Genomic DNA, 57,671 nt, shown 5'->3' on the forward strand with positions numbered 1-57,671 from the left:
CCCTTTCCAGATCCCCGAGGGGAAATAATTTAACGCGAATAGAATTCGACGACCAGGTTCGGTTCCATCTGCACCGGATACGGCACATCGGCGAAAGCCGGAACACGAGAGAAGGACGCGGTCATCTTGCTGTGATCGACGTCCAGGTAATCAGGAACGTCGCGTTCAGGAGACTGAACAGCTTCCAGAACCAGAGCAAGCTGCCTGGACTTTTCGCGGATTTCGACAACATCGCCCGGACGAACACGGTAGGACGGGATGTTCACCCGCTTGCCGTTGACCTTGACGTGGCCGTGGTTACAGAACTGACGAGCAGCAAAAACAGTCGGAACGAACTTCGCGCGATAGATGATCGCGTCGAGGCGGCGCTCCAGAAGGCCGATCAGGTTCTCGGACGTATCGCCGCGCAGACGGGACGCTTCATCGTAAACCTTGCGGAACTGCTTCTCGGAAATGTCGCCGTAGTAGCCCTTGAGCTTCTGCTTGGCGCGCAGCTGCACACCAAAGTCGGACATTTTGCCCTTGCGGCGCTGACCATGCTGGCCAGGACCATATTCACGCTTGTTGACCGGGCTCTTGGCACGGCCCCAAATGTTCTCGCCCATACGACGGTCGAGTTTATGCTTTACGCTGTGGCGCTTTGACATCGCGGTTTCCTTTGTATAACGCGTTGTTTTTCTTCAAGGAAACGCGCCCTCCTTTATCTTTCGGAAAACCGGAAGATCGACAGGGTTTCAACTAGACGGCGCCGGCTGAAAACCCACGGGTGCGTGATACCTGCAAAAGTCTCCTTCTGCAGATCGCGCGGTACTACCGAACACTGACGCGAATGTCAATTACCAGCAGGGAATGAGCGACAGGCACATAAAATAGCAATGACATAAAATTGCTCCTATAAATTGCAATACCGCATTGAACTTCGAAAATATGCGTCTTTTTCGCGCAACCCTGCCGTTTCTGGAATTGTTCCAAGGGATCAAAAATGCAACCAAAAGGACTTAATGCGTGAATCAATGCATTTATTAGGGAAAATTTAATTGTGATTTTTCACTATGAGAATCTAAATTCACGTTAAGTAATTTCTGGGACCGCATACCACTATCCCTTTAGACTGCTCGCGCCTGGATCCCATCCGGAGATCGTCAATGGAAACAACTCATCGGAAGATGGATGAGGTCGGTGAATATTATCTCGCCGGCGAAAACGAATATGTCACGCGGGTCCTCGACACCGTTCACTATGCCTTTCAGCCCATCGTCGACTTCGACACCGGCGTGGTCTATGGCCACGAGGCGTTGATCAGGAATGTTGATCCGTTGGGCTTTTCGAGCCCGGCAGACCTGCTCGACCATGCAGCGCAGCACAGCTACCTGGCTAACCTAGAGCCGCAGCTATTGATGATGGCGCTGGAGCACCACCGGAAATTTCAGAAGGCCTGCGGCTCCAGACTTTTTTTTAATCTTGATGGACGTGGTCTGGGGCTTGCCGAAGATCCCCGTATGGATCTCACCGCCACCGTCAGGGCCGGAGGCCACGACCCCAGCCAGATCTGCCTCGAACTGTCCGAAAGCCATCAGGACAACCAATCCGGTCTTTCGGACCATATTTTGAAGAACCTGCGACGCGACGGTTTCATGCTCGGGCTCGACCACTTCGGGCGAGGCTTTTCCGAACTGCGCCTGATTCATGACCTCGGACCGCAATACATCAAGATCGACCATTTTTTCCTGAAGGGCATCGACAAGGATCCAAGGCAGAAGCTCTTCGTGACCACTGTCGCAAACCTCGCCCATGTCCTTGGCGCCCGCGTGATTGCAGGCGGCGTGGAGACGGAAGACGAGTTCAAGGCCTGCAGGGATGCCGGATGTGACCTTGTTCAGGGCTACTATGTCGCCCGACCCTTCGCCGACAAATCCCAGACGCGCCTGTTCTACGAACACATTCGAACCGATGTGACGCAAGACAAAAAGACGGAGGAAGAGCGCAAGATCAAGGAAGGGATTCAGAAACTGCCTGCGGTCTCTTCAGACGCCTCCATCGGCGAACTCGTGGACCGTTTCATCGCGGATCAGAACCTCCGCCTTCTGCCGGTGCTCGACACAAACAGCGAGCCGCGCGGCCTGATTCACGAACGCGACCTGAAGGCCTATCTCTACGCCGCAGGCTTCGCCGATGAAGGCCACAAGCTCGCGCTCGACCTGCCGCTCCACAATTTCATTTGCCCCTGCCCGATCGCGGAAATCTACTCGGACATCGACACGCTGCTGGTGACCTTTGCCTCGTCGCTCAGCTCGGACGGCATCATCATCACCGAAGACTTCCGCTATGCCGGTTTCCTCTCCGCAACCTCTCTCCTGAAAATCCTGCAGGACAAGCGGCTGGAAGAGGCGCAGGATCAGAACCCGCTCACGGGTCTTCCCGGCAATGGTGCCATCCGCCGTTACATCGACAAGGCCGCCCATACCCGCTCCGCGGCGCGCCATTTTTGCTATTTCGACTTCGACAATTTCAAGCCCTTCAACGACACCTACGGCTACCCACAGGGAGACAGGGTGATCACCCTGTTCAGCGAGCTGTTGCAGCGGCACATCGGCGGCATCGGTACATTTTGCGGGCACATCGGCGGCGACGACTTCTTCGCAGGCGTCATGATCGGCGAACAAGAGGAAATCGCAGAGCGATTGCTGAAATTGAAACGCGCATTCAAGTCGGACGTCGAGAGTTTCTATGCACCGGAGCACCGCAAGCAGGGTTATATCCAGGCTTCAGACCGCTACGGCGCGGCACGAACCTTCGCGCTGATGGAGTGTTCGGTTTCAATGATCACCGTGGCATCGGACACCGGCCTTTCGGTCGACCGCATCAACACTGAAATCGCCAGTCTCAAAGGCGCGGCGAAACGCTCCGACAACGGCTTTGCCCTCAAGACCCTCACCGCCTGACCTCATCGCCTCCCTCTGCAGGCAGACCCGCCAGCTACAAGAATTCCGTCACTCAGACCAGAAGACCGAAACCCGCCATCAACTGACAGCTGGCAGCGCTGCATTCGCCTGACGTGAAGATCGCAGTGTCCGGCGTATCCCGGTCCCGCTCGCGAGCCACATCCGACACCACGCGGGCCAATTGCCGGGCGATCGCTTCAGCCGGATCGATCCAATCCACAGGCCAGGGCGCAATCTCCCGGAAGCGATTGACCAAAAAGGGATAATGCGTGCAAGCGAGCACCACGATGTCTGTACGTCTTGCACCGTCTTCCAGGAAACAGTCCTGAATTTCCGCAAGCAGAGCTGCGTCGTCAATGTCTTCGCCGCGCAGATGTTCTTCAGACATCCCCGCAAGCCTGTCCGAGCCAACCAGACGCACGTGACAGTCCCGCGCATGGGTGTCGATGAGGTCGCGGGTATAGGCCCGGCGCACCGTGCCGGGCGTGGCCAATACGGAGATCAGGCCGGATCGCGTTCGCCGTGCCGCCGGCTTGATTGCCGGAACAGTGCCGACAAAAACCGGGTCCGGGAACGCCTCCCTCAGCGCCTCGCCCGCCAGCGTGAACGCCGTGTTGCAGGCGATGACAATGGCCTTGGGATCATGAGCCTCGATCAAGGCCCCGACCAGACCGATCAACCGTGCGGTCAGCGGATCCTCGTCCCATGCACCATAGGGAAAGCCCGCGTCATCAACCACATAGACCAGTCTTTCGAATGGCAGCTTGAAGCGCACTTCGCGCAACACCGTCAGGCCGCCCACGCCGGAATCAAGGATCAGGATCGGGCGGCTGTCGCTCATGTCAGCTGTCGTCCCCGGCGGTTTCGTCGTCGCGGCTCTCGTCAGGCCGCGGCCGTGTGCGCCGTTTTTCAAGCGCCGCCACGACGCCGCGCATGGCCCGCACTTCCTGATCGGTCAGCTGCGCCTTCTGGAAAATATTGCGCAGGGTGCGCACCATATGCGGTCGCCGTTCGGGCGGACGGAAGAAGGTAACATTGTCCAGCGCGCTTTCGATGTGCTCGAAGAAACGCACCACATCTTCCTTGGCCGCCGGCGGATTTTCCTCTTCGCTCAGGCGGAACGGCAGCGCGCCCTGCGTGGCCGTCTTGCGCCATTCATAAGCGCAGACCAGAACGGCCTGGGCGATGTTGAGCGAGGCAAATTCCGGATCCACCGGCAGGGTCACGATCTCGTCGGCCAGCGCCACTTCGTCGTTGTTCAGCCCCCAGCGCTCGCGGCCAAACAGATAGCCGGTGCCGAGCGACGAAGCGCCAAGCTCCGTCAGTTTCACCGCCGCCTCATCCGGCCCGCGCACAGGCTTGGGCACTTCGCGCGAGCGCGCCGTGGTCGCAAAGACAAAGCTCAGATCCGCAATCGCGGCCTCGACACTGTCGAACACCTGCACCTTGTCGATGACATGATCAGCTCGGCTTGCCGCCGCCCGTGCCTTGTCGCTCGGCCAGCCGTCCCGCGGGTTGACGATGCGAAGGTCCGTCAGGCCGAAGTTGGCCATCGCTCGCGCCGCCGTGCCGATGTTCTCGCCAAGCTGCGGCTCACACAGGATGACGGCTGGTGGGCGCACATCCACCCTGCGCGCTTCATCGCGAATATTTGCATTTCTGGTCATGGCCAGCGATTTAGCCGATCATCCGATTTTTGGAAAGAGGCAGCACCAAAAGCCCAGCTCGCATGCCCTGTATTTCCGCTGAAAACAGCAACCGTCGCCCCACTCAAAAGAAGTGTGCGGATTAGGTCAGACGCAAACTCACCGACAAGATCTCCGCACCGCCAAACCCACGGCCGTCATCCCATGGCTTGACCATGGGATCCACGCCGTTCCCTCACCTCACGCACAGGCCTCCCGAGAAGACCCGCCACGGCATGGATTGCCGGATCAAGTCCGGCAATGACAGTGGAGGGGAAGGAGAACCGTCCGGAACCATCAAGAGCTGTGTGGGGAAGAGCCAAACGTCAACTCGCCAATAAAACACGCAACGCCACCACACCCTCAGCCGTCATCCCATGGCTCGACCATGGGATCCATGCCGTTCCCTCGCCTCACGCACAGGCCTCCCGAGAAGCGCCATCACGGCATGGATTGCCGGATCAAGTCCGGCAATGACGGCGGAGAACTGAAGCGAATGAAGAAAGCAAGGAAGGCTTCTGCGTTTCAGTACGTTTACAGACTCACCGGCATGGCCGGAGGTGGAAGGACATGGCTGCTTTATTTTGCGGAATCCAGATCAAACTGATCCACAATATGGGCCAGCCAGCGCCGCAGTTCTGGAAACCCTGCAGCGAACTGCAGGATTGCACCTGCGTGGTCTCTAAAAAGGAGTGCGAACTGCTGCACAGCGATCAGCTGCGGATCTCCGCCGACTTGTGCCAATGCAGCAACACCTCCAAACACGCCCAACGCGGGAACACCTTTGTGGATCAAAAAACGCCCGCAGCCCAACAGCAATGTACGGGTCAAGGCATAGGCAGAGTAAGCCACTCTTCCGGTCGGCCAACCGGCTTGGATAACAACGTCTTCGGTAAATTCAATGAACTCTCGCGTCTCGGCCTCGACAGTGTCGCGTAGGCGGCGAAAGGCCGACAGAATCTCCAGAACCGGTCGCCGAAGACTCTCTGACAGTTCGCCATTGCGGCGCATCCTGTCAGCACGCTCAGTGAGCAACCGCCCCAATTCAAATCCAAGGATGAAACCAGAGTGATCGGTCAAGAGAGATGCCAGTTTCCCAGCAATTTCCGGTTCCAGCGGCTCGCTTAGAGTTCGATCAATGTCCTGTTTCGAGTATGCTTCTGCAAGGCCATCAAGGTCGTTTCCTTCAGACCAAACGTTCGGAACCTCCAGCTGCACAAGAGGAACGTCCACCGATTTCAAATACGCTGTAACGACTTTGTCGAGCTCAGGATATTGGTTCTGGAGAGGCGTTAGCGATGCGTGCAAATCCCTCGCTTTTTTCCGAACAAGTTCATGCAGGCTGCGCTGCAACTCATCCGAACGCTCATCTGCCTTTGGAAGCTTCCCCGTGAGAACAAGCACGCCATCCTGCACATCAGCCCTTTGACCGGGTTCGCCCTTCGGCTCCTCGGGCGGCTCATACTCCTCAATCAGCTCCCTGATCCGCGCGTTGACGGCAGCTGGGCCTTCCTCCCAGAGCTCTTCCGGAAGGGTCACCCGCGCCACTTCCAGATCCGGATTGGCCGGGCGGCCCTGAAGCCGGTCGTCGTACCAGTCGGTCCAAACGTCCCAACCTTCGTCCCGTGCCAGCAAAGCTTCCCGCAGGCGGTTCCACGACCTCGCAATCTCGTGAGGTGTTCCCTGGTCATGCCAAAGCGGCGTGCCGGCGAGAGAGGCGACACTCCGGCCGGCCTTGATATGCAGTTGGTCGGAAAGGACGGCGGCTGTGGCGGCGGCCGCGAAGACGGCGAAGGCGGCGGCGGCGACGGTGTTGGCAGCGGCAGTCGCGTTGATGGCCTCCCTTGCGAAAGCGGAGTAAGCTGCGTAGGCGGCATCGGTAGCGGCGGCGTTGGTAGAAGCTCTAGCTGCGGCTCTGGCGGAGGCGGCGGCATTGGTCGCAGCATTTGATTTCAAAAGCGCTCTGCTCTGGGCCGGTCCATTGCTCGCGGCCCAGAGCAGAGCCGTAGCGCGAAAGGTCGGCAAAATAACAGCGGACTCAACATTCCTAGTCCGCTTGAGGGCACCGGATAGAAGCGGCAGAACCCGCAGTGCGGCCCGCGCGGCAATCACAACAGACACCTCACGTGGCTGGGTTTTCAGCCACGCTTCCACTTCATCGCGATTGAATTTTATGTCCGCCATATTGCCCCTTGATCCCAGAACAGACTGGCCGGAGCGATTTGAAATTGCAACGATAAGTGGTGCTTGTTCCGGTAAAAGATCTCCGCGTCGCCACACCCTCAGCCGTCATCCCATGGCTTGACCATGGGATCCACGCCGTTCCCTCGCCTCACGCACAGGCCTCCCGAGAAGCGCCGTCACGGCATGGATTGCCGGATCAAGTCCGGCAATGACGGTGGAGGGGAAGGAAAGGTCCATTGAGACCGACAGCCTGTTGCTAAAGCTGCTTGTAGAACACGGTCGTCGCGTCGAGGTCGCCATGGGGCGAGCGGGCATAGGCGGGGATGGTGCCGACGCGGGTGTAGCCGCATTTGGGGTAAAGCCCTTCGGCGACATCGCCGGTGACCGTGTCCAGAACCAGAAGCGTTCGATCCAGAGAGATCGCCAAGCCATCGAGAGCGGTGAGCAGCTGTTTCGCCAGGCCCTTGCGGCGGGCGTCCGGATGCACCAGGAGCTTGGCGACCTCCGCCCGGTGGCGGCCATTGTCCTGTCCCGCCAGCTCCAGCATCACCGTGCCGACAATGCGGCCTTCCAGCCGTGCGACGAGCAAGAACCGCTCTCCGCTTTCGATGCCTGGGAGCCGCGAGGCCCAGAAGGCTTCGGCCTGGTCCTGCGAAAACGGCAGGACGAAACCGACTCCGGCACCATCGGCGACGCAGGCGTGCAGAACCGCGCCAAGATCCGGCAATTCTGATTTGGCGTCCGAGGCCGTCAAAAGCGCCAGGGGAGTTTCGGGAACAAAAGACGTCATGGTGTCACCACGCAAAGGAGATAGCGCGCAGGATCGGGCCCGGGCGCATGATAACTGTTGGCACTGTTCAGCTTGAAACGCAGGCAGTCACCGGCGGACAAGCGGTGGATCACATCGCCGCCTGCGCCTTCCGCACTGCCGGCGAGTTTCACCTCGAGAGTGCCGCTTTGAAGCCAAAGATGATGTTCCAGATCCGGGATCGGCGTGTCCGCATAAGAGACCCTTGCGCCGGCAGGCAATTCGCCCAAGATCATCGCGCCCCGATAGCCGGGACGTGCAGGCGACAGGCTGCGGCGGTGGAAGCCTGTTTGCGGATCGGTCCAGAGCGTCTGGTCATCATGGACGACAAGATCCGCTCCCCGGTCTTCGGCCTGGGCAAAGAGAACCGCCATGGGCAAGTGGAACGCCTTGCACAGGCGGCCCAGGACGGCGGCGGTCGGGCTGGTTTCGCCGCGCTCGATCCGCGACAGGCTGGCCCGGCTGACGCCGGACTGTTCGGCCATCTCGTCCAGGGACCAGCCGCGCTGCTGCCGCAATCCGGTCAGCCGCGCGGCAAGCCGCATGTCGAGAGTGTTTGTTTCAATCTGCCCATTTCTCATATTGGGGAATTAATCCCATTTACGAGACAAGCACAAGTCCAAAATCCACTTACACTCTAGACTTACACTCTAGACATGGGAGAAGACCGCACTGGCATTGACCCCGCCAAAACCGAAGCCATTGGTCAGGATATGATCCACGGGCCGTTCGATGGCCTGTCCGGGAATCAGTTCAAAGCGCTCGATTGCCTCGTCCGGATGATCCAGATTGCGCGAAGGCGGCAGAAGGCCTGTCTCCAGCGCCTTGACGCAGGCGATGGCCTCTACAGCGCCAGCCGCGCCCAGAAGATGCCCGAACATGGACTTGCTGGACGAAACACCGAGATCCTTGCCCCGCCCTTCAAACAGCGTGGTCAGCGCGGCGATTTCGGCCGCATCGCCAACAGGCGTCGAGGTGGAGTGTGCGTTGACGTAACCGATGTCGTCGGGTGTCAGCCCGGCCATGGCCAGCGCCAGCTTCATCGCCCTGAGCCCGCCCTCGCCGTCCGGAGAGGAGGAGGTCACGTGGTAGGCATCCGCCGACGTGCCATAGCCGGAGACTTCTGCCAGGATCCGCGCCCCGCGCGCCTTGGCATGTGCCTCGGTTTCCAGCACGAGGATGCCGGCGCCCTCGCCCATCACGAAACCGTCGCGCGCCTGGTCGAACGGCCGCGAGGCATTCGCCGGATCATCGTTGAATTTGGTGGACATGGCACGCGCGGCGGAAAAGCCTGCAAGCGACACCGGATCGAGACAGGCTTCCGCGCCGCCGGCAACCATCACATCCGCCTCGCCATTGCGCAGGATCCGCACCGCATCGCCTATTGCCTGAAGGCTGGCGGCACAGGCCGTCACCGGCGCCCCGAGAGGACCGCGCAGCCCGTGCCGGATCGACACCTGCCCGCTTGCCAGATTGGCCAGGAAAGAGGGCACCAGGAACGGCGACACCCGGCGCGGCCCGCGTTCCGCCACATGCCGCGCCGCCGCCGTCATGGCCGGAAAGCCCCCAACGCCCGTGGCAATGATGGTGCCGGAGCGGATCTTGTCGTGATCGCTCTCAGGCGCCCACCCCGCCTGCGCCAGCGCTTCTTCGGCCGCTGCGATGGCAAAGTGGATGAAGCGGTCCATACGCTTCTGCTCGCGTGGCTCGATATAAAGATCCGGATCAAAACCGGCCGGATCCTCGCTCTTGTCCGGCACTTCACCCGCCACCTTGCAGGCAAGCTGCTCCGCATCAAACCGGGTGATCGCACGAATTCCGTTCCGCCCCTCGCTCAGGCGCTCCCAGAACGTCTCCACGCCAACGCCCAAGGGCGACACCACGCCCATTCCCGTCACGACAATCTTGTTCACCGGAAAACTCCTTGTGTATATACACGATATTAGACGGAAACACCTGCTTCCTGCCCGTTTTTGCGTCTTAACTCACGTTCAAGCCACTTTTTCAGGCCTCAGCCTGATCGACCTCTGCGAGACGCTGCAGCACGCGCACCGTCTCCAGGAATTCGGCCTGCCCAAGCTCTTGCGCCAACTCTGCCTGGGCTTTGCGCCAGATCGGCAGGCAAGTGTCCACCAGCGCATCCCCGCGCTCGGTCAGCACGTGGCACCGGCCATTGCCTTTTTCAAGCCGCTCGCCCCGGATCAGCCCCTGCTTTTCCAGAAGCGCCAGATTGCGCACGAGCGTTGTTCGCTCCATGCCGAGCCCATCGGCAAGTTCGCTTGTTGTCTTGCCCGCGCCGTTGATCACCGCCCCCATGACCGAAAACTGGACTGCGGTCAGGCCATAAGGCCGTGCCAGCCGGTCATATCGACGCGATACGGCACGCGCAGCCCGGCGGGCGTTCATCAACATGCAAAGCGTAAAATCATCCGTCATGTTTCCTGATAGATGTGTAGATACACGAAAGTCAATATGCGCGGTCGTTCAAATGCCATCGATCGGGTGCTATCGCATAAGTCGCAACCACGTTATCGTGACACCTGATACAGACATCGGGGAGGCCAACATGGCAGGCGACACACAGCAGACGGCCCAGTCCGTCCTGGACAAGATCGAAGACAATTGGATTTGGTTCCTGGCGCTCGGGATCGCTCTCCTGATCGGCGGGATGATCCTGATTGCAGCGCCTCACGCTTCATCCGTGGCAGTGACGCTGTTGATCGCGGCGGTGCTCGTTGTCGGCGGCGCGCTGCAGATCTACCAGGCCTTCAAGAGCAAGGATGGCAACCGCTACCTCTGGAGCCTGATCACCGGCATCATCGCCGTCATCGGCGGCATCGTCATTTACGCGAACCCGCTGGCCGGCACCTTTGCGCTGACCCTAGTCATCGCCGCAGTCTTCATTGCGCAAGGCATCAGCCAGCTGCTCTTCGCCTACCGCCTGCGCCCGAACCAGGGCTGGGGCTGGATTGGCTTTGCGGGCCTGATGTCGCTTCTCGCCGGCCTCATGATCTGGCTGGAACTGCCCTCTTCCGCGGCCTGGGCGCTCGGGCTTGTTGCCGGCATTTCGGTAATCTTCAACGGCTGGAGCTACATCGCGGTGGCCCTGGCCGCCAAGTCGATGAAATCGAATTAGGCAAACCGCCGTTTGCCTGCCCGCAGATGAGGCTGTCTGCGGGCAGACGTTTTGTGTATGATCGCGCTCTGATGTTTCACCGTTAGCGCTCGCTGGAGCGTTCCAAGAGGCTTTGCCGCAATGACATCCGTTGTTGGTCGCAATCACGGATTGCCCCATGCCAAGGCCCAATGGTGGTGGCCGCCTCCCCGTTTCATGTAACCGCCCGGCCTGCTGGCCGGATCCCTATGACATGAAACTGGATATTCCTGATGATGACTGCAACCTTGCACGGCAACGCCCGTGCGATCGACATTGCGTGGCCGGACGGCAGCGCAACGACCTTCCCTGCCATCTTCCTGCGCGACAGCTGCCCGAGCGGTTTCCACCCGCAAACCCTCGAGCGGCAATTCGACCTGACCAGCGTTCCCCTCGACATCGAGATCGGCGAAGCCAGCGTCGACGACGGCAACCTCGTCCTACGCTGGAAGTCCGAGGATCACACCAGCCGCTTTGATGCCAACTGGCTCGCCGCCAACAAGCCGGGCAAACCCTTGTCTGATCCTGCCGATGTCACGCCGACCCTGTGGCGCGGCGACCTGACCAAGGCCGAGCTTCCACGCGCCAGCGCTTCGGATCTTCTGTCGGATGACGCCGCGCTTCTGGGCTTCCTCGTCGCAACCAAACGCACGGGTCTCGCCATCGTCGATGGCATGGCCGACGACGTCGACGCCGGCATGACCGTTGCCCGCCGGATCGGCTTCCTGCGCGAGACCAACTTCGGCGTCACCTTTGAGGTTCAGTCCAAGCCGAACCCCAACAACCTGGCCTATACGTCCCATGCCCTGCCGCTGCACACGGACCTGCCAAACCAGGAACTGGCGCCGGGCTTCCAGTTTCTGCACTGCCTTGCCAATGAGGCCGAAGGCGGCGGATCGACCTTCTGTGACGGCTTTGCCATTGCCGAAGATCTCAAGGCCAGCGACCCGGAAGCCTTCAGGCTCCTGAACACCATCCCGATCCCCTTCCGGTTCCAGGATCAGGACTACGACCTGCGCAGCCGTCACCTGACCATCGAGACAAATCATCTCGGCCAGGTCCGCGAGCTCAGGTTCAATGCGCATATCGCCGCGACCCTGGATCTCGAGGCAGACGTCATGGCGGCCTATTACGCCGCCTACCGCAAGCTGATGCAGATGACCCGCTCCGATGACTACGTCATGACCACCCGGCTGGAGGGCGGCGAGATGGTGATCTTCGACAACCGCAGGGCCCTTCATGGCCGTGCCGCTTTCGATCCATCCACAGGCTTCCGCCACCTGCGCGGCTGCTACGTGGACCGCGGCGAATTCGACAGCCGCATTCGGGTTCTCTCGCGCTAGGCGGGACAACGGCAGCGCCTGGGCTCTTCCACCCAGACGCGAAAATCAATGCTGGCGGGCCATGACCTCGCTCCTTCTGTTGGCGATTGCAGCCAGCTTTGATAGGGTCCGCCAGCATTCACCGGTTACCCCTCAATGAAGGGGCTGGAAATTGATTGCGTACAATTGTATACACCGCCGGAAGCCCGAACCGTGGAGGACGGTCGAACGCTTGCGCGCATTGCCTGCCGCAACGTCTGAGCGCCCTTCCGACGATTGATCAAGCCTTAGGAAGCTCAAAGACATGGCCGACATCATCTACACCAAGGTCGACGAAGCGCCGGAACTCGCAAGCGCCTCGTTCCTGCCGATCATCCGCGCCTTCACCAAGGAAGCCGGTATCTCCATCGGCACGAAAGACATCTCCCTGGCCGGCCGCATTCTGGCGAATTTCTCCCAGTATCTGACCGAAAGCCAGAAGCAGTCCGACGACCTGGCCGAACTTGGTCAGCTGGTGAAAGAACCGCAAGCCAATGTCATCAAGCTGCCGAACATTTCCGCTTCGCAGCCGCAGCTGAATGCGGCCATCAAGGAATTGCAGGCCCAGGGCTACAAGATCCCGTCCTACCCGGAGAGCCCGGCGACCGATGAGGAAAAGGCGATCAAGGCAAGCTACGACGCCATCAAGGGGTCTGCCGTGAACCCGGTTCTGCGCGAAGGCAATTCCGACCGCCGCGCACCCAAGGCCGTCAAGGAATACGCCAAGAAAAACCCGCATTCGATGGGCGAATGGGTGTCTTCTTCCAAGACCCACGTCTCCACCATGGGACAGAACGACTTCGCATCCAACGAGAAGTCGGTGACGCTCGCGGCAGCCTCCGCAGGCACTGCCAAGATCGAGTTTGTTGCCAAGGACGGCGCCGTCACGGTTCTCAAGAACGACTATCCGTTGGACGAAGGTGATGTTGTCGACGCCACCTTCATGAGCATGAAGGCCCTGCGCACCTTCCTGGAAGCCGAAATTGCCGATGCAAAAGCCAAGGGTGTGCTGTTCTCCGTCCACCTCAAGGCCACGATGATGAAGGTCTCCGACCCGATCATCTTTGGTCAGGTTGTTTCCGTCTTCCTCAAGGACTTCTTTGCCAAGCACGGCAATGCCCTGGAAGCGATTGGTGTGAATCCGGATCTCGGCATTGCCGATCTGGAAGCGAAAATCGCCACACTACCGGCTGAAAAGGCTGGCGAGATCGAAGCCGATCTCAAGGCGGCCCTGGACAACGGCCCGGCCATGTACATGGTCAACTCGGACAAGGGTCTGACCAACCTCCACGTTTCTTCCGACGTCATCATTGATGCCTCCATGCCTGCTCTCATCCGCGCAGGCGGCAAGGGCTGGGGTCCGGACGGCAAGGAAGCCGACACCAAATGCGTCATTCCGGACAGCTCCTACGCGGGTGTCTATGACGCGGTCGTCGAATTCTGCAAGAAAAACGGCGCACTCGACCCATCCAAGATGGGCACCGTCCCCAACGTTGGCCTGATGGCTCAAAAGGCCGAGGAATACGGTTCCCATCCCCAGACATTCAAGGCACCTGCTGACGGCACCATGCGCCTCGTCGATGCAGCCGGCACGACCTTGATCGAACATGAAGTCGAAGGCGGCGACATCTGGCGCGCCTGCCGCACCAAGGACGCTCCGATCCGCGACTGGGTCAAGCTCGGCGTCACACGCGCACGTCTTTCCGGCATGCCCGGCGTTTTCTGGCTCAACGAAAACCGTGCCCATGACGCGGAGCTGATCAAGAAGGTCAACGCCTATCTGCCAGAGCATGATACATCCGGTCTCGACCTGAAGATCATGGCTCCGACGGAGGCGGCCCGCTACACCACGGAGCGAATCGCCCGCGGCGAAGATACGATCTCCATCACCGGCAACGTGCTGCGCGATTATCTCACCGATCTCTACCCGATCCTGGAAGTCGGCACCTCGGCGAAGATGCTCTCCATCGTGCCGCTGATGAACGGCGGTGGCCTGTTCGAAACCGGCGCCGGCGGCTCTGCTCCAAAGCATGTCCAGCAGCTTCAGGAAGAGAATTACCTGCGCTGGGATTCTCTGGGTGAGTTCTGCGCGCTGGGCGCTTCCCTCGAACATCTCAGCCAGGCCCGTGACAACGCCAAGGCTGCCGTCCTGGCCGAAACGCTGGATCTGGCAACCGAAAAGCTTCTGGATGAAGGCAAGTCCCCGAGCCGCCGCGTCGGTGGTCTCGATAACCGCGGCAGTCATTTCTACATCGCGCTTTACTGGGCGCAAGGACTGGCGGCCCAGGACAAGGACGCGGAGCTGAAGGCGCATTTCACACCGATCGCCGAAGCACTGACGGCCAACGAAGACAAGATCGTTGGTGAACTCAACGCCGTCCAGGGCAGCCCGGCCGACACCGGCGGCTATTACCATGCCCCGGCAGACAAGGTCGCGACCGTCATGCGCCCAAGCGCAACGCTGAACGCCATCATCGGCTAAGGCATTCTTGACGTCGAAATCTGAAAAGGGCGGTCTTCGGACCGCCCTTTTTTGTTTGTGCTTCGAACGAAAGGCTCCCCTGCCCTACAGTCCCTTTACAACGCCTTTTCAAAGAAGAAGTCCGGATAAGGATCCTCGTTGAACCGGTCGATCTCGGTCCAGCCAGACGTTTGGTAGAGTTTAACAGCCTCGGGCAGCCTGGAGTTCGTATCCAGGCGCAGAAGCGTGATGCCAAGTTCGCGCGCGCGCGTCTCGACTTCCGCCATAAGCCGTTTTGCCATGCCGAGCCCGCGCGCAGCCGGTGATACCCAAAGGCGCTTGATTTCCGCATAGCCCTTGTCCGTGCCTTTCAAGCCGGCACAGCCAATCGGCAGCCTATCCGACAGACACAGGATAAAGCCACCGCGGGGCGCGAGCATATCTTTGACCTCGGGGTCTGCCGAGAGCGTCACGTCAAAACCGAGGTCAAGCCGACGGTTCAATTCCGCATAATATTCTTCCAGGCAGTAGACACATTCAGGATCACGTGGATCGCGATCCTCAAACTGCCACCTCTGCCGGCCAAGCGCGGAAGCGATCAGGTCCATCGCTTCGAGCAGCGCCCTGGGGTTCGAGTGACCTGCAAGGAGACCTGCCGCCCGTTCATCTGACAGCCGCTCATACTCGGAAAACGCGGCCCTGCCAGCATCAGTCAGCCTCACCTGCCGCTTGCGGCCGTCCTGTTTGTCAGAAGACACGTCAATCAGCCCCTCCTCCTCCAGGGATCGAAGCAGGCGGCTCATCAATCCTGAATCAAGGCCCAGATAGCTGCGCACGTCGGCAACATCGCAGCGCCCCTGGCCAATGGCATTGAGCACCCGAGCAGCGCCAAGTGGTCGGCCAAGTCCGAGAAAAGAAGTGTCGAGCGCGCCGACCTCAGAGGTCACGGCACGGCTGAAACGGCGGAAGCGGGAAATATCGGTCAACATATTATCTGACTTAAGTCAGGTATATATCTTCTGTCAATAGCGCTGCCGCAGACGGCCCGACGCGCCGTGCAACTCCTCTTTGCTTTCCCTGCGCAGGCAGGGATCCAGTAAACGCCGAGGGTGCTGCATGAGTCATTAGGTCCCGGCTTAAAGGATCCCGGATCTTCGCTCCGCTTGTCCGGGAAGGCATGGAGACAGAGGCAATGCCGAACCACACTCGCTTGCGTCTTCGTTGGGCTTGTCCCGAGGATCCACTCTTTCTGTATCTTTGGCGAACCTTCCTGGATTGCCGGGACAAGCCCGACAATGACGACGGAGAGTGTGTTTTCAGCTGCAAGGTCTCGCTTCAATCCGGGACGTCATCCCCGCCTTGTGCGGGGATCCATTGGTGCCCGAAACGCTGAAACCAAAGCGGAGAGAACGCGACGATTTTCCAGCACCAAGCCGTTCGGCCAGCACAAAACTCGCCGCAGGATATCTCCCCGGCGTTTGGGCTGGTCTCGGTCTCCCGTCAAAACGGGATGGCAGGCGCTCCGGACTTGCCGGGAGCGGTTGGGAAATTGGGATGTGCAAGGCCGTCACGCCTGCCCAAGTTCCGTGTCCCAAATGACTGAACGTGCGCCTTTCTCTTTTCTGCGCGCCGGAAGTAGAGCGTCCTCCGGTTTGCCAGATACGAGACGCGCCCGAGACAAGCGGCGTCACTCCCCGCCGCAAACCCAGGCTGCCAGTCACCGGACGAAGGCACGGTCCGTTACACCAGCCCGCATCCTCGAAACCCGGTCCCCACCACCGCGAACGGACGGTCCATCAGCGGCCCCGTGATGGCAGGAACACCATGGATGATACGACAGGTTCCGGGGATGAGGATAAGTTTCGGTTATCCTCATCAAGGACGTATTTTTTCAATGCTTTAGGAAATGCCTATCCCCACCCGAATGAGGGATAAGGTCTGTTCAACGCTCCGCCGTCATTGCAGGACCTGATCCTGCAATCCATGCCGTTTCGTGTCTCCAGATCGAAGTGGTCCTGTGAAGCAAGGTCACGGCATGGATGCCATGGTCAAGCCATGGCATGACGGAGGGGAGAAGAGAGGCTTTGTCTTGGCTCTGATGTCACTCGGGAGGAGAGCGCGCGTGGTGGCAAAAAGCAAACGGCGAAAGGGCCCACCACACCCACTGCCGTCATCCTCGGGCGTGTCCCGAGGATCCATAGCGCGGGCCTCTTCCCCTCGGCTCTTTGAGATTGTCGGAACAAGCCCGATAATGACGAACGCAGGGACTGTTCCCAGACGCATTGGAACCAACTTTAGCCACCTCTTCCCTCCCCATTTCCCAGCGTTTCTGCTAAAGCTCACCTGTGACTGTTGCATCGCAGCAAGGATGATTGTATACGGACGCACACAATCATATCCGCACTTGGAAAGAGGCCCCACCCATGGCGAAGATCAAGGTAGCGAACCCGGTCGTCGAACTCGACGGCGACGAGATGACCCGCATCATCTGGCAGTTCATCAAGGACAAGCTGATCCACCCCTATCTGGACATCGACCTTGAGTATTATGACCTGTCGATCCAGAAGCGCGACGAGACCGACGACCAGATCACCGTGGACGCGGCCGAGGCGATCAAGAAGCATGGCGTTGGCGTTAAATGCGCGACGATCACGCCGGACGAAGCCCGTGTCGAGGAGTTCGGCCTCAAGCGCATGTACCGCTCTCCCAACGGCACAATCCGCAACATTCTGGGTGGCGTGATCTTCCGTGAGCCGATCATCATGCAAAACGTCCCGCGCCTGGTTCCGGGCTGGACCCAGCCAATCATCGTCGGCCGTCACGCCTTTGGTGATCAGTACCGCGCCACCGACTTTCTCTTTCCGGGAAAGGGCAAGCTGTCGCTCAAGTTCGTCGGTGAAGACGGCGAGACCATCGAACGCGAGGTCTTCGACGCCCCCTCCTCCGGTGTTGCCATGGCCATGTACAATCTGGACGAATCGATCCGCGACTTCGCACGGGCCTCCCTGAACTATGCCCTGCAGCGCGGCGTGCCCTGCTACCTGTCGACCAAGAACACCATCCTGAAAGCCTATGACGGTCGCTTCAAGGACCTGTTCCAGGAGATCTTCGACGCGGAGTTCAAGGACGCGTATGCAGAGAAGGAAATCTGGTACGAGCACCGCCTGATCGACGACATGGTCGCCAGCGCGCTCAAATGGTCCGGCGGCTACGTCTGGGCCTGCAAGAACTATGATGGTGACGTTCAGTCAGACATCGTGGCCCAGGGCTTCGGGTCACTCGGCCTGATGACGTCAGTCCTGATGAGCCCGGACGGCAAGACCGTGGAAGCGGAAGCGGCCCACGGCACAGTCACCCGCCATTATCGCCAGCACGAGAAGGGCGAAAGCACCTCGACCAATTCCATTGCCTCGATCTTCGCCTGGACGCGGGGCCTCGCCCACCGGGCCAAGCTGGATGAGAATGCAGAACTGGCGGCCTTTGCCGAGACGCTGGAAAAGGTCTGCATCGACACGGTCGAAAGCGGCTTCATGACCAAGGATCTGGCGCTGCTCGTCGGCCCGGATCAGGGCTGGCTGACGACCACCCAGTTCCTCGACAAGATCGACGAGAACCTGCAAAAGGCCATGGCAGCATAAGGCCGCAACGCCTTGAGATGACGTCATCCAGAAAGGCGGCTGAAGGGCCGCCTTTTCATTGCGTAGGGCGCCATCGCAACTTGACAGGATGTTCAGATACGTGATCCCTTGATAAATAAGCATTTTTTGAAACTTTAAGAGTTTTAGCCATATGTTCCGTGCTGTTCTTGCTGCGCTTGCCTACCTATTGCCTGTTCTTGTTTTACCCGCCCTTGCCGACCCGCTGCCCGCCATGTGGCAAGTGGAGCGCGAGCGCTATCAGGCGCTTTACAAGGCCGCCTGCGGCGGCGATCAGGCCGCCTACAACAAGCTGAAGAAAGCGGCGGAAGTCGACCGCTCGCCGGCGGCGATGAACTCGCTCCGGATCACCCACTACGTCAAGAAATGCGGCTATGGAGATGGGGAAAGCGACTACACCCGCAAGCTCCTGATGGAGTCCGCCGAGCTCGGATACCCGATCGCCCAGTCCAATCTTGGCGTCGCCCGTCTGAAGGGGATAAATGGTTTCGAACGGGATCCGGAAGCCGGCGTAAGGCTGATGGAGCAGGCCGCCCGTGGCGGTTTTGGCGGGGCAGCCGGTTATCTGGCACTTGAATACACCAGGGGAGAGTTTCTCGAGCAGGATCTCGACCGGGCCGAAACGCTGCTCCAAGTGGCAAGACAGGAAGATGTCGCCGAGAAGGACATCAAGTCCTACGAAAAGGCCCTCGCCACAGAGCGCCAGGCGCAGGAAAAAGCGCTCGCCACCCGGAAGGACAGGCCGGTCTATGCTGGCCTTGCTGTTTCCGTCGATGATGCCGCCTTCGGCTGGTCCTACGACCAGGACAGCCAGGAAGCCGCCCAGCAGCGTGCCCTTGCCGAATGCCGCGAGCGCAATGGCGCCAATTGCGCGCCGAAACTCATCCTGGAAGGCCGGGGCTGCGCCGGCTACGCCTATGAACAGGGCGGTTCGCCCTATGGCTGGGGCGTCAACCGCGACCAGGCCGCGGCCCAGTCCCGGGCCGCACAGGAATGCCGCTCGCGCAACGGCGGCGAGGCTTGCGGCGGCGGCAAGGGCTGGATCTGCAACACCCGCTCCGATCGCGACCTTACCGTCGTCTATGAGGCGGAAAACGTCAGCGGTGCGCCGCAGGCCGTCGCGTCAGGGGATACGTGTGCTCTCGTGCTTTCACAGCGGTGCCCGAACTGGTATGGCGATCAAATAGTCGGCCTGGAACCAGCCAAGTCGGTCCAGGTCTTTAACTACACATCGACAATCTCGTTTCCCGGCTGCGGCCAGAAAATCGATGACGAGACCATGATCTTTCATCTCGAAGGCAATCGCCTGGACGCGGACGGAGACATCCATAAGAAGCTCGATGGCAAGCTTCAGGCCGAGTTCAAGAAAAGGCTTCTAGACTATCGCGCCAAAGTGCAGACCAAATATCCGCAGTGCCGCGGCTATAAGCCCTACGTCAAAGTTTTGCGGGTAAAGAATGTCGAGGATTTTCAAGATCGCGTGATGGAATCCTGCACATCGGATCTTGCCTATCTACGCAAAAACCCGCATCCGAAAAGCAAGGGATGGCGCAAGCTGTGTATCGACTAGGTCGATGACAGTTTCAGCAGTCGTATAGGCGTTTGCATGCAAGAACTATGATGGTGACGTCCAGTCCGACATCGCCGGCCAGGGCTTTGGCTCGCTCGGCCTGATGAGCCCGGACCAGAGCTGGCTGACGACCACGCAGTTCCTCGACAAGATCCACGAGAACCTCCAGAAGGCGATGGCGGCATAAGGCCGCAACGCCTTGAGATGACGTCATCCAGAAAGGCGGCTGAAGGGCCGCCTTTCTTGCGTTTACAGCCTTTGCAAGCAGAGCCATGCGCCAATGCGGCATCAGAAACCAGCCGCCCGATGCCAAAATGCCGCGCCGCCCGCGATTGCGCTGGCCGTCATGCTGCCTATCTTGAGCCGGTCACGCCGAACAGGCTGATACGAGATTGAAGGCAGCCAGATGATCGCTTGCTTCTGATCACGGTTGTCGCATGGAAGCGGGAAACACACATGGAAACTCAACGCACATGGAAGCCTCTTTCTCCGGTCCAGACCGGCCTGCGCGGCAGATGCCCGCGGTGCGGTGAAGGTCATCTCTTCGATGGTTTCCTGACCCTGAAACCCAAATGCGAAGTCTGCGATCTGGACTACAGCTTTGCTGACCCTGCCGACGGACCTGCGTTCTTCATCATCTGCTTCGGCTGCATTCCCGCTGTCGCCTTCGCGATCTGGCTGGAAGTTGCACATACCGCCCCTTACTGGGTGCATCTGGTGACGACCTTGCCGCTGATCCTGCTCACTTGCATTCCGCCGCTGCGCCCCCTGAAGGGCTGGCTGGTCGCGAGTCAGTTCTTTTACAAGGCTCAGGAAGGTCGCCTGGACACCTCCGGATGAGACGGTGAGGATGGCTGAAAAGCGCAAACTTAATGCGTCAGAGGCATTCTGAAACCATCTGGAAACAATCAGACTTTCACAGACTTGAATTTCCGAATTCCGGAAATCAAAGCTTCTTTACTTGATCAAATTTGAGGGTCATCCCCGTCGGCAGTTCCAACAAGTTTCTGCCGATCATGAAGAACCTCTACACCGCCGCCCGGACCTTCCGGAAGATCAGAAAGAAGACCCGTTTCATCGCGGAACATATAAGCCAGATCGAAAGAGACGGCTTCGATGAGCCGATCGTGGTTGTGGGATATCCGAAATCCGGCAACACGTGGCTGACGCGCCTGATCGCCGACACCCTCAATTGCCCCTCAAAGGGCTATGCCGGGATAGCCAACAACCACGATATCGCCTTGGAGGGCGAGGACCGGACCTCCAATCGTTTCCTGCTCAAATCCCATCATGTGCACGCCACCTGGGACCGGGTCAGGCACCCGCGCGTCAAGATGATCAGCATTGTCCGCGACCCGCGCGATGTCGCAGCCTCCGGGGCGCATTATCACTTCCGCAATCAGCCCGGCGCGGCTGCCGACATGGTCTCCCTGATGACAACGGAGCGCCATGGTCATTACTGGAACCGGCGCAGCTGGGCCGGCTATGTGGATGATTTTCTGGCCGCCGGCATTCCGCTCATCCGCTATGAGGACCTTCTCGCAAACACGGAAGCCTCACTCGCACGTCTTCTGGAAGAAGCCGGACTCGATTTCGATCCGGAAAGACTGGCGCGGGCAGTGGAAAATCAGAGCTTCGACAAGGCTCGTGCCCGCTACTTCGAGGCCGGCAACGCGGACAGGATCCGCCATATGCGTTCCGGCCGTGTCGGCAGTCATGCCGATGAACTGCCACCACAAGAGATTTCACGGCTAAGCCGTGCCCTTGCCCCGACCATGGTCGATCTCGGCTACCTGCGTTGAGCCTGAAAGGCGGCGTTCCACGCGTGAGACGTTTAGCCCGTTGATTTGTCTGGTGAAGGCTCTTCACCTGTTGACGTGTCTTCCTCGACGAAGAGATCCGGCTCCTCGGCGCCGCCATCGCTGCCGTCGGCGACCACATCGGCCATGGCCAGCTCCTCGCTGACCAGATCGCCAAGGGACTGGACCGCCTCTTCGCCGCGCCGCTCCGCCTCCTGCAGGATCCTGGTGGCCAACTCCGGGTTCTTCTCCATCATCTGCTGCAGCGCATGGGCTTCAAGCACCAGCAACTCGCAGTCATGAAAGGCCCTGATGGTTGCCGTGCGCGGCCGCTGATGGATCAGCGCCAGCTCGCCGAAGAAGTCACCCGTATCCAGGTAGATGATCTTGTCCTTGAGCGCGATTTCCGCCGTCCCCTCGGAGATGAAGAACATCCTGTCCGCAACGTCCCCCTTTTCCGCAATGACATGGCCGGCACGGACCTTCTGCGCCTGGAGCAGTCGGGCCACTTCAGCAATCTCCGCAGCCTTCAGATCCTCGAACAGCGGCACCCGCGCCACCATTGACCAGGTGACAACAAAGTCCCGGCTGTGGATCTCCCGCGCGAAGGCGGAGGCGATGATACCAACGGGCAGAGCAATCAGGCCGTAGCCGAGCAGCATGAAAAATCCGCCGATGGTCTTGCCGAGGCCAGTGATCGGCACGACGTCGCCATAGCCAACCGTGGTGACCGTCGCAATCGCCCACCAGATCGCATGGGGTATGCTTTGAAATTTGTCCGGCTGCGCGTCCTGTTCGATCAGGTACATAACCGTCGCCGCCAACAAGATGACGCCGGAGACGATCAGCGTCGCACCCATCAGCGCCCAGCGTTCACTGGCGATCGCCTGAAGAAGCGACCGGATCGCCGGCGAATAGCGTGCAAGCTTGAGAAAACGCAGCAGGCGCAGGATCACCACCACCGTGAAGGCATGATGCGGCAGCATGAACACGAGGATCAGGGGCAAGGCCGCGATCAGATCGACAATCGCATCCAGATGCAGGGCATATCTCACCCGCGCACCAAACGAGCCATAGCGCCGCAGCGGCGGATGGAGGTCGGCGACATAGAGGCGTGCGCAATATTCCAGAATGAAAAGCGCACCAGATCCCATCTGGATATAGGTCAGAAGCCCGCCATACCCGGCGCGAACCGCCGGCAGCGTCTCGATCACCGCAAGCGTTACGTTGACAACGATCAACCCGACAAGGAAATGACGGATAGCCCTGGCAGCGCCCCTGGCCTGCCCCGTGTCCTCCAGAAGGTCATAGAGGGTCGTTTTCAGCGTCTTTCTTGCCGTCACCCAGCCGCACCTTTTTCGCTTCGCGTCGACCGCCATCCTTACAAGAACCCCGCCCCCCTGCAAAGCGGGCCATTGTTCAGCAATGGAAGGCGGAGACGAAAAAGGCGGAGCACTGCCCCGCCTTCATGCCGCAATATCGCTGGTTCAAAGACCGACGAGATGGGCTTCGATAGCCGAGATCGCCGCTTCCGCCTTTGCGCCCTCAGGGCCGCCAGCCTGTGCCATGTCCGGCCGACCGCCGCCGCCGCGACCGCCAAGGGCCTCCGAGCCGATCCGCACCAGATCAACCGCGTTGACCTTTTCGGTCAGATCCTTGGTGACCGCCGTCACGATGGCAGCCTTGCCATCATCGGCGACGCTGATCAGCACGACAACGCCAGTGCCAAGCTTGGTCTTGGCGTCATCCGCCAGGCCCTTCAGGTCCTTCGGATTGATGCCATCCACAACCCGCGCCATGAGCTGGAAGGCTCCGGCGGTCTTGACTGGCGCTTCACCGCCCTCACCGCCGCCGCCCATGGCCAGCTTCTTTTTGGCGTCCGCCAGTTCCTTTTCGAGGCGCTTGCGCTCCTCGACCAACTGGGCCACCCGGTTCGGCACGTCTGCTGCGCCAACTTTCAAGAGCCCGGCCAGCGCACGCATGCGCTTGTCCTGCTCATCGAGATAGGCCCGGGCCGCCGCGCCGGTCAGCGCCTCGATCCGGCGGACACCAGCAGCAACGGCACCCTCGGCAACGAGCGTGACGAGGCCGATGTCACCGGTCCGCCGCACATGGGTGCCGCCGCACAGTTCCACGGAGTAGGCCTTGCCCGCCTTGTCGCCATGGAGCGCTGTGCCCATGGTCACAACCCGTACTTCCTCACCATACTTCTCGCCAAAGAGCGCCATGGCGCCGCTTTCAATTGCATCGTCGACGGCCATCAGACGCGTCTCGACGGGCGCGTTCTGCAGGACGATTTCATTGGCAAAGCCTTCAACCACCGCAAGCTCATCATCGCTCATGGGCTTGGGATGAGAAAAATCGAACCGCAGCCGCTCGGACGTGACCAGAGATCCCTTCTGCGCCACATGGGTTCCCAGAACCTCACGAAGCGCCTCATGCACCAGGTGGGTGGCCGAATGGTTCGAGCGCACCGCGCCCCGGCGCGCATGATCAACACTCAGCTCCAGAGGCTGATCGAGTGTCAGGGTGCCTTCATCAACCGTGACGGCGTGCACGAAGAGACCATCAGCCTTCTTCTGAACATCCGTGACGCTGACCTTGATGCCAGAAGCGGACATCACGCCCGTGTCGCCGATCTGACCGCCGGATTCGCCATAGAACGGCGTCTGGTTCAGGATGACAAAACCGCGGCCACCCGTCGCAAGCGTCTTGACCTCTTTACCATCGGCGACAAGGCCGAGAACCACACCTTCAGCCTTTTCGGTTTCATAGCCGAGGAATTCGGTCGCGCCGAATTTTTCCTTCAGACCGAACCAGATCGTATCGGTTGCCGTGCCGCCGGAGCCGGACCAGTTGGCCCGTGCTTCGGCCTTCTGGCGCGCCATCGCCGCGTCAAACGCGTCGGTGTCGACCTGAATGCCGCGCGGACGCAGGGCATCCTGGGTCAGATCCAGCGGGAAACCATAGGTGTCATAGAGCTTGAAGGCTGTCTCGCCATCCAGCTGACCGCCCTCGCCCAGGTCGGACGTTGCCGACTCAAGCAGGCCCATGCCGCGATCGAGGGTCTTGCCGAAGCGTTTTTCCTCGAGCGTCAGCGTCTCCGTGATCAGCGCTTCTGCGCGCCCAAGCTCCGGATAGGCCTGGCCCATCTCGCGGATCAGGGTCGGGATCAACTTGAAGAGCACCGGATCCTTGGCGCCCAGCAGATGGGCATGGCGCATGCCACGGCGCATGATCCGGCGCAGCACATAACCACGCCCCTCGTTGGACGGCAGGACGCCGTCGGCGATCAGGAAGGCTGTCGAGCGCAGGTGATCGGCGATCACCCGGTGGCTGGCCAGCGCGTCGCCCTCTGCCTCAACGCCAGTGACATTGACTGATGCGCCAATGATCGCCTTGAAGAGATCGATGTCGTAGTTGTTGTGAACGCCCTGAAGGATCGCCGCCAGGCGCTCCAGTCCCATGCCCGTATCGATGGACGGCCGCGGCAGATCGAGGCGCGCATCCGCCGTCTGCTCGTACTGCATGAAGACCAGGTTCCAGATCTCGATAAAACGATCACCGTCTTCGTCCGGGCTGCCCGGAGGCCCACCTGCAACGTGATCACCGTGATCGTAAAAGATCTCCGAACAGGGCCCGCAAGGTCCAGTGTCTCCCATGGTCCAGAAGTTGTCGCTGGTCGGGATGCGGATGATGCGATCATCGGACAGACCCGCGATCTTCTTCCACAGGACTGCGGCATCTTCATCTTCGGAGTAGACCGTGACCAGGAGCTTTTCCGCCGGCAAACCGTATTCCCGGGTGATCAGCGTCCAGGCAAGTTCAATGGCCCGTTCCTTGAAATAGTCGCCAAAGGAGAAATTGCCGAGCATTTCAAAAAACGTGTGATGGCGGGCCGTATAGCCCACATTATCCAGATCGTTGTGCTTGCCGCCGGCGCGTACAACTTTCTGCGCCGTGACGGCACGCGAATAGTCGCGGCTCTCAAGACCGGTGAAGACGTTCTTGAACTGGTTCATACCCGCGTTCGCGAACATCAGGGTCGGATCATTGCGCGGGACGAGTGGACCAGATTCAACAATCTGGTGATCGTTCTTGCCAAAATAGTCCAGAAACGCGGATCTGATTTCATTCACGCCGGTCATGCGGTGTCTCGCCTCGGTCCTGCCTGTCCGTTTGATCAGGCCAATATCTTTTGGGCCGGGTCTCCATAGCGTCCCCCGGTCGAACCAGCCTTTTAGCTTTCCGGTCCGTGGCTGTCCAGAACGCCGGGCGGCGCAAACGTCCGGTTTCTTCAAGCTGTTGCTCTGGTGAAACGTGGATATCGGACGGACGAGCGCCAAAACCAAAAACCCCTCCGCACCTGGAGCGCGAAGGGGTTGAATTCATGTTCGCCTGTCACGTTCGCCCGTCACGCGCGAACGCGGCGGTCCGGGGTCAGTCCTCGTCGTCGCCCTTGCCACCTTCGGGATCAATGATCGCCTCGGCAATCAGACCCGCATTCTGACGGATTGCCAGTTCGATCTCATCGGCCACTTCCGGATTGTCGCGCAGGAACTGTTTGGAGTTCTCACGTCCCTGCCCCAGCCGCTGGCTGTTGTAGGAGAACCAGGCACCGGATTTCTCGACGATGTTGCCCTTGACGCCAAGATCGATCAGCTCGCCCATCTTGGAAACGCCTTCCCCGTAGATGATGTCGAACTCAACCTGGCGGAACGGAGGCGCAAGCTTGTTCTTGACCACCTTGACCCGTGTCTGGTTGCCCACGACCTCGTCCTTGTCCTTGATGGCGCCGATCCGGCGGATATCGAGACGGACCGAGGCATAGAACTTCAGGGCGTTGCCGCCAGTCGTTGTTTCGGGAGACCCGAACATCACACCGATCTTCATGCGGATCTGGTTGATGAAGATGACCATGCAGTTCGACTTGGAAATTGACGCGGTCAGCTTGCGCAGCGCCTGGCTCATGAGGCGGGCCTGCAGGCCCGGCAGGCTGTCGCCCATTTCACCTTCAAGCTCGGCTTTCGGCGTCAGCGCCGCGACGGAGTCGATCACCAGAACATCAATCGCGCCAGAGCGCACCAGCGTGTCGGCAATTTCCAGTGCCTGCTCACCCGCATCAGGCTGCGAAATCAGAAGGTCATCGATGTTGACGCCCAATTTGCGCGCATAGATCGGATCAAGCGCGTGCTCGGCGTCAACAAAGGCACAGATGCCGCCCACCTTCTGGGCTTCTGCCACCGTGTGCAGCGCCAACGTCGTCTTGCCCGACGACTCCGGTCCGTAAACCTCAACGATACGGCCGCGCGGCAGACCGCCGATTCCAAGGGCGATATCCAACCCGAGGGACCCGGTGGACACGGACTGGACCTCAACGGCCTGTCCCTGACCCATCTTCATGATGGAGCCCTTACCGAAGGCCCGTTCAATTTGCGATAGCGCTGCGTCCAGCGCCTTGCTCTTATCCATCTGGCTGCTTTCTACGAGACGAAGTGTACTTTGCGACATGGCTCTCGCTCCTTATTCCACGATGGAACCGCCGTTTCAAACTGAGCTTTTGTACCTTTTTTGTTCTCATTTGGCAAGTCCGGCAAGAACATTGTTATTTATGGTTGTTTTTCAATATGTTCGATAAATGTTCTCATCACGGGAACAGAAAACTTACGTAAGGTAATATTTGAGTGCCGAAAAGTTATACCCAGAATCACTGCGTTTCGAACGGCGATCTTGTGCTGCCACAACCGCGCTGCTAGGCCCTTTGAGCGTCTCAATGACCCCAACATCCCGCTGACCGCCACTTGGCCGCAAAGACAGACCATGTACTCCGACCGCTCTCAAGCTTCGCCTCCGCGCCCCATTGCCTGCTTCGGCGCAGTCCACTGGGACATCATCGCCCATGCGGATCGGCCAATCCTCCGCGACACGTCAACACCGGCGCACCTGGACCAGAAGCCCGGCGGCGTTGCGACCAACGTTGCGCGCGTGCTGGCAAGGCTCGGCGTACCGGCAACGCTCGTCGGCGTCACCGGCGCCGATCCCGCGGCGGCCTCCATCCGTGCGCAGCTGGAGCGCGACGGGGTTGAACCTCGCCTTCTTGAGCGGTCCGGACAGGCGACCGGACAATATCTGGCCCTGCATGATCCGGACGGAGGCCTCACAGCTGCCTGTATCGATGACAAGGTGCTCACCAGCGCGTCCCCGGACTTCTTCATCGAGACGGCACATCAGATGCCGGACGATGCCCTGTGGTTTTTCGACGCCAACCTGCCGGTCGCTGTCCTGGAAGAGCTTACCATTTTAGCCCCCAGGGCCGCCCTGGTTGCAGACGCTGTTTCCGTTGCAAAGGCGCATCGCCTCGAGGGAATTCTTTCCAAACTGGAGCTGCTACTGCTCAACCACGCTGAAGCCGCAGCCCTCCTGAATGCTCCCCCAGACACGCCCGCGCAGAACCTTTCGGCAGATCTCCTGAACCGGGGTGTCCGTGCAGTCGTCATTACGTCAGGGGGCGAACCGCTACACATGCGTTCGGCTGGCCGGGTCCTTGACCTGACGCCGCCGCCAGCGTCCGTTGTCGATGTCACGGGCGCCGGTGATGCTCTGATTGCCGGAACCCTGGCAGGTCTCGCCCGTGAATACGCGCTCGACGTCAGCCTCCAGTTCGGCCAAAAGGCGGCCGTTGAGACCCTGCAAGCCTCGGGCGCGGTCGCAGACACTTTAACCTGGTCCGCGATCTGTTCCGACTGACCCCTTCCCCGGTCTTCCTTCAGATCCTATAAGACCGTCAGATACGCGTTCCTCCATTTTCAGAAAGATTGCCCGTGACCGCGAACCACCTCATCGCCCCGACTGCGGAAGTGCGCCAGGCCCTCGCCGACGGCAAGCCCGTCGTTGCGCTGGAATCCACCATCATCACCCATGGCATGCCATTTCCCGACAACGTCGAAACCGCCCGTCAGGTTGAGGCGGACATTCGCGCGGAAGGCGCCATCCCCGCGACCATCGCCGTTCTGGACGGCAAGATCCGTGTTGGCCTTGATGACGATGACCTTGACCGACTGGCCAAGGCCGACGACGTGATGAAGTGTTCCCGCGCCGACCTTTCCTTTGCCGTTTCCAGCGGCCGTCCCGGCTCGACCACGGTCGCTGCCACCATGATGGCGGCCGAGGCCGCAGGGATCTCGGTCTTTGCAACTGGCGGCATCGGCGGCGTCCACAAGGGCGCAGAAGAAACCTTCGACGTATCAGCCGATCTCGATGAGCTTGGCAGAACGCCTGTTCTTGTGGTCTGTGCCGGCGCGAAAGCCCTTCTCGACATCCCAAAGACCCTTGAGGTTCTTGAAACACGCGGTGTCCCGGTGATTGCCTATGGTACGGACGAGTTACCCGCTTTCTGGTCCCGAGGCAGTGGCTTGAGCGCTCCATATCGCCTGGACACGCCCGAGGAAATTGCGCGCCTTCTCAAGGTGCGAGCCGAATTTGGCGGGCATGGCGGCGTGCTCATCGCCAACCCCGTGCCTGAAGACAGCGAAATCCCCCAGGACGAGATGGCAGGTCATATCGCAACCGCCATTGATCAGGCCAACCGGGACAACATCAAGGGCAAGGACGTGACACCCTATGTGCTTGGCGCCATTCTGGATCTGACCGGCGGCCGCTCCCTCGTCACCAACATTGCCCTGGTGCGCAACAACGCAAGACTTGCTGCAAAAATCGCCGTCGCGGCCTCTCAGGGCTGATCTGCGACAGTGAGCGGGCAGGCTTGCAGTCCTGTCAAAAATGCAGAGGCGTTCAAGGCACTGCGAGGACGCAGTGTCACAATGGGGTAACAGGTGTGCGGGATTGACGGTTAAGGTTTCGCAAGCCGTTGACTCCATGGCGTCACCCTGCCCTAGATGACGCACTGCGGAATAGATGGACGGGCATGGCTCGGCTGTGAGAGATTAACGCAGACCAAAAGCGGGAGATTATGTCGATGGCGGAAGCGACAGAACAGGACACAACCGGCGCCGTAGTGGCGGCACCGGCAACGAGCATCAGCCCCTTGCAATACCTTGATCGTGCGCTTGGAAAGCTGCGCGACCTGGGTATTTCAGCCGACACCGAAACTGATGCGCCGATCAATGCCCTTCTGGAGCAGATCTCGGACTTGTCGCCCGACAAGGTTCTGATCATCACCCGCACGCTCGGCCAGGCCTCCCATTTCAACGAAGTCGTGCGTTCCCAGGTCCAGCAGATGGACATCGGTGAGCGCTATGAAGAGATCACGGACGCATTCAACTCGATCCGCGACGATGCCAAGGCGCTGGTCGATCAGCTTGCCGACGGCAAGATCTCCTTCACAGAAGGCCTCGCCAACAAGTGGCGCGACATTCGCCGAGGCACGATTTCCGACCGTTTCGACGACATTCGCGGTACCTACAAGGAAGTCGCCAGAGCCACGAAGGACCAGATCGAGCGCGAACAGACGATCCTCGATTCCTACCGCGACTTCCGCGGCGCCCTGAAGCAGGCTGAGGTTCAGGCTCTCGAAATTCTCAACATCGCAACCAGCAAGCTTGATGCGTCCAAGGCGGCTCTTGAAGCCTCTTCCAACGATGTCGCCGCTTATGCTGGAGATGATCCTGCCGCAAAGGCACGGCTCGAGCTGGCACGCGACGAACGCCTGCGCGAAATGCAGGACGAGGAAAAGCGCTATCAGATCTCCAAGGATCTCTCCGACAACCTGACCATCGGCTACAACACGTCTGAAATCATCATGGCGCGCCTGATGCAGACGACCAATGCCAAGGAACGGGTCTATGCCCAGTCCGTCAGCTTCTTCTCGACCAATGAATCGGTTCTGACGGCGCTCAACGCGTCTTTCACCGGACTTCAGGGATTGCATGAATCCACCGAGACGCTGAACGCCATGAAAGAAGGCGTCAACAAGAGCCTCGAAACGCTTGCCGAAATCGGCGACGCGGTTCAGACAGAAGCTCTCAAGGCGGGCTACGGACCGACGGTTCAGGCCGCCTCTGTCAAGAAACTCGTGGACTCAGTCGTGAACTTCCAGGTTCACTCACGTGAGATCATCAACGAGATGCGCGACATGTCGACCAAGAACTCCGAGGAAATCCGGACCGCGGTCGAGGATGGCAAGCGTCGTCTTGCCAAACTTGCCGCTGAAGGCAATGCCCTTCAGAGCTGACGAGATCGACCGCCTGGCAGGCCGCCGGGCGGTCCACTTGTTCCCGATCGCATGTGAGGCCGACTTCACGCAGGCGTTCGGGAAAGGTCCACTGTTTCGATTGAATGTAAGTGCTCTAGCGGAGACGACGCTTGATGGCGGAAAAGGCAGACGCCCCGCTCGATGATCTGATGATGGCGATGGATGTGGTGGACACGCTCCGCCATGACGATGCCGTCGTGATGAAGGAGCTCGGCGCCGAAGATCGCGACGCCGGGATGATCGAGCGCCTGCGGGAAATATACTCTGCTCAGGGCATCGATGTCCCGGATCACATTCTCAAGGCTGGCGTCGAGGGTCTGAAAGAAGACCGTTTCGTCTACAATCCGCCAGCGTCCGGATTCTCGCGTTTCCTCGCCCTTGCCTATGTCAGTCGCCTGACCTGGTCAAAGTGGCTGGCCATTGTGCTGGTGGTTCTGGTCATTGCAGGAGCTGGCTGGCAATTCCTCGTGGTCGCGCCAAGGGAGCGGGCCGCAGAAGCGCTGCAGGTGGAGCTTGCCGAAGGACTGCCGAACCGTCTGTCGGTCCTCGCCGAGCGTGTTGCGGGCCTCACGGACAATTCTGACCTGCTCGCCGAGGCCGACAGGCTGAAAACCGACGGCATTACGGCCGCCAGCGATGGCAAGGTCGAGGCCGCGCGCAAGGCTGCCAGCGATCTGGACAGGCTGGTTGCTGATCTGTCAGCTGTCTTCGAAGTGCGCATTGTTTCGCGCGCCGGAACCCCGACCGGCGTCACCCGCATCCCGGACGTCAATCGCAACGTCAACAACTACTATCTGGTGGTCGAAGCCATAAATCCGGACGGCAAGGCCATTGCAAGGCCCATCCTCTCAGAAGAAAACGGCGAGACCAGCAACGTCACGATCTGGGCCCAGCGCGTCAGCAAGGCCGCCTTCGACGCGGTGCGCCGCGACAAGGAGAACGACGGCATCGTCCAGAAAACCCTGATCGGCGAGAAACGCCGCGGCGAGCGCGAAATAGACTGGGCCAGCGGTGTCCAGGAAGGGGCAATTACCCAATGGTAGGACGGGCATCAAAGCGGCAGCGGGAGGCCGAGACATCATGCTGACCGGACGCCAGACGCTCTCAAGCATCGAACAGGCTACCGCTGATCTGCGCCGCGAGGAAACCGACCTCAGCAGCCGGATCGAGCGCGCAACACGCTCCTTGACGGATCTGCAAACCCAGCAAAGCGATGCCTACAAGGAACTGGCACGGTTTCGGCTCGACAACCATGCAGCAGAGACCTTTGACGAACGCAGGGACGCTGCCGCGCGCGAAGCACGCCGCCTGATGGAAAAGCGCACCCAGGACTACAAGGTTCTTGCCGATCAGCTGCGCGAAAAGGAAACCGCGCATACACAGAGCGTCAAACGTCGCGACTCTCTTGCTGACGAAGCACAAGCAACCGCCAGCCGCATGGATGGGCTTCTTGAGGAAGTCGACAACCTTCTCGAAAAGGACCCTACTTTTCTCGCCCAGCGTGAGCGCGCAGAACAGGCGGCAAAGACCGCGCAGGCCGCCGCCACCAAGGCACAGACCTCGCTTCAGGATCGCGAAGACAAGGGCAAGGCCTACGAAGACGATAGGCTCTTCATGTATCTCTGGGAGCGCGGCTTCGGCACGCCGGACTATGACAAGCGAGGCATCGTGCGTGCGCTCGATCGCTGGGTCGCGGGCCTGATCCGCTATCAGGACGCCCGCGCCAATTACGCCATGCTGACCAGCATCCCTGAGCGTATGGCCCGTCACGCGGAACGCTGCGAAGAACTGGCAGCCCGGGAAGACGAAAAACTGGCCGAGCTGAGCAGGGACGCACTGACAAGCACGGCCGGAGAGGATCTTGCGGCAAAGATCGACAGCCTCGGCAAGGAGATCGAGCAGCTTGACGGCGAACTCGATGCACAGGAACGCTCCATCGAAACCCTGAACGAGGCCCTTCAGGCCTTTGCCGACGGCGAGGACGACGGCTTAAACAAGGCCGAAGATCAACTCTCCCAGTCTCTGAAGGCCGACGACCTGCGCGATCTGTGGCGCGAGGCCCTGAACACCCCTTCTCCGGAAGATGAAAAGATCATTCGCCGCATCGAGGACCAGCGGGAGCGAACCGAGGCCCTTCATCGCGAGATCCGCCAGGATCGCCAGCTTCTGCGCGACATTGCCCGTCGCCGGACCGAATTGTCTCAGGTGACCCAGAAATTCCGGCGCAGCGGCTATGACACTTGGGATTCCACCTTCTCCGACAACAACCTGACCACGGTTCTGTTGGGCGAGCTGGTCAAGGGCGCCATCACAGGCGCCGATTATTGGGCACGTGCCAAGAAATCGCACAAGCGCCGCAAGCCGCGCGGTGGCCGGGTGGGCTTTCCGAAGGGCTCCGGCCTGCCACGCTCCATGGGGGGTGGGCTCGGCGGGGGCTTCAGCGGCGGCGGGTTTGGCGGCGGCAGCTCATCGGGCGGCGGATCGTCAGGTGGCGGTTTCAGCTCAGGCGGTAGTTTTGGCGGCGGCGGTTTCAAGACCGGCGACACCTTCTGAGGCCTGCAGACATGATTGACCCAAAGCTCTACCAGACCATGGCCGTCTACAACGGCTGGATGACCGACAAACTCTATGACACCTGCGCCCAGGTGAGCGATGACGAGCGAAAGGCGGACAAGGGCGCGTTCTTCAAGTCGATCCATTCGACGCTGAACCACATCCTTTTTGCCGATCGTGCCTGGATGACCCGCTTTTCAAGCAAAGTCTACGAACACAAGGGCATGGGCGTCGACATCTATTCAGACTTCGAGGATCTCCGCACGGCCCATCTGGTGATGGCTGGAGATATCGAAGCCTGGGCCAGCGAACTTGATCCCGACTGGCTTGCACGCGACCTGACCTGGATCAGCAGCGACGGCACGCGCACCACCACACGCCCTGGCTGGGTGCTCGTCACGCACATGTTCAATCATCAGACCCATCACCGCGGCCAGATCGGCACCCTGCTCTCCCAGATGGGGCACGATATCGGCGTCACCGATCTGCCTTTCATGCCGGCCTTTTCAGCGGATTGACCAGACACCAGCGCGGGCAATGCAACCTTTTCTTAATCATGTTGTTGACTAGGTTGTTCCCTATCGAACACCATGACAAGCCAAGTCGAAGGATAGCGCCATGCGCAAGCTCACTACCCTAGCCCTTCTGTTGGCCCTGGCGGCCTGTCAGAGTTCTCCACGGCGTCCCGCTGCACCTGAGCAGCCGACCCTGGACGTACCGGCAGGCGCGCAGAGTGTCACGATCGCAGCTTCTCCGGCGGCCGTGCGAGCAGCGCTTGTTTCCAGCGCAACGGAAAAAGGCACCACTGTCATCCAGGATGAGGCCAACATGGTGGTCATGGAACGGACGATGGCGGGCGCGAACCCGGCGCTCGACGCAGAATTCGGCCCTTCGGACAATGGCATCAGGGTTGTACGGATCCGCGTCCGTTTCACTGGTGCTCCCTGCCAGACACTTGCTGTTCAGGACCTTGCCGTTCTCAACAATGCACGAACTGCACTTGAACAGAGCTTCGTCCTGCCCGGCAATCCGAACACCATGCAAAGCCTTCGGGGCCTGAAGTCCCGGGCCGAACAGGGCAGCACCTGCCCGCCCGTGTAACCGGGTGGTCTGGGCGACAATCGCATTGAAAGAGAAGCTGGTGGTGTCTTGAACCACCAGCCCGCCAGTCAACTGCCTTCCTGGATCAACGCTGCCGTATCCAATCGGAGAAGTCCGCTCCAGCCGGTAATTGCTGAGCGACTTTCGAGATTTGTGCCGCGGACCTGCGCGTTTCCATTGTCCCGTCTCCGCCCAGAACGCCAAGGCTGTCCATATATTCGGGCAAATGACCAGACATGACCACGCGCCAGTCCAATGGCAGGTCCGGCTGCAAGATCTTGGCAAGCTGATAAACGACGGTCGTACAGTTGGCGCTCAACGTGTTGTAGAATTTCGGGCGGTCTTCCAGTTCCAGGGCCAGCTCGACAAAGGACAGGAACATCGTCCGGCGTTGTTCAGGCGAAAGCTCGACCGGGTAAACGCTGACGTCTTCCTTGCGGTAGTTGGTTCGCAGCTTGACGATATCCCGTTCCGTCGCACCGATCAGCACCAGTTCGAATTGACGAAAGAACCCGCCAATCTCGTTGAAGCTTTCATTGGCCTCACGGCGGATCTCTGCAGAGAACACAATGTGGTCGCCGCCCGAAAAGCCAAAGCTGACCAGCAGATGCGCGATATCCGGACTGTCCCAGACTGACGTGATCATGTCGACTGTTTCAAGCTTCGACAGGTCATAGCTACGGGTGATCCAGCGTGGATCCGCATCGTCGGCAGAAGTCCAGTTGAAATCCCTGATATCGGAGAGCATCACCTGGTCTCCTGCCACGCGTGCCTTTACACCGCGCGAGACATCGATGGCCCAGTCCCGATCCTGTTGAGGCGTAATCGTTTGATACCAGCCAGCAACGATGAGACCTGACGCCAGGAGTGCGAGCCAGGACAAACGACGAGAGCGAAACCTCAGCCAAACGGTTCCAAGGACTGCCGCCGCCAGCGCTGCAAGTGCCACCCATAAGACAGCCCCATCCAGATGAAACCGCAGGGCCGTGACGGTCCAGGCGGTTCCCCCCGGCACGGACAATGCAAAGCAGACATCAAACAGGATTTTCAGAAATCGGGACACCTTGCGCTCCAGTCGTGCGTTCACGGACTGCCGGACTACATCATTTGCAGGGCCGATCGTTCGTTGTTCGCTATCAGACACCGCGCAAAGCGCAATCACCAGCGCCGAAAGACACCAAACCTTATGCGGCTTCAAGTTCTTTCAGCAGCGCCCTGAAGGTCTTTCGGGCAGTGCCCGGGTGGCGGATCTTCTTGACAGCCTTCAGGTTGGACAGGTCGTTGTCGACGACGATCAGGCCAACCATGCCCCATTCATAGTGGGGAAGGCAGATGTGACCGTAGATTCCCGGCACGTCGAATGTCACCCGCAACCGTTCATCCAGCGCGCCATTCCAGGGGCTGGCACCATCGGGGATCATGCCTCGCTTGGATGCGGAATTATGTCCCTCGTCCGTGGGAACAAAGGTCACGCTGTCACCGACGTTGACGTGCAGGATTGACGGCTCAAACACGTTCGGCGTCTGGCCGTCACCGCAATTGGCATTCAGCATCAAGACCGCATGCTCCCCTCCCTCCAGTGCAGGAAGAGGGCAGGCAGCTGCCGCAGAGCTTCCGGCCAGAGCGCCCATGGAGAGGATGAAATTACGACGTGTAAGCATGGACAAGAAGGTTCTCCCTTGGGCCGGTGGTGATCTCGATGTCCACGCCATAGGTCCTGGAAATCGCGGGCGAGCGCAAAACCTCTTCCGGCTTCCCCTGCGCAAGGATGCGCCCTTCCCCCAGAAGGATCAGGCTGTCGGCGTAGCGCGCCGCAAGATTCAGATCATGGAGCGCAACCATGCCAACGGCCTGCCGCTCGGCAACTGCTCTCTTGATCTGGGTCAGGACATCGAGCTGGTGACGCAGATCGAGAGCTGACGTCGGCTCATCGAACAGATAGACATCTGACTTGCGGATGAGCGCCTGGGCGGCCGACACCATCTGCGATTGTCCGCCAGACAGTTCGCTGACATAGGCCTGCGCCAAATGGCCAATGCCTGCATCCTCCAATGCCTGGCCAACGGAGAACATGTCATCTTCGGAGACACGCCAGCCCTTGAGCTGCTTGTGCGCCATCATCATCACGTCGAACACCGTCAACGCCGCATTGGCCGCGAAGAATTGCGGCATGAAGCAAACCTTCTTCAACCGCTCCCGGGTCGAAAGCCGCGCCAGGTCGATATCGGCGATATGAACCTTGCCGGCAGAAGGCGCGAGCAGGCCGGCGATCAAACGGAACAATGTCGATTTGCCAGCCGCATTCGGTCCGATCAGAACCGTGAGCTTGCCGCGTTCAATCGGGTCAAAATTCACGTCCGACAGGACCTGACGCCGACCATAGGAAAAGCAGAGCCCCTGTGCACTCAAGCCGGTCATTGCCAGTGCCTCTTGCGCTGTCCAAGGATAAGCAGGATGAAGAACGGAATGCCGATGAGCGACGTGATCATGCCGATCGGATAGATGAGCCCCGGGGTGATTGCCTTCGAGGCGATCGACGTCCCTGACAGGATCAGTGCGCCGCACAGAGCTGACAGCGGCAAAAATCCACGCTGATCTTCACCGACAATCATTCGGGCAATATGAGGGCCAACCAATCCGACAAAGGCGATTGCCCCGACGAACGATACGGCAACGGCTGCAAGCAGCGAGACCCCGCCAAGCACTGTCAGTCGAAGAAGGCCGACATTCACACCAAGGGCTGCCGCCTTGTCTTCTCCCATGCGCAAGGCGGTCAATGCCCAGGACTGGTGCAGGAAAAAGGGCAGAATGACGCCAAGCACCCCCGCGCAAATCGCAACCTTCTCCCAGGTGGCACGCGAGAGCGAGCCGAGTTGCCAGAAAATCAACTGCGCCAGCTGCATCTCGGAGGCACCATATTGCAGAAACGCAAGCAGCGCGTTGAAGGTGAACAACATGGCGATGCCGACCAGGATCATCGCTTCAGGCGACACACCGCGCAAACGGGTAAAGAGAAACAGCGCGCAGGACGTGCCCAGCGCAAAGACGAAGGCATTCATTGTCACGAACAAACCGCCAACGCCTGGAACGACCGACCAGCCGAGTACGATTGCGAGCGCAGCTCCAAAGCTTGCAGCCGACGAAAGCCCGAGCGTGAAGGGATCGGCGAGCGGATTGTTGAGGATCGTCTGCATCTCGGCGCCGGCCACACCAAGCATCGCCCCAACCAGAACCGCCATCAAAGCCACGGGCAGGCGCAGCTTCCAGATGATGACATCCTCCTTGGGAGTCGCGATTGAGGGGTCCAGGATCACCTGGAGGGCACGGCCGAAACTCAGGTTCGCAGGGCCCGTGATGATATCGAAAATCACCAGGGCTGCCAGGCACGCGATCGCGCCCAGAACAAGAAGAAGCCGTCGGCCCGAACGCAGCCGATAGGCCCGCACAAGAGCACCGGCATTCGGGCTCCGGGTTAGGTCAGACATGATCAAAAATCCGGAAATAAGGAGGTCCGCAGCCCTGTGGCCACGGACCATTGTCTGGCTATTCAGCCGCCTGTGCGGACATCCAGAAGGTGCCCTTGGCGTCAAACGGCAGGAAACGTTCATGCAGTTCGACGAACGTCGCCCAGGGGTCCAGATCCTCGAAATCATCAGGATGGAACCATTTCGCCAGCTGCTGAATGGCCACGAAGTGGTAAGGCGAATTGTAGAACTGATGGAAGATGACGTGGTAATTGCCAGCTTTCACCGCTTCCAGATCCGCAAACCCGGCCCGGCTCGCGAGCGCATCGATGCGCGCCTCGTTGGGTCCTGTTTCCGCATCATAGCCCAGCAGCACGGAAGTCACCTCAGGACGCGCTTCCGACCAGTTGGCACCGGTCGCAACGACATGTGCCGGATTGGCTTCGATAATACCTTCCAGGCTCAACGTAACCGAATAGGCATTCGCCAGAGACGATGCATAGTTGGTGCCACCGGCAAGCTCGACGAAGCGGCCATAGTTGTAGGGGCCGAACGACCAGCAACAGAAGTCGACCTGCCAACCAGCCGCGTTTTCAACGACAACCAACGGACGTTCCTCGGCCGGGATGGTATCGATGATATTGGTGACCTTCCGCATTTGGGAAATGTAGAAGTCGATAAATTCCGCAGCGCGCTTTTCCTCGCCGAAGATACGGCCAAGCATCAGCAGTGACGGCACGACATTTTCGGTCGCATTCCGACGGAAATCGACAAAGGCAACCTGAACGCCAGCTGCCCCGAGCTTCTCCATCAGACCGGTCTCTTCGGCCTTGAACAGGCTGCCTGATTCCAGAAGCACAAGATCCGCTTCCGATTCGAGAACAGCCTCGATGCTGAAATCACCGGCATAAGGGTTGCCGAAGTTGATCAGTCGGGCGGTATCTTCAGGAAAGGCGCTTTCAAACTGGCGGAAGCCATCAGGATCATAAAGGATCAGGTCGTTGTTCCAGCCAACGATTTTCTCGAAGGGATTGCCCTCGATCAACGGCGTAATGCCGTACATCATCCGGCCTTCGCCCAGGATGATCTTGTCCGGCATTTCCTGAAGGGTGACTTCTCGGCCTGCAATATCTGTGAAGGTCAAAGCTTCCGCTTGAGCATTGGTGGCTGACACGATCAAGGTCGCGCTGGCTGCAAGTGCGCCAAGGAAGCCGCTAATTTTCGTCGCTAGGGACATAACGGTCTCCGATTGGATTGTCTGCCCTAGCGTCCTACCCCATGCTTAGAGAGAAGCCAAGAAATATATGAATATAAAACTCATGTATTAAGAGACCTCTTGAAACTCCGTGCCGTCCGCGCAGTTTCCTAGCTGTTCAGCACTTCCTTGACGGTCGTCGCCAGCTGCTTGAGCGTGAAGGGCTTGGGCAGGAAGAAGAACTTCTCGTTTTCCGGAAGGTTTTCCTCAAACGCGTCTTCAGCATAGCCCGAGACGAAGATGATCTTGAGATCCGGCTGTGTCTTGCGCAATTCGACAAGAAGTGTCGGCCCGTCCATTTCCGGCATCACCACATCGGAAACCACCAGATCAATCTTGCCGTCGACTTCTTCCATCACCTCGAGCGCTTCCGTGCCCGTGCCTGCTTCAAAGACAGTGTAGCCACGAGATGCCAGCGCACGCGCACCAAAGGCACGTACCGCCTCTTCATCTTCGACGAGAAGAATGGAGGCTGACCCGGTCAGATCCGCGACCTTCTCCTGCTCCGGCTTCGCCTCGACAACGGGTTCTTCGACGAAGGCCGGGATATGACGCGGCAGGAACAGGCGGAACGTCGTACCGGCATCAATCTCGCTAGTACAGAAGATGAAGCCGCCAGTCTGCTTGACGATACCGTAAACCGTTGACAAGCCGAGACCAGTTCCCTTTCCGACTTCCTTGGTCGAGAAGAACGGGTCGAAGATCTTTTCCATGATCTCGGGCGGCATGCCGTGACCAGTGTCCGTCACTTCGATCAGCGTATACTCGCCCGGCGGCATGCCGCGCGTATTTTCGAATTGCGTCGAGGCCGACTCGCCCACGTTCGATGTGCGGATGGTCAGTTTGCCGCCATCAGCCATTGCATCGCCAGCATTCACCGCCAGATTGACGATGACCTGCTCGAGCTGATTGAGATCGGCCATCACCGGCCAGAGATCTCGGCCATGGATGACCTTCAGCTCGACCTTTTCGCCAAGCAGGCGATCAAGCAGAATGGAAAGGTCGGCCAAAACATCATTGAGTTCAAGCTGTTGCGGCCGCAAGGTCTGACGGCGAGAGAACGCAAGAAGCTGCCGGACAAGACCAGCCGCGCGGTTGGCGTTCTGCTTGATGTTCATGATGTCCTGGAAAGACGGATCCGTCGGACGATGGCTGGCGAGCAGCAGGTCGGAGAAACCGATGATCGCAGTCAAGACGTTGTTGAAGTCATGCGCGACACCGCCGGCCAGCTGACCGATGGCCTGCATCTTCTGGCTTTGGGCGAACTGGGCCTCAAGCGCCCGCTGCTTTGTGCTGTCGAGCGCATAGACGATCGCGGCCTCGCCATCTCCTTCACCTTCCTGCACGGCAGACACATAGAAGGTGGCCGAGCGCGGATCATTGCCGTCATTCAGCGGAATGTCGATGGGCGCGATCTCGCCAATGCCATGACTGGCGGCCGTCAGTGCCTTGCCCAGATCCTCACGCCCGCTTTCGGCAACGTAGTTTTCCAGCTTCGGCGGTTCACCACTCAGATCAACCGCGCCGAACAGCCTCAGGAACGGAGCATTGGTGCGCAGCACCCTTCCTTCCGTGTCCAGCGAGGCAATCGCAATCGGTGTGTTGTTGAAGAAGCGCGCAAAGCGAACTTCTGCAGCGCGCAGGGCTTCCGATGCTTCCTCGCCACGAGAGCGGTTGAGAACCAGCGTGCGGCTGTCGCCCGCCTGGCCATTGTCGCCAAAGGGAACTCTGTGCAGGAGACGCACCGGAAAGCTGCGGCCGTTGCGCGCCACGAAATCAAGATCGAAGGTCTCGCTTTTGACTTCGCCCGCCTGGCCCTTGACCGAGCGTATCAACTCGGTGCCGTCACCACGCACAATCTCACCAAGATCAAGTTCGCCTGCCATGAATTGCGCAAGGTCATAGCCAAGCCAGTCAGCAAGCGTCGCGTTGAGATAAACAATGCGTCCTTCCCCGTCACAGGAGAAGAACCCGGCAGGCGCATGGTCGAGGAAGTTGATGACCCTCTGCAGTTCCTGGAAGGAATTTTCCTGTTCTGCGCGATCGCGGGTGATGTCCGCCAGTTGCCAAACGGCAAGACGGCGGCCTGTGCCCCCCTCCTTGCGCGGCAGCAAGAGCGGGCGGATTGAGACGCGGTACCAATGCGGACTGCCTTCGCTGCGGCCAAGCGGCATGGGCATGCGGATTTCTTCCTGGGCCCTGAGGCCGTCGCGCATCGCCTGAGACAGTCGGAAAATAGCATCAGCCGCGTCAGGATCACTTGAGAACACACGCTCCATGACCCGGATATCGGCTGCGTTTTCCGCCCCTGTCAGATCCGCATAGGCCTGGTTGGCATAGACAAGCCGCCCTTCGGCGTCGGTGATCAGCGCACCATCATCAAGGGAATTCAGAAAAGCCGAGGCAATCGGGTTGCCTGACCGGCCAGTGCCGAAACGCAAAAAGCCGATCGCCCCCGCAAACAGGCAAAACACGCCCACCACGGCAAGAATGCCGAGAAGCGCCAGAACGAAAGGCTGAGACTGGGTCTTGCCCACGATGGCAAACCCTGCCGCCGCAGCAACCAAGGCAACGGCCAGGGCGATCAGCAGCCCGATATTGCCGCCCCGTTCAGGCCGGTCGATCATCGGCTCGCTCGGTGCGCCGTCCAGATCATTCATTCCCAAAACTCCCTGGCTCGAATCAGATCGCCGAGCCTCGTCCCAGCATTCTGTGCAATGCCCGGAAATTCAACCAATCCACGCCTATTTCGAGCGCCATCCAGAGCGTTTCCGCATTTTAAAGACAAAGCCGATCACTTCCGCGACCGCCTTGAAGTGTTCTTCGGGCACTTCCTGATCAATTTCGACACTGGCATAAAGCGCACGAGCGAGCGGCGGATTCTCGATCACCGGGATTTCATGCCCCTTGGCCACTTCCCTGATCTTCAGGGCAACCGCATCGATGCCCTTGGCCAGACAGGTCGGAGCACCCATTCCATCTTCATATTTCAAGGCCACCGCATAGTGCGTCGGGTTGGTGACCACGACGGTCGCCTGCGGCACCGCTGCCATCATGCGCTTGCGGCTGCGCTCCATGCGCAACTGCCTGATCTTGCCCTTGACGTGCGGATCACCCTCGGTCTGCTTGTATTCTTCCTTCACTTCCTGAAGGGACATCTTCTGCTTTTCGAACCACTTGTGGCGCTGGTAGAGAAAATCCGCGCCCGCGACAAGGGTCATCACGGCTAGGATCGCCGCGAGAAGCTGGAGCACCAACACCCGCGCTTCCTCAAGCAGGATCACCGTTTCTGCAAAAATGATGGTGTCGGCTTCATCCCGGTGCGGCCAGAGCACCAGAACCATGATGGTGCCCACCGTCGCGATCTTCGCCACGCCCTTTGCAAAGTTGACCAGGCTCTCGGAAGAAAACAGGCGTTTGAATCCGGACAGGGGCGAGATCTTCGACAACTTCGGCTTGATGGTCTCTGCCGTAAAGACCATCTGGTGCTGCACCATGTTGCCCGCCACAGCCATTCCCACCAGGGCAAGCAGGGGAAGCCCCACGATCAGCGCGAGCGACTGCCCCGTGTCACGCCACAACGCCCGCAGCGCATATCCATCCATCGGAATCTGATGAGCGTGTTCCAGATAGCCACGAAGCAATCCTGAAAGCGACGCGGCAACGGTCGGCGCGAAGATGGCAATGACCATCGCGCTCCCGGCCAATGTGAACCAAGTGCTGACTTCCTGAGATTTCGGTACGTCCCCCTTGTCATGCGCATCTTTCAAGCGCTTTTGGGTGGGGTCCTCGGTTTTCTCCGAATCATCGGAACCTTCTGCCATGGAGCTCTCCTAGCCCAGCGTCAGCTTGCCGACGGCCTGCTCGAAGTGACTCATGTAGAAAGTCATCATCGTCGTGAGCAGCACAAGCAAGAGCCCCAACCCGATCGCGATGTTCACGGGCATGGCAATGAAGAAGATCTGCATCTGCGGCATCAGCTTGTTGAGCAAGCCGAGGCCGAAATAGAACACGATGCCGACCACAATGAACGGCGCACTCATGCGCACCGAGATGGAAAACACATCCGCGACGGTTTGCGTCACCATCGCAGCGAGATCAGAAATCGGCAGTGCACCGCCGGGCGGAAACATCACGAAACTGTCGTGCATGGCCGCAATGATCAGGTAGTGGGTATCCGTCACGAAAATCAGCGTGATGCCGAGGATCGACAGATAGTTGGACACCAATGCACCTTGCTGTCCGGAGTTGGTCACATCCGTACCAAGGGCCATTGCAAGGCTCGACTGGCTGGCGATGATCACGCCGGCCGTCTGCAATGCAAAGGTAATCATCTTCGCGCATAGGCCGATCACGAAACCAAGCAGCAACTCGCTTCCCATCAACAACAGCAGACGCGGAAAGTCATCCATCAGGCTCGCGGGATAGGTCGTGGACCCGACCGGGTAAAGCGCCAGCGTCAGCATCAAGGCGAGAATCAGACGGACCCGCATGGGCACGGACGTCTCGCCCAATGCAGGCATGAGCATCAGCATGGTGCCGATGCGCGCGAACATGAGCATGAAGATCGCGCCAATCTCGGGCAGGAAGTCAAGCTGCAGTGTCATGCCGCCCCTTCCCTGTCGTTGGCCGATCGCTGGCGCGGGTCATGAGCGCCCCGATCACGCGGGGGTTTGCAGGATCAACTCGCCGATCCTCGCCGTGAAACTCGCCAGGAGTTGGCCCATGAAGGGCATCGTGATCAAAAGCGTCACGAAAATTGCGAGGATCTTCGGGACGAAAACCAGCGTCATTTCCTGGATCTGCGTCAGCGCCTGAAACAGCGCAATCACGACGCCAACCACGAGCCCGACAACCATGGTCGGGCCAGCCACGAGGATCATCGTCCAGACGCCCTCTCGGGCGATATCAAGTACCTCGCCGCCAGTCATGCGCAGCCTTTCGCGGTCAGGATCAGATCGGCATCCGCATGATCTCTTCATAGGCGGAGATCACCCGATCGCGAACGGAGACCATGGTTTCCAGGGCCATTTCGGTTTCAGCGACCGCAGTCACCACATCGACAACATCTGTGCGGCCCTCGATGAGACCGATCGACTTGCTATCCATGTCACGGCCCTTGTCGACAACGCTCTCGACGGCTTCCTGAACCATCTGGCCGAAGTCAACGCTTTCCGGTCCCGCGGGCATGTCGCCCGGCGACGCTGCCTGCTGCGCGAGTTTCGCGGCCATCTGATAGGCATTGTTTGCAACCGATGGAGTAGACATGATGCCCTCGCCCTTGTTGGAGTTTTACGTCGGACCGGACCTCATGGGTCCGCCAGCCGAATGGCTATCAGGCCCTCAGGATGTCGATTGTCTTCTGCACCATGCGGCGCGTCGCCTCGATAACGTTCAGGTTCGCCTCGTAGGACCGCTGCGCCTCGCGCATGTCGACGGTCTCGACCAGAGTGTTGACGTTCGGCGCCTTCACGTAGCCCTTTTCATCCGCAGCCGGGTGGCCAGGCTCATAGCGCACTTCAAAAGGCGTTGTGTCTTCCGAAAGCTTGCCAAGCTGAACCATCTCGCCGCCGACTTCCTTGTCGAAGTGGCTCTTGAAGGTCGCAATCTTGCGCCGGTAGGGATCCTCGCCCGGCGTCCGCCCCGTACTGTCCGCATTGGCAACGTTTTCCGCGATGATCCGCATGCGGCCGTTCTGGGCCTTGAGGCCCGACGCCGAAACAAACAAAGACTTGATGAGATCCATTTTAGTTCTCCTGACAGCTCAAGCAGCGACCCGCGAGCCGATGGTCATGCGGACTTCGAAAGGGCGGTTCTGATCAGGCCGAGGCTCTTGGAATAGAGCGTCGAGGCCGCCTGGAAATCCATCTGGTTTTCGGTGACCTTCATCATCTGCTCCTCGAGCACCACGTTGTTGCCACTCGGGGTGGTTTCAAACATGTTCTGCTTGTCCAGCTTGCCCTTGGAGCTGGCAGAAATCGTGCCGCTGATGTGCCCGGCCTTGGTCACCTCAGCCTCAATGCCGAAACTGCTTGCGCCGATATGGTCGGAAAACGCATAGGACTTCAGTTCCTTGGCGCGATATTTCGGTGTATCCGCATTGGCAATGTTCTCCGCCAGAACACCCTGACGGGTTTGATGCCACTGCATCTTGGACTTCAAGGCCTGGAACACAGGCAGGTCTGTCAGAGCCATGCGATTCACCATTCATTAACGATCTAGGCAAACATTGCCGATCTAAAGGTTAACGAATAGTTAACGCCGTATGAGCCGCACAAGGAACCACCAGCAGAAATCGGTGGATGAGGCCTTCGCATTTTGCAATTCGCAATGTTTGCCCACTCGTTAGCAGGCAGTTTTTTCCCACTTCTGTTAACTTTGCCAGATTGAAGGATTCGCGCCAGCTGCTCCACATGGAATTGCCCTAACGGAGTGTAACGAACCGGAAGCCGCGTTGAAGAGACGCAGTTTCAGCAAGGAGTTCGGGTGTCGGCGCGACGTGCGGAATAAAAAGGCGCCGCCCTGCTCGTGCAGGTCGAGATGTCCGGGCCGCGAACACATGTGCGGGCATTAAACGAGGTAGGCATGTACACTTGGATTGCAGAGACATTTGGCGTCTCGGACGGTTTGGCCAGAGGCCTTGCCTTCGCCATTTCTCTTGGCATCGTTCTGATTCTTATCGCACTTTTCGTCATGATTTTGAAACGGCTTACGGGCACCCGACTTGCCAACGGCCGCAATCGCCAGCCGCGCATCGCTGTCATGGACGCCACCAACATCGACACGAGAAGACGTCTTCTCCTGATCCGTCGCGACAACGTGGAACATCTGATTCTGGTCGGCGGCCCAACTGACGTTGTGGTTGAACAGAACATCATCAAGACCGCACCACTCACCGCAGGTGGGCCACGGCCTCAGGCCTCGGGCCAGGTGATTGCCCCCACAGCCTCCGGATATACCAGCGCGGCAACCGGCAGCGATGTACCACTTGCCGATCCGGCACAATCTGCCGCCCCTGTCGATATCGCTCATGCTGCGTTGCGCGCAAGCCATCCCGAGCGCCCGGCCGCACCGGCACGAGCAAACAAGGCTGCGCAAGCCGCGCCGACGCCGCCGGTCGGCATGACCCGTCCCGAAAGCCCGAGGTCGCAGGCTGCACCGAAAGCAGCGTCGGAGAACAAGGCACAGAGGAATGTCCGGGGAGAAGCGCCGGTCAATCCGGCCAGGTCACTTTTGAAGGCGGCAGCTGCGGGAAAGCTGACAACAGGCTTTGGTGCAAAAAGAACTACGCCTGAAGCCGAGCAATCTCAACGCACCGCCCCCGCTAATCCACCACGCCCGGCACCGGCGCCTCTTCCAACTCCCCGCCCGGCTGCCGGGAGTGGCTCCAGCTCGGAAGGCACTCCGACGAGTCAGCAGCAGCCAAGCGGCCTCGGCACCCCTGCCCTGAGAGCAGCGCTTGCACCCGGTCGGCCCGTTTCGCCACCATCCTCCGGACCGGCGGCACGTGCCAAGACCGCGATCGTGCCACCGGTAGCTCCGCCGGTGGAGCCCCAGCCAGCTGTCGAAAGCCCCCCCGCCGAGCCCACGGATAAGGCAAAGCAAGCGCCTGAAGTTCCGGTGCCGCCCGCAACTTCCGAAGTGACTGCAGCAATCAAGCCGGAGCCCCCGGCGGACACGCCGACCGAGCAGCCTCCGGCGAACAGTGAACCGAAAAACAATGGTCAGGATATCGAAAAACCGTCCGAGCCCGAACCAATAACGAGTGCAGACACCTCAACATCCGAGGAAGAAAACAAGGCACCAGCATCGCAGTCATCCAACCCCATCGAGGACGAGATGGCCAAGCTTCTCGACGAAATTCACGGACCACAAAAACTATGACCCCAACTATCGGCCGCCAAGCTTCGCGGCTGAACCTTTGCGCGGCAGCCGGCCTGGGGACCTTTCTTGTTCTCCTGGCCGGTCCTGCTTTGGCGCAGGAGATAACCGTCGGCTTTGGCGAGGACGCAAGTCTCACCGAGCGCGCCGTCCAGCTCGTCGCGCTTCTGACCATCCTGAGCCTGGCACCATCGATCCTGGTCATGGTGACAAGCTTCACAAGGATCGTGGTGGTTCTCTCGCTCCTGCGCTCGGCTATTGGCTTGCAAACCGCGCCGCCCAATATGGTGATGGTCTCCCTGGCACTGTTTCTGAGTGCCTTCATCATGGCTCCCACGCTCCAGACCGCTTACAACGAGGCTGTCGAACCCTTGGTCGACGGAACGATCGAGTTCGAACAGGCTTATGAACGCGCCGCCGATCCCTTCCGCACTTTCATGCTGTCCCAGGTCCGGGAGAAAGACCTTGCGCTGTTTCAGGAGCTGTCTGGCGGAGACACGCCAGAGAGCCCGGAGGATCTGGCCATGAGCACGCTTGTGCCTGCCTTCATGATCAGTGAACTTCGGCGCGCCTTCGAGATCGGCTTCCTGCTCTACCTGCCGTTTTTGATCATCGACCTCGTGATCGCTTCTGTGCTGATGTCCATGGGTATGATGATGCTGCCACCAGTCGTCATCTCGCTACCGTTCAAGCTGATTTTCTTTGTGCTTGTCGATGGCTGGAACATGGTCGCCGGCAGTCTGGTCAAGAGTTTCGGCGCGGGATAGCCGCGCCCCCAGACCAGTCGCGAACGTGTCATCGGGAAAGCGGTGTTGCCTGAGAGTGTACGATTGATGGGCCGAGCAAGCCCGCCGCAAACCGGGTCATTTAGCGAAAAAGACTAGCCCGCATCCGTTGCGGTCTGTCCTTCCGTTGCCGCCTGGTCAGGCGAGCGATCCGGTGTCATGTATTGGCGCCGATATTCTTCCATGAATGTCTCGAGTTCATCAGTACCGGCAAGCCGGTTGGCGACCTCGAGGAATTCGACGCCCTGGGCTTCAATCGGACGCGTTACGACCTCAAACGCGAGAGCCTCGGGACTGTCCGTCATCTTCGCCAGATATTTGTTCTGCAACCGGTTCAGGCTGAGCTGGTCACCAGCAAGCGAGTAGGCAATCCCTGCACGCAGGATATCGCGGCGCTCAAGCGGGTCGAGCGGGATATTGTCAGACCACCGTGACCCGTGCATTGCCTCCAGCTGCTCGCCCGCATCGCGCCAGCTTTGCGCTGCCCAGAAGGTGTCTGCGCGCAGGCGGTCAACGTCACTTCCGCGCATGTTGCGGACAAGTTCCAGAGCAAGATCCGGCCGCCCACTGGCCGTCAAGGCGCGCGCCTCGACAATGTTTCGCTGGCGCTCAAGCGTCGATGGCAGGCTGGCCTGACGCGTCTGGTTCAAAACCCTGAGCGCCTGCTCGGGTTTGCGATCGATAAGATAGATAGCCCCGAGATCTGCTGCAATCTGCGCTCTCGCCGCCCCCTTCAGGCGATTGTCCACTTGGTGACGCAGCAGCTCGGCAGCCTGGTCCAGAAGATCCACCTCGACCAGTTTCTTGGCCAGTCCCCGAACCATCTCATCGCCTAGACGGCCAATCGGTGTCATCTCACGGAAGTCATAGTAGAGCGACAACGCCTTCACAGTTGGCATCTCGTCGGCCTTGCCATCAAGGAAGAGCGAGGCAAAAAGGCCGTTCATCTCTTCTTGCAGCAAGCGCGTCGTATCGGCTTCCGGGTCGGCCTGAACAGCCGATTTCATGGATTCAAAGGCTTCCCGGTAGTTGCCTGTCTCGGCGTGAAGCTGCGAGAGGAACCGAAGCGTGCGAAGTTCGATCTCATCACCCCGCCAGGATGTCGCCAGCGCCGCCAATTGATCGATCGCCTCCTCGATGCTCATCTCGCCGTCGCGATAGCGAATGCGCAGGGCGCGATACTCCGCCTCAGCGGCCCGGGGACGGTCATCCGACTTCGCCACCAGATCAAAGGCGGTCAATGCTTCCTGCGAACGGCCAGAGGCGTCAGCGACCCGTCCGCGCAGAATATCATAGCGCGCCGCCTGGGATTTGGAGACTTCACTTGGTTCAATCTCGGCCAGAATACTGTTGGCCACGCCAAAGTCATTCGCCTCAACCATCGCGTGGGCCGCAGCGAGATTAAATTCTGCCTGAATTGCCTTTGGATAGTTGCCAATCACGGCACGCCCGCGTGGCATCGCAATTCGGGCCGCTGTCCAGTTACCAAGTGCAACATCAACTATCGTTTGCCAAACGGCACCATCGGGACTGTTCTTAAGTTCGGGCCGGTTCAGGTGTGTGTAGGCCTCATCCGGGCGATCTGCGAGCGTATAGGCCGCTCCCATCATCAGATTGTAGGAACTGTCCTCCGCGAGTGCCGGCTCTTCTTCGACGGCCAGCTGCATCAGGCCCAGGGATTCCTGCGCAAACTGATGCGCGAGGTAAAACCGCGCCAGATCCATGAGCTGCTTGCGGCGTTTGCCAGCTGGAGCGTTGGACAGGTCCTTCTGAAGCTTGTTCAGTCGCTCGCGATAAGTGGCCGGACCCTTGGTGGCCAGAGACACGAACTCGACATAACCGGGCTCGTTCGGATCAACGATTGAATTGAATGCGCCTGTCCCGCCTCGCAGATGTCGACTGGAAAGCGACAACCCGCCCACCTTCTCGATGATGACGTCATCACCAAGGATTTCCATGGTGACACCATCAGACTTCAGCGCCATCGCAATGCCCTGCGCAGAACTGAGGGCGTCGAGATCAACGAACCGCTGCTGCTTCAACAGGCCACGTGGGGGACCGAAACCGGTCACCAGTGCGATCTTGTCGCCGACGAAAGGGTCGGTGATCTCGCGGATATTCTGCGGATCCTTGTAGAGCACGCGCAAGACCGAGCCGCCATCGCCGCGCACATTGCGTTCAAGGCGCAGCGGCACTGACGGCTCCAGAATCATGTCCCCGATTACCAGGCTCCAGGAATTGCCGTCTAGCCCGACAGTCGCAAGCACCGGATCATTGAGGTCGAGACGCAGAACCTGGTAGCCATCACGCTCTTCCACCTGGATGTTCTCTGCCGTTTCGGCAAGGGCAGACACCATTCCGCGCGTATCGATCGTGGCGCCTGTGTCAAACACCATCCATATGCTGTCATTGCGTCGGAAAACGGCACTGGAGACCGGCTCAAGAAACGGAAAGACGATCCGCACCGTATTGCCGATACGACGTGCTTCGGCGGACACGAAGTTGCGGATCTCTTTGGCAAAGTCGGCAGGCGGCTGCTCCGGTGAATTCTGGATCTGGCCAAGCTCGGCACCGCCCTGGGCACGCCACGCCTCTTCACCGCCCGTCGCATCCTCCAAAACCATCGCAGGTGGCAGGGACGTGTCCGATGCAGGCAAGACCTGCTGTACTTCAACCGGCTCGGCCTCAACCGGCGCCAGTGCAGGCGCCGGGGCGGGCATCGGTACTTCAGCTGCAGGCTGCGTCGTCCGGATCACCGGCTGGGCCTCTTCCATCGACCCAACGAGCGGCATCGCTGCCCCACCGACATCCCCGGGCAGTTCTGTCGGGGAAATCGTCGAAGTCAGCTCTAATCCATCGGCTGTGGCAACCGGAAGCGGTTCTACGGACAATTCAGGTGCAGGGACTGCAGCCACGACGTCCGAGGGCGCCATGATTTCGGCAGCCTCGGCAACTGCGTCCTCGATTTCCTCCAGCACTTCACGTGCCTCAGTCTCGGCAACTTGAGCGTCCGCCGTCGCGACCGCGTCAGACGCCTTCGTCGTCGCCGGTTTTGGCCTCGGAACGTACACGGCAATTTCGGTGTCCGCAGGCTCTTCGGCGGCCTGCGCCACCTCTACGGATTGCTCTTCAGCAACCACCGGCTCGGACCTGGCCTCCTGCTCGGCCGGCGCGACGGCTGCGGGTTCAGGCTGAACCTCGACCGCAGGCTGCGGTTGTGTCGGGGCCGCCGCGGGAGCTGCAGGCGCGCTGCCATCAAAGGGAATCATGCCGAAGGCAGCCGCCTCGTCGGACATCTGTGGCACGTCTGCTTCTGGGGCCGGGGTGGACACGTTGACGGATTGAGGTGCAGCTGCATCGCCAGGCCCGGCAGCGGCCTCAGGCCCGGTGTTACGAACCCCCGGCGCCGTGATCATGTTTTTACGTGTTCCGCCCTGGGTCGTGTTCAGCTCTTCATTGATCTGCTGATTGGCCGGGTCGACCGGTTCCTTGTTCTCGGGCGTAATGTCGACGACATAAGTCTGGTTTTCACGAAACGCCCGAATATCGACCGATGGCTCGATACGCATCAGGAACTTCAGCTTGCCCTTGTCCAGGAAAGACGTCGCATCCACCACGCCTTGCGGCATATGGGCACGCAATTCAGAGATATCCAGCTGAGCCGGATGATTGAACGTCAGCTTGACAATGTCGTCTTCGCGCACGAATGCGGTATCAAATCGGATTGACCAGTCAAACACGAGCCGTGTGAAGGTCGGATGTTCACCGATATGCAGATCCACTGAAGGACCTTCTTTTGCCTTCAGCCGCGCCTGCTCCAGCGCCCGGACCTTGCGCATGGCCTCTTCGGCCCGTTTTGCCAGTTCCCGAACCACATCGTCCGGCAAGCCGGGCGGAAGCCCCTGCCAGTTTGCCGGCAGAATGTCGACGAAGAGTTTCTCCCCGGCCTCAAGCGTGTTGATCTTGAACTGACCCTTGAGCGCAAACCGTATGGCACTCCCATCCGGATCGCGGCGGGCGATCGTGATGTAGTCGCCAAGATCCAATGGCACATCATCGACGTCAATATCGATCGGGTCCTCGAAGGAAATGCGCAGGACGCCGCCAGTAACCACCGCATCATAGTGCGGAAGCAAGGTCCGGTCGGAAAATGTCAGCACCATGCGACCGTAACCGGGCGATGGAAGGACCTTGAACTGAACGGGTTCAAGTGTTTGCGAAAGGACTGGAGCGACGAAGGAAGGACAGGCGAGCAGACACAGAAAGGCAAAGGCACCGCACAGCAACTTGTGCACGGTGGCAAGCAGAAAGGCCTCGCCCTTCGTTTCCTGTTGCCCAGAGTGCTTCAGCACAATTGTCGTCCTTTGGATGCCGCCTAACGCTTTACCTTTAGTTATGCGGTCTTAACGCGTCCTTACACTGCTTGGTTAAATGCAGGCATATCGGTCAGTTTGAGCGGATTTTCGGTAGATCTCCGGAGGCCTCCTGCGGAGCGGGCTGTGGGTCGGAAGCCCCGCTGGCAATGGCAACAGTCAGCTTCTCGGCAGCCTCTGGCGACATCTTGCTCAAGACATCGGCCATCTTCCTCGGCTTCATCTGTCGGACGACCTTGAGCAGGATCGGCAGGGAGAGGCGATCGAAGATCCGGGCTGCGTCCTTGGGCTTCATGCTTTCATACATGGTAACAAGGCCGGCGATCTCGCTCTCTTCCTGCTTGCGCTTCTCCTCGACAACGCCCTCAATCCGTTGTTCCAGCTGCTTGAGCTCATCGACCCGTTTCTGGATGCGTTCTTCAGTCGCCTGCAGAAGCTTCTCCCTGAGGTCCAGCTGCCCTTCCTGTTTCTCAAGCGTTTGCCGGCGTTTTCCGAGGCTTTCGAGAACGGCTCGTTCAGCAGCGGAACCACCGATTTCCAGAGTGTCCGGCAATGGCGGCGGTCCGTCCGTGGCCGGGCTTGCTTCCTCTGCAGGAGCAATCTCGCCTTCGGCTGCGGGCGGCATGTCTTCTGCAGCTGTTTCAGCGGGTGTTTCCTGCGCCACCGCAGACTTGATCGGCGCAACTCCGACACTGCTGTCCATCACAAGCCCAAGCAGCTTCAGCGCCAAAAGGGCGCTGGCTGAAATGGCTAACAATGGCAGCAGGCGGAGGTTCATGCAGCTGCGCCTCCGGAACGCTTGCGGAACTGCTCCAGCCTGGCCGTTGCCTCGGCTGCCGCACTTCTGATGTCATCCGTCCGGCCAGACCGGCGCTGGGAACCGCCTGCACCAGGCTGCGCGGCCGGAGCCGCTGGCGGGTGCACCCCATATTGAGCGGGAACTGGCGTATAGCCTTGCGGAGGCTGTTGCGGCACATAACCGCCCTGAGGATACGGAGCAGGTGCAGGATCCGGATGCCCGTATCCAGCGTGCGGTGTTTGATAGGCATCACGCTCGACTGTAGCAGCCCGCGCAGCTTCGGCAATCTGGCTGATCCGCGTGAAGATCTTCTCCCCTTCCGCAACCTGACCAACCAGTGCAGCAGACATCTGCTCGGCCGCGACCAAACGGCTGCCCAGGGTCTTGTCCGCTTCCGATGCCGTCGCCTTCAGGCCAAGAATGGCCCGTTCGGCAATCTCGGTCGCTGTCATCAGCTCGGAGATCGTCGCCCGAAGAGTTTCCTCATCGGCCCGCAAGCGCTGCAGGCGGCGGTTCAAGGTGAAGCAATATCCGATCGTAACCAGCAGAAGAACGGCGACCAGACCTTCGATAATCATTCCGACGGGCAAAGGGCTCATTGTGCATCCATTTCATTTTGCATGGCCCGCTCAAAAGCAGCCAGGGTCATTTTCGGTTTGCGCAGGTTCTTGGCGACACGAATGGCGATCGAATCCTCGACCTTGCCGAGCGTGCCCTCGGTCAACGGGATGTTGCCGCATTTTATCAAGACTGGGTCCGACGGGTCGACGTCGAAAATCAATGTTTGCCCAACATCCAGACTCAAAACCCGCCCAAGTGGCAGGTGAGTTTCGTAAAGCACGGCATCCACCTCTACTTCCGCAGCGTGAATCTCCGATGCCAGGTGACCTTCCCAGGTCGCGTCACGGCCGAACTTCTCGCCCATGAACATCTGGAGCAGCAGATCGCGAATCGGCTCCAGCGTCGCATAGGGCATCATGATCTCGACGGTGCCGCCGCGATCTTCCATATCGATCCGCAACTCGACGAGAATGGCCGCATTTGCAGGACGGGAAATAGCCGCAAAACGCGGATTGGTTTCCAGTCGCTCCAGATTGAAATGCACCGGGCTCAAAGGTGCGAACGCCTGCTCCGCGTCCTGAAGGATCAGCGAAACCATCTGCTGCACCAACCCGGTTTCAATCGTCGTGTAGGGTCGACCCTCGACACGCACCGCTGTGGTTCCGCGCCCACCGCCCAACAGCACATCGATGATCGAGTAGATCAGGCTTGATTCAACCGTGATCAGGCCAAATCCATCCCACTCTTCAGCCTTGAAGACACCCAGAATAGCAGGCAGGGGAATGGAGTTGAGATAGTCGCCAAACCGCACTGAACTGATGGAATCCAGAGAGACTTCAACATTGTCCGAGGTGAAATTGCGCAGGGAAGTAGTCGTCAGACGAACGAGTCTGTCAAACACGATTTCCAGCATCGGCAGGCGTTCGTAGGACACCATTGCCGAGTTGATAAGTGCGCGAATTCCGCTCTGGTCGCCCGCAATCGTGTCGTCGATGTTGAAGCCAAGGAGGTTATCGATCTCCTCCTGGTTCAGAACACGGTCGGCGCCCCGGGTGGCATTTTCAAGGTCAGGCTCGCTGTCATCGATCATTGCAGCCCATTGGGCCGCCATGTCATCCGAAGTACCGGCGCCCTGCTCTTCGAGCGCAGCTCCCCAGGCCGCCGCCAGGTCATCGCCTTCGTCGTCGCCCGCACCTTGCTCTGCCAGGGCAGCGCCCCAGGCATCGGCCATGTCTTCTTCGGTTAGATCGTCGTCGTCAGCCATTTCGCACCATCAGGAGCCTGCACTTACTGGACGAGAATTTCCTTGAACAGGACACCCTCGACCCGTGCCGGGTAGACAGAAAGATTGATGCGTCTGAGCAGTTCTTCCTTCAGACGAAACAGACCGGCAGACCCTTCTAGGTCCGCGGGGCGAAGCTCTCGCAGGTAAATCTGGAAAGCATCAAGAATACGCGGCAGGAAAGGCGAGATCTGATCGACCATTGCCCGATCCTGAACTTCGAGAGCAATGCGCACCTTGAGGTAGGTGGTGCGTCCGTCGGTCGCCAAATTCACGGTCATTTCCGGCAGATCGTAAAACACCACCGGCTTCTGCTCTTCCACGACGGGCTGTTCGCCATCCACGGTCGGTGTCGGCGCATCGCCGCCCGCGAGAAAGAAATAGGCACCAGCCCCTGCCCCTATGAGAACAACGGCACCAATACCTCCAAAGAGGATCAGCTTCTTCTTTCCGCCCCCACCTTCGGCTTCGCCGTCTGTTTCGTCGTCGGCAGCAGCATCTTCGTCCGCCATCAAGCACTCCGATTTGCCCGCAACGCTTCACGCGCGCATATAGTTTCTAAAGCCCTTAATGGTTAACGAATGGTTACCAAATCGTTAACAAGCCTAACCCGGCAGAAATTACCAAGTGGTTAATATCTGCCGGAAACTCTTGCCTGATGCACTCGGCAATTTTCTCTTTTACCCAGTTTTTTCAATGATTTATTTTCTGGCACGGCATGTGCAAACAAGGTCTCGAGCCAGCGGTCTGGGGAGATTGCCGGCTCATCGGGGAGCAAAGGGATTTGTTAACATGGAGAATGCACAGCTCATAACCCTGTCTCGTCAGATGTCCCTGAGGAATCAGATGGACCTCGTCGCCAACAACATGGCGAACCTGACGACAACGGGTTACAAGACCCAGCGCATGGTCTTTGAGGAAGTCTTGATGCCCCTGGCTGAGGCGACCGAATTCATGCAGGGCGACAAGAATCTGTCCTATGTGCAGGACTACGGTGCAGGCCTGAACCTTCTTCAGGGAAGTGTCCGGCTGACTGGAAACGATTTCGACGTAGCGATCGATGGCGACGGCTGGTTCGCGGTGCAAAATGAAGATGGCACCGAAGCCTATACGCGCAACGGTGCATTTCACATCGCACCGACGGGCCAGCTGACGACGGCGGACGGCAAACCGGTCCTGACGGACGGCGGCCCGATCAGCTTCACCACCGAGGACGGCAAGGTCGATATTGCCGAAGACGGCACGATCGTGTCCGAACTGGGAATTCGCGGCAACATTCGCATTGTCGACTTCGACGATGCGGAAGACCTCAAGGCACTCGGCGAAAACCTCTACACCCATGAGGAGCCGCTCCCTGCAGAAAACCCAAGGGTCATTCAGGGCGCGCTCGAGCAATCGAACGTGCGTGGCGTGATCGAGATCGCCCACATGGTTCGCATTACCCGCGCCTATGAAACCGTTTCAAAACTGATGGCGGACACGGATGACCTGCGCAAACAGGCCATCCAGACACTCGGCCGACTTGAAGCCTGATCGCACCGAAGGACACGATAAATGAAAGCACTCCATATCGCTGCGACCGGCATGAAAGCCCAGGAGCTGAATGTCGAGGTCATCTCGAACAACGTCGCCAACATGCGCACGACCGGCTACAAGAAACAGCGCGCCGACTTCCAGGATCTTCTCTATCAAAACCTGCGCCGCATGGGCGCTGAGACCTCAACCACGGGCACCATCGTCCCGACCGGTGTCCAGATCGGCTCTGGTGTAAAGACTGCGGCAACCGCGCGGATCATGACCCAGGGCACGCTGGAGGCGACTGGCAAGGAGCTTGATGTCGCAATTCGTGGCGAAGGATTCTTCCAGATCCAGCTTCCCGATGGCAACACCGGCTACACTCGTGACGGCTCGTTCGAGCGCGACGCCAACGGCACGATCGTGACCATCGATGGTTACACCGTGGATCCCGGCATCGACATTCCGGAAGATTCAAGAGACATCACGATCTCGTCTGACGGGACGGTTCAGGTGATCGACGGCAACGGCGCGACCAACAATCTCGGCCAGATCCAGCTCGCCCGCTTTGTCAACAAATCGGGCCTCGAAGCTATCGGCGACAACCTCTACCTCGAGACGGACGCCAGTGGCGCACCCCAGATCGACAATCCTGGTACGGACGGTTATGGCGACCTTCAGCAGAGCTACCTGGAAATGGCAAATGTAGACGCCGTTACCGAGATTGCCGACCTGATTTCCGCCCAGCGCGCATATGAGATGAACTCAAGGATCATCCAGGCCGCTGACGAAATGTACTCCACCACAACCAACATCCGGTAAGGAGACAGCGCCATGAAACGCCTTCTAGTCCTTGCCGGACTTGCACTTGCAGCATTGGCTGCACCTGCCTGTGCCCAGAGCGATCTTCGGCCGGTCCTGCGGTCCGAGGTCTCGACCCTCGATCAGATCGTCACCGTTGGCGACTTCTACACCTCTGCCGGCGAGTTCGCGCAGGTTCCCCTGTTCAGATCTCCGGACCTTGGAACATCAGGCAACGTACCGGCAGAAACCGTCGCGCGCCGCGCACGTGCCGCTGGCCTGGTCACCGCCGGCACCGATGGTCTGAATGAAGTCGTGGTTCATCGGCGTGCTGATGTCTATGACCTCGAGCGCCTCAAGGACCTGGCCAGCAGAACACTCGCACAGCGGGATGCGAGCCTCGCCCCCCGGGACCTTGAGATCACCTTCTACCGCGCCCCTTCCCAGATACAGGCAAACCCGTCCTCACA

General features: G+C 59.6%; 50 protein-coding genes (1 of these 50 running past the window's edge). 20 read left to right on the forward strand and 30 right to left on the reverse strand.

Going from position 1 to position 57,671, the window contains the following annotated elements; translation table 11 throughout:
• Positions 1 to 29: 29 nt before the first annotated feature.
• Complete coding sequence (gene rpsD / locus ABJZ52_RS22435; protein WP_153768462.1) at positions 30 to 647, reverse strand: 30S ribosomal protein S4; 618 nt, start codon at positions 645 to 647, stop codon at positions 30 to 32.
• A 498-nt stretch (positions 648 to 1,145) separates the two neighbouring features.
• Between rpsD and ABJZ52_RS22440 the strand changes: the two genes are divergently transcribed.
• The gene (locus ABJZ52_RS22440) at positions 1,146 to 2,942 is read left to right on the forward strand and encodes a bifunctional diguanylate cyclase/phosphodiesterase (protein ID WP_348186313.1); all 1,797 of its coding nucleotides are present in this window, start codon (positions 1,146 to 1,148) and stop codon (positions 2,940 to 2,942) included.
• Positions 2,943 to 2,994: 52 nt separating this feature from the next.
• Here ABJZ52_RS22440 and murI read toward each other — a convergent pair whose 3' ends face one another.
• The 7 genes from murI to ABJZ52_RS22475 all read right to left on the reverse strand — a co-directional run bounded on the left by murI (position 2,995) and on the right by ABJZ52_RS22475 (position 10,055).
• The gene (gene murI, locus ABJZ52_RS22445) at positions 2,995 to 3,783 is read right to left on the reverse strand and encodes a glutamate racemase (RefSeq protein ID WP_348186315.1); all 789 of its coding nucleotides are present in this window, start codon (positions 3,781 to 3,783) and stop codon (positions 2,995 to 2,997) included.
• A gap of 1 nt (position 3,784) precedes the next feature.
• Positions 3,785 to 4,609 (reverse strand): RNA methyltransferase, encoded by an 825-nt coding sequence (locus ABJZ52_RS22450; RefSeq protein WP_348186317.1) that lies wholly within the window; start codon positions 4,607 to 4,609, stop codon positions 3,785 to 3,787.
• Between the two features lie 597 nt (positions 4,610 to 5,206).
• Positions 5,207 to 6,811 (reverse strand): hypothetical protein, encoded by a 1,605-nt coding sequence (locus ABJZ52_RS22455; RefSeq protein ID WP_348186319.1) that lies wholly within the window; start codon positions 6,809 to 6,811, stop codon positions 5,207 to 5,209.
• Between the two features lie 256 nt (positions 6,812 to 7,067).
• Positions 7,068 to 7,601 (reverse strand): GNAT family N-acetyltransferase, encoded by a 534-nt coding sequence (locus ABJZ52_RS22460; protein ID WP_348186321.1) that lies wholly within the window; start codon positions 7,599 to 7,601, stop codon positions 7,068 to 7,070.
• Positions 7,598 to 8,200, reverse strand: a complete 603-nt coding sequence (locus ABJZ52_RS22465; protein ID WP_348186323.1) for an XRE family transcriptional regulator — start codon at positions 8,198 to 8,200, stop codon at positions 7,598 to 7,600. The genes ABJZ52_RS22460 and ABJZ52_RS22465 overlap by 4 nt, the downstream gene beginning before the upstream one ends.
• Positions 8,201 to 8,269: 69 nt before the next feature.
• Positions 8,270 to 9,532 (reverse strand): beta-ketoacyl-ACP synthase II, encoded by a 1,263-nt coding sequence (fabF, locus tag ABJZ52_RS22470; protein ID WP_348186325.1) that lies wholly within the window; start codon positions 9,530 to 9,532, stop codon positions 8,270 to 8,272.
• Between the two features lie 91 nt (positions 9,533 to 9,623).
• Positions 9,624 to 10,055 carry a MarR family winged helix-turn-helix transcriptional regulator gene (locus ABJZ52_RS22475; RefSeq protein ID WP_348186327.1) on the reverse strand — a complete coding sequence of 144 codons (432 nt, stop codon included), beginning with the start codon at positions 10,053 to 10,055 and terminating at the stop codon, positions 9,624 to 9,626.
• 130 nt (positions 10,056 to 10,185) lie between these two features.
• On the opposite strand from ABJZ52_RS22475, the gene ABJZ52_RS22480 reads away from it, so the two are divergent.
• The 3 genes from ABJZ52_RS22480 (at position 10,186) to ABJZ52_RS22490 (ending at position 14,616) form a co-directional block, all read left to right on the forward strand.
• A complete protein-coding gene (locus ABJZ52_RS22480) occupies positions 10,186 to 10,755 on the forward strand; it encodes an HdeD family acid-resistance protein (RefSeq protein ID WP_192108946.1) in 570 nt (189 codons plus the stop codon).
• Between the two features lie 251 nt (positions 10,756 to 11,006).
• A complete protein-coding gene (locus ABJZ52_RS22485) occupies positions 11,007 to 12,116 on the forward strand; it encodes a TauD/TfdA family dioxygenase (protein WP_348186329.1) in 1,110 nt (369 codons plus the stop codon).
• Between the two features lie 283 nt (positions 12,117 to 12,399).
• Positions 12,400 to 14,616 (forward strand): NADP-dependent isocitrate dehydrogenase, encoded by a 2,217-nt coding sequence (locus ABJZ52_RS22490; protein WP_348186331.1) that lies wholly within the window; start codon positions 12,400 to 12,402, stop codon positions 14,614 to 14,616.
• Positions 14,617 to 14,711: 95 nt separating this feature from the next.
• On the opposite strand, the gene ABJZ52_RS22495 is transcribed toward ABJZ52_RS22490, so the two are convergent.
• Positions 14,712 to 15,584: a bifunctional helix-turn-helix transcriptional regulator/GNAT family N-acetyltransferase gene (locus ABJZ52_RS22495; RefSeq protein WP_348186333.1), complete on the reverse strand. Its 873-nt coding sequence runs from the start codon at positions 15,582 to 15,584 to the stop codon at positions 14,712 to 14,714.
• Between the two features lie 1,434 nt (positions 15,585 to 17,018).
• Here ABJZ52_RS22495 and ABJZ52_RS22500 point away from each other — a divergent pair.
• Entirely contained in the window at positions 17,019 to 18,233 is a 1,215-nt protein-coding gene (locus ABJZ52_RS22500; protein WP_348186335.1) for an NADP-dependent isocitrate dehydrogenase, read from the forward strand.
• Between the two features lie 151 nt (positions 18,234 to 18,384).
• Positions 18,385 to 19,821, forward strand: coding sequence for a DUF4189 domain-containing protein (locus tag ABJZ52_RS22505; protein WP_348186337.1), 1,437 nt, complete (start codon positions 18,385 to 18,387; stop codon positions 19,819 to 19,821).
• A 13-nt stretch (positions 19,822 to 19,834) separates the two neighbouring features.
• Here the strand turns inward: ABJZ52_RS22505 and ABJZ52_RS22510 are convergent, their stop codons facing one another.
• Positions 19,835 to 20,095 (reverse strand): hypothetical protein, encoded by a 261-nt coding sequence (locus ABJZ52_RS22510; protein ID WP_348186339.1) that lies wholly within the window; start codon positions 20,093 to 20,095, stop codon positions 19,835 to 19,837.
• 182 nt (positions 20,096 to 20,277) lie between these two features.
• Between ABJZ52_RS22510 and ABJZ52_RS22515 the strand changes: the two genes are divergently transcribed.
• On the forward strand, positions 20,278 to 20,661 hold the full coding sequence (locus ABJZ52_RS22515; RefSeq protein ID WP_213216436.1) for a DUF983 domain-containing protein: 384 nt from the start codon (positions 20,278 to 20,280) through the stop codon (positions 20,659 to 20,661).
• Positions 20,662 to 20,792: 131 nt separating this feature from the next.
• Positions 20,793 to 21,623: a sulfotransferase domain-containing protein gene (locus ABJZ52_RS22520; RefSeq protein WP_348186341.1), complete on the forward strand. Its 831-nt coding sequence runs from the start codon at positions 20,793 to 20,795 to the stop codon at positions 21,621 to 21,623.
• 32 nt (positions 21,624 to 21,655) lie between these two features.
• Here ABJZ52_RS22520 and ABJZ52_RS22525 read toward each other — a convergent pair whose 3' ends face one another.
• The 3 genes from ABJZ52_RS22525 to recA form a co-directional block, all read right to left on the reverse strand.
• Positions 21,656 to 22,963, reverse strand: coding sequence for a cyclic nucleotide-gated ion channel (locus ABJZ52_RS22525; RefSeq protein ID WP_348186343.1), 1,308 nt, complete (start codon positions 22,961 to 22,963; stop codon positions 21,656 to 21,658).
• A 144-nt stretch (positions 22,964 to 23,107) separates the two neighbouring features.
• On the reverse strand, positions 23,108 to 25,768 hold the full coding sequence (alaS, locus tag ABJZ52_RS22530) for an alanine--tRNA ligase (protein ID WP_348186345.1): 2,661 nt from the start codon (positions 25,766 to 25,768) through the stop codon (positions 23,108 to 23,110).
• Positions 25,769 to 26,060: 292 nt separating this feature from the next.
• Complete coding sequence (recA, locus tag ABJZ52_RS22535; RefSeq protein ID WP_348186347.1) at positions 26,061 to 27,131, reverse strand: recombinase RecA; 1,071 nt, start codon at positions 27,129 to 27,131, stop codon at positions 26,061 to 26,063.
• A 309-nt stretch (positions 27,132 to 27,440) separates the two neighbouring features.
• Here recA and ABJZ52_RS22540 point away from each other — a divergent pair, with 309 nt between their 5' ends.
• The 7 genes from ABJZ52_RS22540 (at position 27,441) to ABJZ52_RS22570 (ending at position 34,485) form a co-directional block, all read left to right on the forward strand.
• On the forward strand, positions 27,441 to 28,367 hold the full coding sequence (locus tag ABJZ52_RS22540) for a PfkB family carbohydrate kinase (protein ID WP_348186349.1): 927 nt from the start codon (positions 27,441 to 27,443) through the stop codon (positions 28,365 to 28,367).
• Positions 28,368 to 28,441: 74 nt separating this feature from the next.
• Complete coding sequence (locus tag ABJZ52_RS22545) at positions 28,442 to 29,359, forward strand: pseudouridine-5'-phosphate glycosidase (protein ID WP_348186351.1); 918 nt, start codon at positions 28,442 to 28,444, stop codon at positions 29,357 to 29,359.
• A 236-nt stretch (positions 29,360 to 29,595) separates the two neighbouring features.
• Positions 29,596 to 30,810: a cell surface protein gene (locus ABJZ52_RS22550; protein WP_348186353.1), complete on the forward strand. Its 1,215-nt coding sequence runs from the start codon at positions 29,596 to 29,598 to the stop codon at positions 30,808 to 30,810.
• A gap of 134 nt (positions 30,811 to 30,944) precedes the next feature.
• Complete coding sequence (locus tag ABJZ52_RS22555; RefSeq protein WP_348186355.1) at positions 30,945 to 31,874, forward strand: DUF6384 family protein; 930 nt, start codon at positions 30,945 to 30,947, stop codon at positions 31,872 to 31,874.
• A 37-nt stretch (positions 31,875 to 31,911) separates the two neighbouring features.
• Complete coding sequence (locus tag ABJZ52_RS22560; RefSeq protein WP_348186357.1) at positions 31,912 to 33,384, forward strand: hypothetical protein; 1,473 nt, start codon at positions 31,912 to 31,914, stop codon at positions 33,382 to 33,384.
• Between the two features lie 11 nt (positions 33,385 to 33,395).
• A complete protein-coding gene (locus ABJZ52_RS22565) occupies positions 33,396 to 33,902 on the forward strand; it encodes a DinB family protein (RefSeq protein WP_348186359.1) in 507 nt (168 codons plus the stop codon).
• 100 nt (positions 33,903 to 34,002) lie between these two features.
• The gene (locus ABJZ52_RS22570; RefSeq protein ID WP_348186361.1) at positions 34,003 to 34,485 is read left to right on the forward strand and encodes a hypothetical protein; all 483 of its coding nucleotides are present in this window, start codon (positions 34,003 to 34,005) and stop codon (positions 34,483 to 34,485) included.
• A gap of 85 nt (positions 34,486 to 34,570) precedes the next feature.
• On the opposite strand, the gene ABJZ52_RS22575 is transcribed toward ABJZ52_RS22570, so the two are convergent.
• From ABJZ52_RS22575 to flgB, 12 genes are all read right to left on the reverse strand, one after another.
• Positions 34,571 to 35,548 carry a DUF4105 domain-containing protein gene (locus tag ABJZ52_RS22575; RefSeq protein ID WP_348186363.1) on the reverse strand — a complete coding sequence of 326 codons (978 nt, stop codon included), beginning with the start codon at positions 35,546 to 35,548 and terminating at the stop codon, positions 34,571 to 34,573.
• Between the two features lie 121 nt (positions 35,549 to 35,669).
• A complete protein-coding gene (locus ABJZ52_RS22580) occupies positions 35,670 to 36,146 on the reverse strand; it encodes a pseudoazurin (protein ID WP_348186575.1) in 477 nt (158 codons plus the stop codon).
• Positions 36,130 to 36,903, reverse strand: coding sequence for an ABC transporter ATP-binding protein (locus tag ABJZ52_RS22585; protein WP_348186365.1), 774 nt, complete (start codon positions 36,901 to 36,903; stop codon positions 36,130 to 36,132). Before ABJZ52_RS22585 ends, ABJZ52_RS22580 begins: the two co-directional genes overlap by 17 nt.
• A complete protein-coding gene (locus ABJZ52_RS22590; protein WP_348186367.1) occupies positions 36,900 to 37,970 on the reverse strand; it encodes an iron ABC transporter permease in 1,071 nt (356 codons plus the stop codon). The genes ABJZ52_RS22585 and ABJZ52_RS22590 overlap by 4 nt, the downstream gene beginning before the upstream one ends.
• Before the next feature lie 58 nt (positions 37,971 to 38,028).
• Positions 38,029 to 39,186, reverse strand: a complete 1,158-nt coding sequence (locus ABJZ52_RS22595) for an ABC transporter substrate-binding protein (RefSeq protein WP_348186369.1) — start codon at positions 39,184 to 39,186, stop codon at positions 38,029 to 38,031.
• A gap of 128 nt (positions 39,187 to 39,314) precedes the next feature.
• Positions 39,315 to 41,864, reverse strand: a complete 2,550-nt coding sequence (locus ABJZ52_RS22600) for a PAS domain-containing protein (RefSeq protein ID WP_348186372.1) — start codon at positions 41,862 to 41,864, stop codon at positions 39,315 to 39,317.
• 84 nt (positions 41,865 to 41,948) lie between these two features.
• Entirely contained in the window at positions 41,949 to 43,028 is a 1,080-nt protein-coding gene (flhB, locus tag ABJZ52_RS22605; protein ID WP_348186374.1) for a flagellar biosynthesis protein FlhB, read from the reverse strand.
• Between the two features lie 9 nt (positions 43,029 to 43,037).
• Positions 43,038 to 43,811 carry a flagellar biosynthetic protein FliR gene (fliR, locus tag ABJZ52_RS22610; protein WP_348186376.1) on the reverse strand — a complete coding sequence of 258 codons (774 nt, stop codon included), beginning with the start codon at positions 43,809 to 43,811 and terminating at the stop codon, positions 43,038 to 43,040.
• A gap of 54 nt (positions 43,812 to 43,865) precedes the next feature.
• Positions 43,866 to 44,135: a flagellar biosynthesis protein FliQ gene (gene fliQ, locus ABJZ52_RS22615; RefSeq protein ID WP_153768424.1), complete on the reverse strand. Its 270-nt coding sequence runs from the start codon at positions 44,133 to 44,135 to the stop codon at positions 43,866 to 43,868.
• A gap of 22 nt (positions 44,136 to 44,157) precedes the next feature.
• Positions 44,158 to 44,472, reverse strand: coding sequence for a flagellar hook-basal body complex protein FliE (locus ABJZ52_RS22620; RefSeq protein ID WP_192108920.1), 315 nt, complete (start codon positions 44,470 to 44,472; stop codon positions 44,158 to 44,160).
• Positions 44,473 to 44,539: 67 nt separating this feature from the next.
• Positions 44,540 to 44,950 (reverse strand): flagellar basal body rod protein FlgC, encoded by a 411-nt coding sequence (gene flgC, locus ABJZ52_RS22625; RefSeq protein WP_192108919.1) that lies wholly within the window; start codon positions 44,948 to 44,950, stop codon positions 44,540 to 44,542.
• A 44-nt stretch (positions 44,951 to 44,994) separates the two neighbouring features.
• On the reverse strand, positions 44,995 to 45,399 hold the full coding sequence (flgB, locus tag ABJZ52_RS22630) for a flagellar basal body rod protein FlgB (protein ID WP_348186379.1): 405 nt from the start codon (positions 45,397 to 45,399) through the stop codon (positions 44,995 to 44,997).
• Positions 45,400 to 45,789: 390 nt separating this feature from the next.
• Here flgB and ABJZ52_RS22635 point away from each other — a divergent pair, with 390 nt between their 5' ends.
• Positions 45,790 to 47,088 carry a hypothetical protein gene (locus tag ABJZ52_RS22635; RefSeq protein WP_348186381.1) on the forward strand — a complete coding sequence of 433 codons (1,299 nt, stop codon included), beginning with the start codon at positions 45,790 to 45,792 and terminating at the stop codon, positions 47,086 to 47,088.
• Positions 47,085 to 47,852, forward strand: a complete 768-nt coding sequence (fliP, locus tag ABJZ52_RS22640) for a flagellar type III secretion system pore protein FliP (protein ID WP_348186383.1) — start codon at positions 47,085 to 47,087, stop codon at positions 47,850 to 47,852. Before ABJZ52_RS22635 ends, fliP begins: the two co-directional genes overlap by 4 nt.
• A gap of 113 nt (positions 47,853 to 47,965) precedes the next feature.
• Here fliP and ABJZ52_RS22645 read toward each other — a convergent pair whose 3' ends face one another.
• The 5 genes from ABJZ52_RS22645 to ABJZ52_RS22665 all read right to left on the reverse strand — a co-directional run bounded on the left by ABJZ52_RS22645 (position 47,966) and on the right by ABJZ52_RS22665 (position 55,397).
• Positions 47,966 to 52,222 (reverse strand): hypothetical protein, encoded by a 4,257-nt coding sequence (locus ABJZ52_RS22645; protein WP_348186385.1) that lies wholly within the window; start codon positions 52,220 to 52,222, stop codon positions 47,966 to 47,968.
• 94 nt (positions 52,223 to 52,316) lie between these two features.
• Positions 52,317 to 53,021 carry a hypothetical protein gene (locus ABJZ52_RS22650; RefSeq protein WP_348186387.1) on the reverse strand — a complete coding sequence of 235 codons (705 nt, stop codon included), beginning with the start codon at positions 53,019 to 53,021 and terminating at the stop codon, positions 52,317 to 52,319.
• Entirely contained in the window at positions 53,018 to 53,641 is a 624-nt protein-coding gene (locus tag ABJZ52_RS22655) for a DUF6468 domain-containing protein (RefSeq protein ID WP_348186389.1), read from the reverse strand. Before ABJZ52_RS22655 ends, ABJZ52_RS22650 begins: the two co-directional genes overlap by 4 nt.
• Positions 53,638 to 54,867 (reverse strand): flagellar motor switch protein FliM, encoded by a 1,230-nt coding sequence (fliM, locus tag ABJZ52_RS22660; RefSeq protein ID WP_153768415.1) that lies wholly within the window; start codon positions 54,865 to 54,867, stop codon positions 53,638 to 53,640. Before fliM ends, ABJZ52_RS22655 begins: the two co-directional genes overlap by 4 nt.
• Positions 54,868 to 54,890: 23 nt before the next feature.
• Complete coding sequence (locus ABJZ52_RS22665) at positions 54,891 to 55,397, reverse strand: flagellar basal body-associated FliL family protein (RefSeq protein WP_348186391.1); 507 nt, start codon at positions 55,395 to 55,397, stop codon at positions 54,891 to 54,893.
• 280 nt (positions 55,398 to 55,677) lie between these two features.
• Here ABJZ52_RS22665 and flgF point away from each other — a divergent pair, with 280 nt between their 5' ends.
• The 3 genes in view from flgF to flgA are tightly spaced (at most 21 nt apart) and all read left to right on the forward strand, a layout consistent with a single transcriptional unit that may run on beyond the window.
• Complete coding sequence (flgF, locus tag ABJZ52_RS22670; RefSeq protein WP_348186393.1) at positions 55,678 to 56,418, forward strand: flagellar basal-body rod protein FlgF; 741 nt, start codon at positions 55,678 to 55,680, stop codon at positions 56,416 to 56,418.
• 21 nt (positions 56,419 to 56,439) lie between these two features.
• A complete protein-coding gene (gene flgG / locus ABJZ52_RS22675) occupies positions 56,440 to 57,222 on the forward strand; it encodes a flagellar basal-body rod protein FlgG (RefSeq protein WP_348186395.1) in 783 nt (260 codons plus the stop codon).
• A 12-nt stretch (positions 57,223 to 57,234) separates the two neighbouring features.
• Positions 57,235 to 57,671: the beginning of a flagellar basal body P-ring formation chaperone FlgA gene (flgA, locus tag ABJZ52_RS22680; RefSeq protein ID WP_348186397.1), read on the forward strand. The gene runs 544 nt beyond the window's last position; 437 of the gene's 981 nt are visible here — the first part of the coding sequence; it begins with the start codon at positions 57,235 to 57,237; its stop codon lies off the right edge, out of view.

Origin of the sequence: Roseibium sp. (assembly GCF_039982295.1) — a bacterium.
In the GTDB taxonomy this organism is placed as follows: Bacteria; Pseudomonadota; Alphaproteobacteria; order Rhizobiales; family Stappiaceae; genus Roseibium.

Bases quoted from the DNA above. Each gene is read 5' to 3' on its own strand.
- ABJZ52_RS22595 (WP_348186369.1), bottom strand. From the start codon at position 39,186: ATGTCCCTAGCGACGAAAATTAGCGGCTTCCTTGGCGCACTTGCAGCC.
- ABJZ52_RS22455 (WP_348186319.1), bottom strand. From the start codon at position 6,811: ATGGCGGACATAAAATTCAATCGCGATGAAGTGGAAGCGTGGCTGAAA.
- rpsD (WP_153768462.1), bottom strand. From the start codon at position 647: ATGTCAAAGCGCCACAGCGTAAAGCATAAACTCGACCGTCGTATGGGC.
- fliQ (WP_153768424.1), bottom strand. From the start codon at position 44,135: ATGACTGGCGGCGAGGTACTTGATATCGCCCGAGAGGGCGTCTGGACG.
- ABJZ52_RS22650 (WP_348186387.1), bottom strand. From the start codon at position 53,021: ATGAACCTCCGCCTGCTGCCATTGTTAGCCATTTCAGCCAGCGCCCTT.
- ABJZ52_RS22510 (WP_348186339.1), bottom strand. From the start codon at position 20,095: ATGGCTCTGCTTGCAAAGGCTGTAAACGCAAGAAAGGCGGCCCTTCAG.
- alaS (WP_348186345.1), bottom strand. From the start codon at position 25,768: ATGACCGGCGTGAATGAAATCAGATCCGCGTTTCTGGACTATTTTGGC.
- fliP (WP_348186383.1), top strand. From the start codon at position 47,085: ATGACCCCAACTATCGGCCGCCAAGCTTCGCGGCTGAACCTTTGCGCG.
- ABJZ52_RS22485 (WP_348186329.1), top strand. From the start codon at position 11,007: ATGATGACTGCAACCTTGCACGGCAACGCCCGTGCGATCGACATTGCG.
- fliM (WP_153768415.1), bottom strand. From the start codon at position 54,867: ATGGCTGACGACGACGATCTAACCGAAGAAGACATGGCCGATGCCTGG.
- ABJZ52_RS22585 (WP_348186365.1), bottom strand. From the start codon at position 36,903: ATGACCGGCTTGAGTGCACAGGGGCTCTGCTTTTCCTATGGTCGGCGT.
- ABJZ52_RS22565 (WP_348186359.1), top strand. From the start codon at position 33,396: ATGATTGACCCAAAGCTCTACCAGACCATGGCCGTCTACAACGGCTGG.
- ABJZ52_RS22490 (WP_348186331.1), top strand. From the start codon at position 12,400: ATGGCCGACATCATCTACACCAAGGTCGACGAAGCGCCGGAACTCGCA.
- fliR (WP_348186376.1), bottom strand. From the start codon at position 43,811: ATGACACTGCAGCTTGACTTCCTGCCCGAGATTGGCGCGATCTTCATG.
- ABJZ52_RS22465 (WP_348186323.1), bottom strand. From the start codon at position 8,200: ATGAGAAATGGGCAGATTGAAACAAACACTCTCGACATGCGGCTTGCC.
- flgC (WP_192108919.1), bottom strand. From the start codon at position 44,950: ATGGATCTCATCAAGTCTTTGTTTGTTTCGGCGTCGGGCCTCAAGGCC.
- ABJZ52_RS22500 (WP_348186335.1), top strand. From the start codon at position 17,019: ATGGCGAAGATCAAGGTAGCGAACCCGGTCGTCGAACTCGACGGCGAC.
- ABJZ52_RS22580 (WP_348186575.1), bottom strand. From the start codon at position 36,146: ATGCTTACACGTCGTAATTTCATCCTCTCCATGGGCGCTCTGGCCGGA.
- ABJZ52_RS22620 (WP_192108920.1), bottom strand. From the start codon at position 44,472: ATGTCTACTCCATCGGTTGCAAACAATGCCTATCAGATGGCCGCGAAA.
- ABJZ52_RS22540 (WP_348186349.1), top strand. From the start codon at position 27,441: ATGTACTCCGACCGCTCTCAAGCTTCGCCTCCGCGCCCCATTGCCTGC.
- ABJZ52_RS22550 (WP_348186353.1), top strand. From the start codon at position 29,596: ATGGCGGAAGCGACAGAACAGGACACAACCGGCGCCGTAGTGGCGGCA.
- ABJZ52_RS22655 (WP_348186389.1), bottom strand. From the start codon at position 53,641: ATGAGCCCTTTGCCCGTCGGAATGATTATCGAAGGTCTGGTCGCCGTT.
- ABJZ52_RS22480 (WP_192108946.1), top strand. From the start codon at position 10,186: ATGGCAGGCGACACACAGCAGACGGCCCAGTCCGTCCTGGACAAGATC.
- flgG (WP_348186395.1), top strand. From the start codon at position 56,440: ATGAAAGCACTCCATATCGCTGCGACCGGCATGAAAGCCCAGGAGCTG.
- ABJZ52_RS22460 (WP_348186321.1), bottom strand. From the start codon at position 7,601: ATGACGTCTTTTGTTCCCGAAACTCCCCTGGCGCTTTTGACGGCCTCG.
- ABJZ52_RS22665 (WP_348186391.1), bottom strand. From the start codon at position 55,397: ATGGCGGACGAAGATGCTGCTGCCGACGACGAAACAGACGGCGAAGCC.
- ABJZ52_RS22515 (WP_213216436.1), top strand. From the start codon at position 20,278: ATGGAAACTCAACGCACATGGAAGCCTCTTTCTCCGGTCCAGACCGGC.
- flgB (WP_348186379.1), bottom strand. From the start codon at position 45,399: ATGGCTCTGACAGACCTGCCTGTGTTCCAGGCCTTGAAGTCCAAGATG.
- ABJZ52_RS22635 (WP_348186381.1), top strand. From the start codon at position 45,790: ATGTACACTTGGATTGCAGAGACATTTGGCGTCTCGGACGGTTTGGCC.
- ABJZ52_RS22590 (WP_348186367.1), bottom strand. From the start codon at position 37,970: ATGTCTGACCTAACCCGGAGCCCGAATGCCGGTGCTCTTGTGCGGGCC.
- ABJZ52_RS22440 (WP_348186313.1), top strand. From the start codon at position 1,146: ATGGAAACAACTCATCGGAAGATGGATGAGGTCGGTGAATATTATCTC.
- ABJZ52_RS22560 (WP_348186357.1), top strand. From the start codon at position 31,912: ATGCTGACCGGACGCCAGACGCTCTCAAGCATCGAACAGGCTACCGCT.
- recA (WP_348186347.1), bottom strand. From the start codon at position 27,131: ATGTCGCAAAGTACACTTCGTCTCGTAGAAAGCAGCCAGATGGATAAG.
- flgF (WP_348186393.1), top strand. From the start codon at position 55,678: ATGGAGAATGCACAGCTCATAACCCTGTCTCGTCAGATGTCCCTGAGG.
- ABJZ52_RS22495 (WP_348186333.1), bottom strand. From the start codon at position 15,584: ATGTTGACCGATATTTCCCGCTTCCGCCGTTTCAGCCGTGCCGTGACC.
- ABJZ52_RS22600 (WP_348186372.1), bottom strand. From the start codon at position 41,864: ATGAATGATCTGGACGGCGCACCGAGCGAGCCGATGATCGACCGGCCT.
- ABJZ52_RS22555 (WP_348186355.1), top strand. From the start codon at position 30,945: ATGGCGGAAAAGGCAGACGCCCCGCTCGATGATCTGATGATGGCGATG.
- ABJZ52_RS22475 (WP_348186327.1), bottom strand. From the start codon at position 10,055: ATGACGGATGATTTTACGCTTTGCATGTTGATGAACGCCCGCCGGGCT.
- murI (WP_348186315.1), bottom strand. From the start codon at position 3,783: ATGAGCGACAGCCGCCCGATCCTGATCCTTGATTCCGGCGTGGGCGGC.
- flhB (WP_348186374.1), bottom strand. From the start codon at position 43,028: ATGGCAGAAGGTTCCGATGATTCGGAGAAAACCGAGGACCCCACCCAA.
- ABJZ52_RS22570 (WP_348186361.1), top strand. From the start codon at position 34,003: ATGCGCAAGCTCACTACCCTAGCCCTTCTGTTGGCCCTGGCGGCCTGT.
- ABJZ52_RS22505 (WP_348186337.1), top strand. From the start codon at position 18,385: ATGTTCCGTGCTGTTCTTGCTGCGCTTGCCTACCTATTGCCTGTTCTT.
- ABJZ52_RS22450 (WP_348186317.1), bottom strand. From the start codon at position 4,609: ATGACCAGAAATGCAAATATTCGCGATGAAGCGCGCAGGGTGGATGTG.